Origin of the sequence: Enterobacter sp. E12 (genome assembly GCF_014596715.2) — a bacterium.
GTDB lineage: Bacteria > Pseudomonadota > Gammaproteobacteria > Enterobacterales > Enterobacteriaceae > Enterobacter > Enterobacter bugandensis.
The window spans coordinates 2240717-2298387 of record NZ_CP115601.1; the positions used below are offsets into that span (position 1 = coordinate 2240717).

Consider the following 57671-nt stretch of genomic DNA (forward strand, 5'->3'; position numbering starts at 1 on the left):
GCAATTTTGTGCCAGCGCCAAACTATGCGGAAGCGTTTCTGGGCCGCGTCACGCCGCTGGAACTGCCGCTGCTGGACGCGCTGGAGCGTGAGTTCCGCCGCATGACCGGTACCACCATCGACCGCGAAGACTGGAACTGGGATCAGGTGCCCGATCACCTGAAAATCAGCTTCCGCGTGGTGGATGATAAAAACAAAAAGCTGCTGGAAGGGCGTTCCCTCAGCGAGCTGAAAGAGGCGCTGAAAGGCAAAGTTCAGGAGACGCTTTCTGCGGTGGCGGACGACGGCATCGAGCAGAGCGGGCTGCATATCTGGAGCTTTGGCCAGCTTCCGGAAAGCTACGAGCAGAAGCGCGGCAACTATAAGGTCAAAGCCTGGCCGGCGCTGGTGGACGAACGTGACAGCGTGGCGATTAAGCTCTTTGATAACCCGCAGGAACAGCAGCAGATGATGTGGCGCGGGCTGCGCCGCCTGCTGCTGCTCAACATCCCGTCGCCGATCAAGTATCTGCACGAGAAGCTGCCGAACAAAGCCAAGCTGGGGCTCTACTTTAACCCGTACGGCAAGGTGCTGGATCTGATTGACGACTGCATCTCCTGCGGCGTGGACAAGCTGATCCACGAGGCGGGCGGCCCGGTCTGGACGGAAGAAGGTTTTGCGAAGCTGCATGACAAGGTTCGCGCCGAGCTGAACGACACCGTGGTGGAGATAGCCAAACAGGTCGAGCAGATCCTCACCGCCGTGTTCAATATCAACAAGCGCCTGAAGGGGCGCGTGGATATGACCATGGCGCTGGGGCTGTCGGACGTGAAGGCGCAGATGGCGGGGCTGGTGTACCGCGGCTTTGTCACCGGCAACGGCTTTAAGCGTCTGGGCGATACGCTGCGCTATCTGCAGGCGATTGAAAAACGTCTGGAGAAAATGGCGATCGATCCGCACCGCGATCGCGCGCAGATGCTGAAGGTCGAAAGCGTGCAGCAGGCGTGGCAGCAGTGGTTAAACAAGCTGCCGCCGGCGCGCCGCGACGATGAAGATGTGCAGGAGATCCGCTGGATGATCGAGGAGCTGCGCGTCAGCTTCTTTGCCCAGCAGCTCGGTACGCCGTACCCGATTTCGGACAAACGTATATTGCAGGCGATGGAGCAGATTTCCGCTTAACGTCCTTGCCCGGTTTTCTCCCTCTCCCTGTGGGAGAGGGTCGGGGTGAGGGCATCAGCCCGCACATTTTTTCACCCATTCACAATCGCCAGCGTAAACCCATCCCATCCCTTAACCCCCACCGTTTGCAGCGCGGTGGCGGTTAAGCGCGGGTTAACCCCCGTCATCTCGATAAAACGCCGTACGCCCAGCACGCGCGCGTCGTCGCTTTGCCCGTTAATGACCTCGCCGTCGCGGACCACGTTATCGCCGATAATCACCGTGCCGGGACGGGAATAGTGAAGCGCCCACTCCAGATAGCCGGGATTGTTTGGCTTATCGGCATCAATAAAGATCAGGTCGAACGGCGGAACGTCACCGAAATTCTCCAGCGAGTTCAGCGCCGGGCCTTCTATTAATTCAATACGATCGTTCAGCCCCGCGAGGCGAATATTCTGGCGGGCAACATCGGCATGCGTTGGGTCCGCCTCGAGCGTAATCAGCTTTCCGTCCGGCGGCAGGGCGCGCGCCATCCAGATAGAGCTATAGGCACCCAGCGTACCGATCTCAAGAATGCGTCTTGCCTGCGTCATGCGCACGAACAGCGCCAGCAGCTGTCCCTGGTTGGCCGCAACATCGTGTTCGGGTAGCCCGGCGCATTTGTTGTTTTCAAGAACCTTCTGAAGAACCTCATCCTCAGGGATAAGCGAAGAAATCATGTAATTATCTACTGCAGACCATTGTTGTTGCATAGATTGACTCCTTAAGAGGGAGTGCCGGATGGCGGCTACGCCTTACCCGGCCTACGGGGGCGAAATGCAGATCCGGTAAGCAAAGCGCCACCGGGCAGGTTTTCAGGCACTGACCCATCCTCCGCCCAGCGCTTTATACAAATCAATCTGCGCCAGCAGCAGGTTATTTTTTACCTGCACCACGCTGGTCTGGACCGAGTACAGCGTGCGCTGCGCGTCCAGCACGTCAAGATAGGATGAATAACCGTTGCGATAGCGGTTCTGCGCAATGCGCAGCGTCTCCCGGGCCACATCCTGCTGGGCAAGCAGCTCCGTCAGCTGTTCCTGATAGCGCGTAATGGCATCAAGGCTGTTGTTCACTTCGGCAAACGCGTTACGCACGGTTTTTTCATACGCATACAGCGCCTGGTTACGCTGGGACTGGGAAATATCCACCTGCGCGTTCAGCGCCTGGCGGTTCAGCAGCGGGGCGAGAATGCTGCCGCCTGCGCTCCATAGCTGGAGCGGGTTATCCAGCAGGCCGGAAAGGGTGCGATCCTGGATCGATCCGGTTGCGGTCAGATTGATCGACGGCAGCAGGCTGGCGCGTGACGCGGCAAGCGAGGCATCAGCCGCGACCAGCTGTCGCTCAGCCTGCACGATATCCGGCCGACGATTCAGGAGCGTGGAGGGCAGCTGTGACGGCAGCGTGAGCGGCGTCAGCGCCGCAAAGCTTTCGCTACGCGCTACCGCACCGGGATTGCTTCCCAGCAGCAGGCTCAGGGCATTCTCCTCCTGCGCAATCTGATGCCGCAGCACGGGCACCTGCGCTCGCGTTGAGCGAAGCTCGGAATCCGACTGCATCAGCTCCAGGCGCGAACTGTAGCCCGTCTCAAGCTGGCGTTTGGCAAGCTTAAACGCCTCTTCGCGCGATTTCAGCGTGGATTCGGTCACGCGCAGCTGTTCATCAAGCGAGAGCAGGGTGACGTACCCGGAGGCAACGGACGAGGCGACGGTGAGATCCGCAGCCGCGGCGGCGGCTTTTTGCGCCTCCAGCGAGGCTTCGGCGGCATTGGCCGCGCTGCGGTTGACGCCCCAGATATCAACGTCATAGCTCGCCGTCAGGCTGCCTCTGTACAGCGTGCTGTAAACCGGAAGCCCAGTGGCGGCGGATTGAGAACGAGCGCGCGTCCCGGTTACGCCCGCGTCGAGCGAAGGAAACAGGCTGCCGTCGGCGGCAAAGACCCGCGCCTGATATTCGTTTATCCGCTCGCGGGCAATCAGCACATCGCTGTTGTTTTTTAGCGCCTGGTCCACATAGCGGTTGAGGTTGTTGTCATGAAAATTGCGCCACCAGAGCTGTTCCGTCGGGCTGGTTGGCCCTGAGACGGCACGCCATTGAGCCGGAATTTGCAGGGTCGGCTGCGCCGGCTTGACGTCGACGGACTGGCATCCGGCCAGCGTAACCGCCAGCACCAGCGCGGCTATCGGGCGAAGGATCATGGCTTCGACTCCCGCGTATCGATCGTCACCTGGACCGACATACCCGGACGCAGCAGCGCAGACTCTTCAGGCTTACCGAGCACCTCAATGCGCACCGGAATACGCTGGGCGATTTTGACAAAGTTACCGGTGGCGTTGTCCGGCGTGATAGCGCTGAATTCAACCCCGGTCGCCGGCGAGATGCTCTCTACGCGGCCCTGATACGCTTTGTTGTTTAAGGCATCGACGGTAAATTTCACCGGCTGACCGACGCGCAGCTCCGCCAGCTGGGTCTCTTTAATGTTGGCGATGACCCAGTGCTGCGGCGGCACCAGGGTGGTGAGGTGCGTCCCGGCGGTCACATATGCCCCGAGACGCACGGCGATCTGGCCGAGCTGGCCGTCACGCGGCGCCACAATGCGGGTGTTTTGCAGGTCAATCTGCGCCAGCTCCAGCGCCGCTTTAGCGTTTTCAACATCCGCTTCCAGCGCACCGCGGTTCACAATCACCGTCTGCAGATCCTGACGCGACATCTCAAGCGCGGCTTTCGCCTGGTCGATGTCGGCGCTACCCTGAGCTGCACTGGCCAGCGCGGCGTCGCGCTCGCGAATGGAAAGCGAGCCGTCCGCCGTCAGCTCTTTCACCCGTTTTAAATCCGCCTGGCTTTTCAGGCTCTGGGCGCGGGCATTTTTCAGCGCGGCTTCATTTTTGGCAATGGTCGCTTCGGCGCTTTTCCGCTGCTGCAGGTTGTTATTCAGCGCGGCAATTTTCATCGCCTGCTGCGCCTCGGCCTGATGGACGCGCTGGCGATAGATGCGGTCATCGATCTGCAACAGCAGATCGCCTTTTTTGACCTGCACAAAGTCCTGAACCTTCACCTCGGTAATATAGCCGTTAACCTGGGGGCTAATGAACGTCGTCTGGCCGCGCACGTAGGCGTTGTCGGTAAACTGCGCGTGGCGGGTAAACGGCGGCAGCTGCCAGGCGTAAAGAATGACCAGCACGCCAACAATACCGATGGCAGCGGCGGTGAAAACGGAAACAATGCGCACATTTTTGCGGGTGTTGGCCTGCTCTTTGGCGGCATCCTGCTGACTCATAAACTCTCCAGAAATATTACAATTATTTGTTGCCGGTGGCGTTCTTCAGCGCCATACGGGCAGTAATGCGCAGGCGCAGCAAGCGCCATAAAATCCAGACCAGCGTGGCGGCAGCGATGCTTGCCGTCAGCAGATAAGTATCGTTGTAGGCCAGAATATTTGCCTCAAGGCTGGTCACCGTCTGTAGCTGGGTAATGGCCTGCGTTCCCAGCAGCGTACTGTCGCCAATCAGGCTTTTATACATCTGGGTATAAAGCTGAATCCGCTCGTTGACCAGCGGGTTAAGCGTGGTGAGCTGATCCGCCAGCAGGCTGGAGTGGTACTTCTCGCGCCAGGTCTGGAAGGTGCCGAGAATCGCCGATCCCAGCAGGCCGCCGAGGTTCTGGCTCATGCCAAACATAACCGAAAAGCTGACCAGGTTACGCGGGTCGGCAATTACCCCGCCAATGGCGGCCAGCATGGCGGGCGCCAGGAAGAAGGCGCTGCCGAAGCCCAGCAGGAACTGGCTGACCATCAGCTGATCCGGGCGGGTCAGGTTATTGGACTGGCTGTCCAGCAGCGAGGCAACAATCATCAGCGCCAAAGAGGTGATAATCGGCCACGCCAGCTTTGTAGGCTTAATGGTGAGGCAGCTGGTGACGATCCCGCAGACGATCCCGGCGAAAATGGACCACGCCAGATGGGTCATCTGCTCATTCTGTAACCCCACGTACTGCAGCCAGCCGATGACGCCGGTATTTTGCTCCGCCAGCACGATGCGGATCAGCAGCATAATCAGCCCCAGGCGAACGATGCTGCCGCTCGACAGCCAGCGGGTGTTCAGCAGCGGGTTGGCGCGGTTATGTTCAAACACGATGGCGGAAACAATCAGCACCAGCGATAGCGCCAGCGACCAGCCGATCCACGGCGCCTCGAACCACCAGTCAAGACGGCCTAAAGAGAGCACGGCGCAGAGCAGGGCCATTCCGGGAGCCAGTAAAAAGAAGGTGACAAAGTCTTTCTTCTCGAAGACCTTGCGTCGGTCACCCGGCGGCAGTTTTAAGGCGATTACGCAGGCCAGGGAGATCAGCGCCAGCCCCAGTTCAAAGAAATAGAGCCCGCGCCACTCGTCTAGCTGGAGAAGCTCAGTGGAAAACAGACGCGCCAGCGGAATAGCGAGCGACGATCCAGTGATCCCGATGGTAAGCGCCTTCAGGCGATGCTTCGCAGGCCAGGCCTGGATTTGATAGTAAATCCCCAGCGAGCTGAGCGCGGCGGCCACCATCCCGTGCGCGGCGCGTACCATCAGCGCGGAACTGAGGTCGTTAACGAACAGGTGGAAAAAGGTGACCAGCACGTACAGCACCAGAAAACCTTCCGTAAAGGCGCGCAGGCCGTACTGTTGACGAAATTTGACCAGCAGCAGGTTAATGGAGATGTTGGTCATCACATAGACTGCAGGCAGCCAGGCGATTTCGGTCGACCAGGCCCCGAAGGTTCCCTGCAGGTTTTGCAGGTTGGCGGTGACCACCGCATTGCCCAGTGCCCCCGTCAGGCAAACCAGCAGCCCAACGACGCCATAGGCGACGCGTTTTGGCGTACTGTGCTCGGGGGTGGAAGGCGAACCCAGCAGGGCGGGTTTCTCATGGGGCTGCCACTCGCGAGGAGCATAAGGGTCGCGTTCGGGCAGGCGCATAACGTCATTACCTTAGAAATGATTGAATAATTAGCGGGCTAGCGATTCTACGTCTGCCGCAAATGATAATTCAAGTGAATATGATTTGCGCATGTTAATCAAATGTACGAGAGAAATTTAAGGAAAAAGAGCGGCCCGCAGGACGGGCCGGGAAAGGTCAGAGACGTTCGGGCTGCGCCTCGACGAGAGTGGCACGCTTAACGCGGCTGGCGCAGAAAATCGCGATTAAGGAGATGGCTACCGTGACGGCAAGATACCAGGCCACCGGAACCCAGTCGCCGTCATATTTTGCCAGCAGGCCGGTCGCAATCAGCGGGGCGGTACCGCCAGCCAGCGCGGCACCCAGTTGATAACCGAGCGTAATGCCGGTGTAACGCACGTTTGCGCTAAAAATTTCAGAGCACAGCGTGCCGAGTACCGCCGTGACCGGTGCCCACAGCACACCAAAGGCGATCACCGTCGCGAGCACAATCCCCCACGTGGTACCGGTATTCAGCAGCATAAACCATGGCACGATAAACAAACCCAGGATAAAGACGCTCGTGGCATACATACGCTGACGGCCAATTTTATCCGAGAGCAGCCCCATTAACGGAATCATTATCGTGGCCACCAGGGCCCCCAGCGTCACGGCCTCCAGCGCCTGCGATTTTTGATAGGTTAGCGTGCTGGTGGCATAGCTCACCACAAACGTAGAGAAAATATAAAACGGCGCGGTTTCCACGACTTTGAGGCCGGCGGCAATCAGCACTTCACGCCAGTGATGTTTCAGCGTATCGCGCAGGGGAGCCTTAGCCACCTGACCGGACGCTTTCACTTTCTGAAAATCAGGCGTTTCATCAATATCTTTTCGGATCCACAGGCCGAGCAACACCAGAACAGAGCTCAGCAGGAACGGGATACGCCAGCCCCAGGAGAGAAAATCCTCTTCGCTGAACATCGTCATCAGCGACACGATAAAGGTCGCCATCAGCATGCCGATGGTGACGCCCGCCTGCGGAATGCTGCCGAAGAACCCTTTGCGTTTTTCAGGCGCGTACTCATAGGCCAGCAACAGCGCACCGCCCCATTCACCGCCGATACCCATCCCCTGAATGATGCGCATCAGGATCAGCAGCGCCGGAGCCCACATACCAATCATTTCATACGTGGGCAACAGGCCAATCATAACGGTTGCACCTCCCATCAAAGAGAGGGTCAGCACGAGGGTTTTTTTACGGCCAATGCGGTCACCGATGTGTGCGAAAAGTACCCCGCCAATGGGACGTATAAAAAAGGTTAATGAGAAAGAGAGATACGAGAGAATGAGTCCGATCACCGGATCGACCATCGGAAAAAAGATCTTATTAAAGACCAGCGCGGCCGCCGTACCGTAGAGGAAATAGTCAAACCATTCAATGGCGCTCCCGGTAAGGCTGGCGATTAACACCTTCTTATTTTTTCGTAATACCGTCGTCGTACTTTCATGTTCTGTCATGAGCTGAAACCCCGCCACGTTGCTGATATATGAGGTGTCACCTGGCGCGCTTCAGGTGCAACCCGTGAAGATGAAAAAGGTTGTGAAATTGTTAAGCAACTTAGGGTTGGATGTTGCATTTAGCAAGCGCTGGCGGGCTGAAACTGGTCAGATCACGGTTAAATTAGCAGCGTTGGCTGCTTTTTCATGACGCCTGTACAATACAATGTTTTGTAGGGCTGGAAATTAAAAGCACAATAGGCAGGTGCAACCCGATGATTTTTGGATGTTTCTGGTTATTTCAGAAAAATGGTAAATTCGCTGCTTCAACAACGTGAGGAGTTCACCATGGTTCAGCCCCATTTTCCCCTTCTGGCGAATGCCACACTGGCGGCCATCAATACTGTCGGCGCATGGCTGGCGCAGGACGACCTGAGCATGACGCGTCAGGCCCCGGAGATTGATGCGGTGATTCTGGCTGGCAACGCGGTGATCCCAACCATTGACGCGGCCTGCAGTATTGCCTCTCAGAAAGACGTTCCGCTTCTGATCAGCGGCGGCATCGGCCATTCGACCCCGTTTTTATATGAAGCGATCCGCAATCACCCGCGTTATCACACTCTACCGGTCGCGGGACGGGCAGAAGCAAACATTCTTGCCGACGTTGCACGGGCGTTCTGGCAGATCCCCGAGGCGCGCCTGTGGGTTGAAGATCGCTCCACCAACTGCGGTGAAAACGCGCGTTTTAGCTGGAACATGCTGAAAGAGCGTCAGCGGACAAGCGGGCGCGTGCTGGTGGTGCAGGACCCAACGATGCAGCGCCGCACGATGGCGACGTTTGCCCGCGTGTGCCGCGATGAACCCGCATCACCGCAGTGGATCAGCCATCCCGGGTTTAAGCCAGCGCTGCAAAACGGCACTGAGGGCGTAGAGTTTAGTGGGGGCAACGCCGGGCTGTGGCCCGTTGACCGTTATCTTTCACTGGTTATGGGGGAACTGCCGCGCCTGTATGATGACGTCAACGGCTATGGCCCGGCCGGGCGGGATTTTATCGCCCACGTTGCCTTTCCGGAGGCGGTGACTGCCGCGTGGAAACAGCTACAGCAGGATCCTGTCTTGAAGGGCGCACGTAAAATAATTTAGGCACGGAACAATCCCCTCGCCCCTTTGGGGAGAGGGTTGGGTGGGGAGAATCACAGCGCCGCAAACTTATCCAGCGTCCGCACCAGCTGCGTCACAAACCCATACTCGTTGTCATACCAGGCAACGGCTTTCACCAGCTGCAGATCTCCCGCTTCTGACACCTCCGTCTGCGTGGCGTCAAACACCGAACCATAGTGCGAGCCAATCACATCTGAAGAAACAATCTCGTCATCGGTATACCCGAACGATTTATTCCCCTGGGTCGCCTTTTTCAACGCGGCGTTGATCTCCTCGACCGTCACCTTTTTACCCAGAATCGCTACCAGCTCGGTTACCGATCCGGTTTTCACTGGCACGCGCTGGGCATGACCCTTTAGTTTGCCGCTGAGCGCGGGGATCACCAGGCCGATGGCTTTCGCCGCACCGGTGGTATGCGGAATAATATTTTCTGCCGCCGCCCGCGAGGCGCGCAGATCTTTCCCGCGCGGGCCATCCACCAGCGCCTGGGTGCCGGTATAGGCATGAATGGTGGTCATGGTGCCCACTTTAATTTCAAACGCGTCGTTCAGGGCTTTTGCCAGCGGTGCGAGGCAGTTGGTGGTGCAGGACGCGACGGAAATAATGGTATCACTGGCGTCAATGGTATCGTCATTCACGCTATAGACGATGGTCTTCATCTCACCCGCGGGCGCCGAAATCAGCACTTTCTTCGCACCGGCGTCCAGGTGCGCCCGCGATTTTTCTTCTGAGGTATAAAAGCCGGTGCACTCCACGACGATATCCACGCCCGCGGCTTTCCACGGAATGTGCTTTGCCTCTTTTTCGGCGTACACCGCGATGGTTTTACCGTCGACAATCAGCGCATCCTCGGTGAAGTCCACGCTCCAGGGGAAGCCACCGTAGTTGGAATCATGCCTGAGCAGGTAGGCCAGGACTTTCGGGGAGGTGAGGTCGTTGATGGCGACGACGGTATTGCTGTCCTGGGTTTCAAGAAGGCGGCGCAGCACAAGGCGTCCAATGCGTCCAAATCCGTTAATGCCAATTTTACTCATGGTGTTCTCCTGTGAACGTGTCGATACGACAGTTTGAACTCATCCAGGCTTAGACCATCACGGGCAGGGCAGCAATTGAAGATGCTTCATGCGAGGGGAAGTATTTGAAAAACCATACAGAAAAGTTAATGAATTTTTAAGGAAAGGAGATTATGTTGGCGCGGTGACTGTTTATTTCAGGAAATCCCATGCGCACTAAATATACAAGCCTGCAAATCACGATTCACTGGCTGGTGTTTTTGTTAATCGTCGTCGCCTACTGCGCGATGGAATTCAGGGGCTTTTTCCCGCGTTCCGATCGACCGCTTATTAACATGATCCACGTCTCCTGCGGCATCTCGGTTCTGGTGCTGATGGTAGCGAGATTGCTGATCCGCCTGAAGTTTCCCGCACCGCCCATTCAGCCTAAACCCAAAGCGATGATTACCGGGATGTCCCACCTTGGGCATCTGATCGTCTATCTGCTGTTTATTGCGCTGCCGCTGATTGGCATTGTAATGATGTATAACCGTGGAAACGACTGGTTCGCCTTTGGTCTGGCGATGCCTCACGCGGCGGAGGGGAATTTTGAACTGGTGGATGTGCTGAAGGAGTGGCACGTTACGCTGGCAAACCTGGGCTATTTCGTGATTGGTCTGCACGCCTTTGCGGCGCTGATGCACCACTATTTCTGGAAAGATAATACTCTTTTGCGCATGATGCCGAATAAGCGTCAGTAGTCTTTAACTCGTGCCGGGCGGCGCAGCGCCACCCGGCTTGTTTTTTAACCCAGAAGAGCACGCTCTTCATCAGTTAACGCCAGCGTCTGCGTTGACCCCGTCTCTGACGATTTCACCGCCGCTTCCAGAACAGCCATGACCGCTAACGCCTCGACAGGATGAACGGGATTGGCGATCTTCCCGAGTATCGCATCCCGCACGTTGATGTAGTACTGCCGCTGATCGCCCTTTGGCGTGGCAATCGTTTGGGGTTCACCATCAGCTCCGAAGAACACCATGCTGTCGTCGTCTTCGCCCCAGGCGTCGCTGCCGGGGATTACGCCAGCCAGCAGCTGCGCTTCCTGGCGATCGATTCTGGCTTTCACCACGCTGCCTTTGTCCCCGTGAACGGTAAAGCGCGCCGTACCGCCAGCCACCAGCATGCTGGCATGCAGAACCACCTTATGATCCGGGTAATTGAGGACCACGTGCGCCCAGTCGTTAACCTCTGCGCCGTCGCGCAGCGTGGCGATATTTCCCTGAACAGACTCTGGCAGGCCAAACAGCTGAAGCGTCTGGTCGATCAGGTGAGGGCCCAGGTCAAACCACAGACCGCTGCCGGGGACGTTCTGCTCGCGCCAGCGCACGCGCACTTCCGGGCGGAAGCGGTCAATATGCGACTCCAGATGTTTAACCTTGCCAACCGTGCCTTGCTCAATAATCTGCTTAATGCCGAGGAAATCACTGTCCCAGCGGCGGTTGTGGAAAACGGAGAGCAGAAGCTGCTTTTCATCCGCCAGGGCTATCAGGTCCCGGGCTTCCTGCATGTCCAGGGTGAAAGGCTTATCCACGACCACGTGTTTTCCCGAGTTCAGGGCCAGCGTCGCCAGCGGCGCGTGGGTGGCGTTAGGGGAGGCAATGACCACCAGGTCAACATCAGGATGTTGAATGGCTTCTTCGGGCGTGGCTACCACCAGCACATCCGGAAGATCGCGCTTCACTTTCTCTTCATCACGGGAAGAGACCACCGCCAGCTTGAGCCCGTCCACGGACTGGATCAGCGGGGCATGGAAGGTTTTACCGACAAAACCATACCCGATCAGCGCAATGTTGATTGTTTGAACTTTACTCATGACCTTCTCCACGTTATTGCGCGCACACCGTGACCCGTAATGCGCCAGGGTCCCCAAGCTCAGGCCAGGGACGATCTAAAAAGAGTTGATGAATATCGGTGAGCCCGGAGACCAGATACGGCTCGCAGCGGTTAACTTTCAGGTGATCGGCAACAATCCAGTGTGCATGGCTTGCGGCGAGCATCGCGCGTTTCACCTCGGCGTCCGCTTCTTTACCGGCACTCAAACCGAGTTCGGCATGAAGAGCGCACGCACCGAGAATGGCGATATCGGCCCGATAGCGTGACAGCAGGGACAACGTGGCGCTGCCGGCAAACAGGCGCTGTTTCGGGTCCCATTTTCCACCGAGCAGAATAAGCTCAATGTCTTCCCGGTCGCTAAAATGCTGGGCGATATCCAGCGAGGTAGTGATCACGGTGTGAGGCCCCTGCAAAAAAGTGGCTACGGCCATCACCGTACTGCCGGCATCCAGAAACAGGGTGGAACCCGGCGGAACCGCCTGCGCAACCTGTTTCCCCAGACGCTGCTTGGTTTCCGGCAGCAGGGTATTGCGGCCCTGACGATTCATGGCCGAAAGATTCAGAGCAATAGCCCCGCCGTGATTCTTCTGGGCAAGCCCCTGATTTTCAAGATCGGTCAGATCCCGACGAACGGTATCCGCCGAAACCTGCAGCTTTTCTGCCAGTTCGGTGATGCTGGCCTGACCTTGTTCACTGAGAATATCAAGGACATAGCGTTGACGTGCGGTTTTGTGCATGGGCAGCAATCCTGCAAAATGTCGCAATAAATTGCATAATACAGCATTTTGACGCAGAAGGAAGGAGTATCGTAAACCAGGTTGATGTTTAATTATTGGAATTATATTAAGCGGATATCATTAAGCCGTTCTGAATGTTAACCACAGTGTTAATGTTATGTTTTAATCAACGATTTGGGTTATGTAACCAATGTATTGTGATTAACTGGTGGAATATGCTGATATTTAATTAAAATAAAGCATTTAATGTCTGATTTATGTTTTTTATTAGAATTATTTTTCAACAAATTGATGGCTCTTACTTAAGTTGACACTTCTTTGAAAATCTTTGTGTCTGACCCGCTCAGAAATTAACGCAAAAATGTGCGCAGAGGAGATTAAGAATTTTCCTTAAATTACAGTGTGTTTTGATGTTTCATCTGAAAGGCTACTTTCGGAGTTTTGTCCAGAAACCCCATGTTTTTTCTTATATGTAACACCGCATTAACATTGTGGGTGTAGTGGCCTATACCACATTTTGTTATGCTGCAAATCAACTTATGAAATAAGTAATTTCTTAAATTTAATAAGACAAAGGCGGATCTCATCTCCATCGGAAATGGGTATGGGGAGCTTTACCTGAAATTTAGCGAGGAAGTTAAATAAGATATTTGTCTAATTATCTGTACCTCTTTTTGGGTAATTGCTTGAGTATCACTCAGAGTCAGGGAGATAAAATGACGATATTACGCAAGCCTGTTTCACGCCAATTTATAGCTACGCTGGCGTTAATTTCATTAGCCCTAAATACGGCTTATGCCAATAGTGGCGCGGTAGGTATTGCCCCGATGGCAACGACGACCTTAAAGGAAAGTATTCTTTTCGCTATCGATCGCGATCCGTCAATTAGCCAGCAGGCCGCGCAGTTAGGTATTGGTCAGGCGCAAATAGACGAGGCGCGCAGCGGCTGGATGCCGCAAATAGCGTTGAACGGGAGTACGGGGCATAGCCAGACCACCGATTCCAGCGGTTCGCTGAAGAACTCTGCGGCCTGGGGAGTGAGCCTGACCCAGCTGATATACGATTTTGGCAAGACTAACAATAGCATCAGCCAGTCTTCCGCCCAGCGCGATAGCTACCGCTACCAGCTGATGAGCACGCTTTCTGACGTGGCGGAAAAAACGGCGCTCGGCTACGTGGAGGTCAAACGTTATTCCGACCTATTACAGGCGGCAAAAGAGAACGTTCAGGCACTGAAAAACGTGGAGCAGCTGGCCAAGCTGCGCGCCGATGCGGGCGTGAGTTCCACCTCCGATGAACTCCAGACCCGCACGCGTATTGCCGGCATGCAGGCGACGGTGGCGCAGTATAACGCCGCGTTGAACAGCGCCCGCGCAAGGCTCGCGGTATTAACCGGAATGCAGGCAGATCATTATTCGCCGGTACCCGCAAACCTCGCCGTTGAGCCGGATTCGCTTAACCGCATTGATTATTCGTTAATACCGGCGGTAATGGCCGCGCAGAATATGGAACGTTCGGCCCAGTATGGCGTTGAAACAGCGAAGTCCCAGCACTGGCCAACCCTGAGCCTGAAAGGGGGACGCACGCGTTACGAGTCGGACAACCGCTCATACTGGGACGACCAGATCCAGCTCAATATTGACGCACCGCTTTATCAGGGCGGCGCGGTATCTGCACGCGTGCGTCAGGCTGAGGGCGCCCGGGCGATGGCGTCCTCTCAGGTCGATCAGGCGCGTTTCGACGTGCTGCAAAAGGCCTCCGTCGCGCAAGCTGACTGGACCGGCGCACGGGGAAGAATGGAGGCCGGGAAACGGCAGCTGGAAAATGCGCTGCGGGCCCGCGAGGTTTATAAAAATGAATACACCCTGAGCAAGCGGAGCATTAATGATTTGCTCAGCGTTGAGCAGGATGTCTGGCAGGCCACGTCGGCGAAAATAATCGCCGAGTATGATGGCTGGAGTTCGGCAATTAATTATGCTTCCGCGGTTGATAATTTAATGCCGCTTATTGGAATAGAGAAAAACGCTGCCGCAAAATTACCCGATTTGAGTTAACAAAAGCCACGCATAGCTGCACGAAATAAGTCTGAAAATAATGGGTGTTTTTTCCCAGGGATAGCTGCATCCGTCTGGTGGATATATCCACAGGGATCCGTACACCTGCAAGGAGAGGAATATGAGTAACGTAAAGGTTGTTGATGTCATCATTCGCAAAACGGCGGAGAAAACGAAATTAACCGGCGAAGGGAATCTGTCGGTCTCTATTTCATCGCCGAGCGTGATTGAAATTCAGGGCTCTGCTCAGGACGTGGTGCGTTATGTCCGCCAGGGTAAAGACCTTCTCATTTATATGAAGGACGGCAGCGTTATTCGCTGCAATAACTATTTTGTTGAAGATCCTGAAACCCAACATCAGTCAGAGCTGGTGTTCAACGACGGGCAGGAACTGACTCATCTCTCTTTTGCCGATGCCGGGGAAGCGTCAGGCGTTGCCGCTACTGAATTAACCGCGCAGGCCACACCCATTAGCAGCATTGAACCCTTCCTGGAGCAGGGAAGCGCCCTGAGCGATGCCCCGTGGGGCTGGATTGCAGGGGCGGCGTTAGGCGGCGGTGCTATCGGCGCACTGCTGGCCCACGGCGGTGATGGCGAAACCAAAACGAAAGTCATTGATAACACCAAAGAAGTGGAAAGCGCCACGCCGACCTTCCTGCTGTCGGACAAGGTGGGCGACAAGCAGGGAGTGCTGAGCGCAAACGCCCTCACGGACGATAACGCGCCGACCTTCAGCGGTACCGGTCAGCCGGGCGCGACCATCCAGATTAAAGACGGCAGCGGCAGCACCATCGCCAGCGCGATGGTCGGTAAAGACGGCACCTGGACGGTAAAACTCCCGACCCAGGCCGACGGAGAGCACACCTGGTCGGTGGTGCAGATCGACGGCAGTAAAACCACGTCAGCGGGCAACATCACCGTGACCGTTTCTACGTCCGAGGCCACGCTTACGCTGGCGACAACGGCGGGTGACAACGTGATTAACGCCAGCGAACAGTCCGCAGGCTTTACGCTGTCCGGCAGCAGTCAGCATCTGGCGCAGGGAACCGACGTTTCCGTAACGCTGAACAGCAAAACCTACACCGCTCAGGTGGGAGCAGACGGCGCGTGGAGCGTTAACGTGCCTGCGGCAGACGCACAGGCGCTCAGCGACGGTACCTGGACCGTCAGCGTCAGCGGCAAAGACGCGGCGGGTAACACCGTGAGCGGAAGCCAGACGATTGGCGTGGATACCGCTGCGCCAACGCTCTCCGTCGATACGCTCGCGCAGGACAACATCATTAATGCCGCTGAGCACAACCAGCCGCTAACGCTGAGTGGTAAAACCAACGCGGAAGCCGGGCAGATTGTGACGGTGACGCTGAACGGCAAAAATTATAACGCCACGGTGGGCAGCGACGGCACCTGGTCCGTCACGCTGGCGGCCAGCGAGGTGCAGGCCCTTAATGAGGGTCACCACACCCTGACGGTGAACGTCAGCGACAAAGCAGGCAACGGCTCGTCCGTGACCGCGGATTTCACGGTAGATACCAACGCGCCGGTCGTCACCATCAACACCGTCGCGGGCGACGATATCCTCAACACCAGCGAGCAGGGCCAGGCGCAGATTATTTCCGGGCGGGCGAGCGGCGCGGCGGCAGGCGATGTCGTCACCGTGACCGTTGGCGGCCAGACCTTCACCGGCGTCGTACAGGCAGACGGCAGCTGGAGCGTGGGCGTTCCTGCCTCCGTCGTCGGCGCGCTGGGTGAGGGCAACCACACCCTTGCCGTCTCCGTCACCGACGCAGCGGGGAACACCGGTAGCGCCACGCACGGCATTGTGCTGAGCGGTAACGCACCGGAATTTACGATTGACGCCATCAGCCAGGACAACGTGCTGAATGCCCGGGAGGCGATGCAGCCGCTGAGCCTGAGCGGCACCAGCAACCTGCCGGACGGCAGCGCCGTTACCGTGACGCTGAACAACGTCAGCTATCAGGCGACCGTCGAAAACGGTATCTGGGCGGTTCAGGTGCCGGTATCCGACGTCCTGAATCTGGCGAACACCCTTTATAGCGTCAGCGTCAGCGGCACCGACAGCGTGGGTAACAGCGGCTCCGCAGAGGCGAATCTGCTGGTCGATACCGTGCTGCCGAAGGTGATCATTAACACCTTTGCGGGGGATAACCTGGTTAATAACGCCGAAGCGGGCGTGGACCAAACCCTCAGTGGCCGCGTTACCGGCGCGGCGGCGGGCGATACGGTGTCTGTTACCGTTGGCGGTAAGAGTTACAGCGCCACGGTGGGCAGCGATCTGACCTGGAACGTCACGATCCCTTCAGCGGATCTTCAGGCGTTCGGCGACGGGGATTTGACCTTTACCGCCTCCGTGACAAACGGGCACGGTAATACTGGCACCGGCGAGCGCGATATCAATATCAACGCGGAACTGCCGGGTCTGCGCGTAAACACCATTTCCGGCGATGATGTGATCAACGCCATCGAGCAGCAGCAGGATCTGACCGTCACCGGCGCCAGCACCCATCTGGCCGCAGGTACGCCGATTGTCGTCACCATCAACAATGTCGACTATCACGCCGTGGTGACCGCCAGCGGCGGCTGGAGCATTGGCGTTCCTGCTGCGGATCTGCAGGCCTGGACGGCCGGAGGTATGACGGTCAGCGTCAGCGCGGAAGATGCCTGGGGCAACACCGTTGCGGCTGAACACCCGATTGAACTCGATCTCAACGCCGTGGCGGTCACCATTGATACCGTCTCCGGCGATGACCTGCTGAACGCGGCAGAAAAAGGGAGCGACTTAACCCTTTCCGGCCAGACGCAGGGCGTGGAGGCGGGGCAAACCGTGGTGGTGAAATTTGCCGACCAGACTTTTACCGCGCAGGTGCAGCAGGATGGCTCCTGGAGCCTGACTGTCCCGGCGAACGCCATGGAAACGCTGATCGACGGGCGGGCGCAGGTAAGCGTCAGCGTGACTAACGTCAGCGGCAACAGCGCGGACGCCTCACGCGTGGTGACTGTCGATACGCAGCCGCCGACCATAACGCTCGATAATCTGACCGACGACAACATCATCAATGCGGCAGAAGCGCAGCAGGATCTGGTCCTCAGCGGCAGCACAACCGCTGAAGCGGGCCAGACGGTCACCGTGACGCTGAACGGCAAAAACTATCAAACTACCGTACAAGCTGACGGCACCTGGACGCTGAACGTGCCTGCCGCCGACGTTGGCGCGCTGGCAGACGGCACTGTCACCGTGACGGCCTCCGTCAGCGACGTGGCAGGTAACAGCAGCAGTGCGGACCGCGTTGGGCTGGTGGATGCCACCGTGCCGCAGGTGACCATTAATGACTTTGTCACCGACACCAACACCGTTAACCAGCTGGCCCATTCTCAGGCGCAGATCCTGAGCGGCTCCGTCACTGGTGCTGCGGCGGGCGATTTGGTCACCATCACTATTAATAACGTGGACTACACCACCGCGGTGGACGCGGCGGGCAACTGGAGCCTCGGCCTGCCTGCATCCGTCGTTCAGGGGCTGACGGACGGCACCTGGACCATTAACGTCTCCGTGACCGATCGCTCCGGCAACACCGGCAGCAGTTCTCTGGATGTGGTGGTGAATACCGTGACGCCTGTTATCGGTATTAACACGCTGGCCGTAGATGACGTGATCAATGCGGCAGAGAAGGGTGAAGATCTGCTGCTTTCCGGTACCAGCAACCAGCCGGAAGGGACCACAATCACCGTAAACCTGAACGGTATCAACTACACCGCCACCACTAACGCCAGCGGCAGCTGGAGCGTCACCGTGCCCGCCTCTGCGGTGAGCGCGCTGGGCGAAGCCAATTACACCGTGACGGCGAGCGTTACCGATAATGTGGGCAACAGCGCCTCAACCTCGCACGATGTGCTGGTGGACAGCGCGTTGCCGGTCGTCACTATCAACACCTTCGCGACCGACAATATCGTCAACGCGGCGGAAGTCACCGCAGGGCAAACCCTGACCGGGAAGGTCTCTAACGCGGCATCGGGCGATACCGTCACGATTATCCTCGGCGGGCAGACATACACCGCTACCGTGCAGGACGATCTCTCATGGAGCCTGCCGTTAACCGAGAGCCAGTTAACCGCGCTCGGCAACGGCGAACTGACCGTATCGGCCAGCGTCACCAACGCGCACGGCAACACCGGTTCGTCTTCGCTGGACTTTACCATCGACGCCCAACTGCCGGGCCTGCGTATTGATACCGTGGCGGGTGATGATGTCATTAACGTCATCGAGCACGCTCAGAACCTGATTGTTTCCGGTTCAAGCACCGATCTGGCAGCGGGCAGCACCGTCACGGTGACCATTAACGGCAAGATCTATTCCGCAACCGTACTGGCGGACGGTACCTGGCAGGCGGCGGTTCCGGCAGCGGACGTGTCCCAGTGGGCGGACGGTTCGCTGGATATCAAGGCAAGCGCGCAGGATCCTTCCGGCAACCCGGTGACTATCGGCACCGTCGTGGACGTCGATCTCGCGCCGGTCGCCGTCAGCATCAACAGCGTGACCGCGGACAACGTGCTCAACGCGGCAGAAAAAGGTCAGGATCTGGTGCTTTCCGGCTCCTCCGCGAACGTAGAAGCGGGCCAGACCGTCACCATCACCTTTGCGGGTAAAACCTACACCACGACGGTGAACGCCAACGGCGACTGGACGTACACCGTACCGGCAGCCGATTTGAGCGGACTGAAGGACGGCGACGCCAGCGTGCAGGTCAGCGTGAGCAACCTGAACGGTAACGCGGCGTCGTCTGCGCAGGAGTTCAGCGTCGATACCGCCGCGCCAACGGTGACCATCAATACCATCAGCGGCGACAACATGCTGAATGCGGCGGAGGCAGCGCAGGATCTGACCCTGAGCGGGAGGTCCACTGCCGAAGCAGGCCAGACGGTCAGCGTAACCTTCAACGGCAACCAGTACACCGCGCAGGTGCAGGCTGACGGTAGCTGGACGCTGGTCGTGCCGGCAGCCGATCTGGCGGGCATCACCGACGGTAACGCCACGGTCACGGCGACCGTGTCCGACAAAGCCGGCAACCCGGCCAGCGCGGATGCCTCCGTGCTCGTGGATACCACCGTGCCGCAGATTAGTTTTAACATCGTTGCGGGCGACGACATCGTGAATATTGCCGAGCACGGCCAGGCGCTGATCGTCTCCGGCAAGGTCACGGGCGCGCAGGCGGGTGACGTCATTACCGTCACCCTGAACGGCAAAGACTACACCGCGATGCTGGACGGTGCCGGAAGCTGGAGCGTGGGCGTTCCGGCGGCAGACGTGGGCGCGCTGGCTAACGGCGAGCAGACGATTACCGCGACCCTCACCGACAAAGCGGGTAACAGCACCACCGCCACGCATGAATTTGACGTCTCCCTGGCCGCGCCGGAGATTGCCATCAATACCCTGGCGCTTGACGACGTGATTAACGCGGTCGAGAAAGGCCAGGATCTGCAGATTTCGGGCACCAGCAACCAGCCGGAAGGTACAGCCATTACGGTGACCCTGAACGGCATCAGCTACGCCGCGACCACCAACGCCAGCGGCGGCTGGAGCGTGACCGTTCCGGCGGCGAACGTCTCTGCGCTGGGCGAAGCGAGCTATACCGTCACGGCAAGCGTGACCGATAGCGCAGGCAACGGCGCGAACGCCAGCCATAGCGTGCTGGTCGACAGCGCGCTGCCGCAGGTCACCATTAACGCAATCGCCATCGATGACGTGATTAACGCGGCGGAAGTCGCTTCCGGACAAACCCTGAGCGGGAAGGTGAGCGGCGCGGCGAACGGTGACACTGTCACCCTTTCAATCGGCGGCAATACGTATACCGCGACGGTTCAGGACGATCTGAGCTGGTCGGTCAACGTGCCGTCCGCGGTCTTAACCGCTATCGGTAACGGCGATCTGACGGTGTCAGCCAGCGTCACTAACGGCCATGGCAACACCGGCTTCGGCGAGCGCGAGATCACCATCGACGCCAATCTGCCGGGCCTGCGCGTCGATACCGTGGCGGGCGACGACGTGATTAACAGCATTGAGCATGCGCAGAACCTGATTATTACCGGCTCCAGCGACGGCCTGGCAGCGGGCGCGGCGCTGAGCGTGATCGTCAACGGCAAAACCTACGCGGCCACGGTGCTGGCAGACGGTACCTGGACGGCGGCCATTCCGGCGGCAGACGTCAGCGCGCTCGGCGCAGGCACGGTCACCGTGAAGGTCGAGGGAAATAGCGCGGCAGGCAACCCGGTCTCCATCAGCCACGACGTGAAGGTCGATCTGGCGACGGTTGCTATCAGCATTGACGCGATTGCTACCGACGACGTGATTAATGCGGCAGAAAAAGGCGCAGATCTGGTGCTTTCAGGTTCCACCAGCAACGTGGAAGAGAACCAGACGGTTTACATCACGTTCGGCGGCAAGTCCTACACGGCGAAAGTGGATGCCAGCGGCAACTGGACGGCGACCGTGCCGTCGGCAGATCTGGCTGGCCTGAAGGATGGCGATGCCAGCGTGCAGGTGAGCGTCACCAACGTGAACGGCAACAGCGCCTCTGCGGGACGCGAGTACGGCGTGGACGCCACCGCGCCGACGGTCTCCATCGAAATCGTCAGCGACAACAACATCATCAATGCCGCCGAAGCGCAGCAGGATCTGGTCGTCAACGGCGTCTCTAACGCCGAAGCGGGCCAGACCGTGACCGTCACGCTGAACGGCGTGGATTACACCACCACCGTGCAGGCAAACGGCAGCTGGAGCGTGACTGTGCCTTCTGCGGATCTGGGCGCGATTACCGACGGGAACTATACCGTCAGCGCCACCGTGTCGGACAAAGCGGGCAACCCGGCCTCCGCGGCTCGCGATGTGCTGGTCGATACCACCGTGCCACAGCTGACCATCAACACCGTTTCCGATGACGACGTGATCAACAGCGCCGAGCACGGGCAGGCTCTGATCGTTACCGGCTCAGTGACCGGCGCGGCGGCGGGCGACGTGGTGACCGTTACCCTCAACGGCAAATCATACACCGCCACCCTGGATGCCTCAGGCAACTGGAGCGTGGGCGTGCCTGCGGCGGACGTCACCGCGCTGGCCGCCGGGGATTACACTATTACCGCGGCGCTGAGCGATAAAGCGGGCAACAGCAACAGCGCCACGCACGGCGTGGAGGTGAACCTGACCGCGCCGGTGCTGACCATTGACACCATTTCCGGTGACGATGTGATCAACAACACCGAGAAAACCCAGGACCTGACGATCTCCGGTACGGCTTCCGGACTGGCGGCGGGCGCGGTGGTGACCGTGATGCTCAACGGCAAAGCCTACAGCGCCACGGTTGAGGCCAATGGCCAATGGTCCACGACGGTTCCGGCGAGCGAAGTGGGGCAGCTGGGTGAAGCGCTTTACACCGTCACTGCCTCGGCAACGGACAGCGTCGGCAACGGCACCAGCACCTCGCACACCGTGAACGTGGAGTCCGTTCTGCCGGGCGTCACGATCAACACCGTGGCAGGCGATGACGTCATCAACGCGGCAGAAGTGGCCGCAGGCCAGACTATTAGCGGCACCGTGGTGAATGCCGAGGCGGGCAACACCGTGACCGTGACGATTGGCGGCAACAGCTACACCGCAACGGTGCAGAGCGATCTGACCTGGTCCGTCGATGTACCGGAATCGGTCCTGACGGCGCTGGGCAACGGCGATCTGACTGTAACCGCCAGCGTGACGAACGGCGTGGGCAACAGCGGCAGCGGCGAGCGTGAGATCGCGATAGACGCCAGCCTGCCGGGTCTGCGCGTGGACACCATGGCGGGCGACGACGTGATCAACAGCATCGAACACGGACAGAACCTGATTATTACCGGTTCCAGCAATGGCCTGAGCGCAGGCACCGCGCTGACCGTTACCGTCAACGGCAAAACCTATCCCGCGACGGTACTGGCGGACGGTACATGGAGCGCGGCTCTCCCTTCTGCGGACGTAAGTGCCCTGGCAGCGGGCACGGTCACCGTGACCGTTGAAGGCCAGAGCAGCGCGGGCAATCCGGTTTCCATCAGCCACGATGTGACGGTGGATCTGGCGAACGTCGCTATCAGCATCGACGCCATTGCCACCGACGACGTGATTAACGCGGCGGAGAAAGGGGCGGATCTGGAGCTCTCCGGCACCACCTCAAACGTGGAGGAAAATCAAACCGTCACCATCACCTTCGGCGGCAAGAACTACACCGCCACGGTGGACGCGGCGGGTAAGTGGACCGCCACGGTGCCGGCTGCGGATCTGGCGGGCCTGAAGGACGGTGACGCCAGCGTGCAGGTAAGCGTCACCAACGTCAACGGCAACAGCGCCTCTGCGGGCCGCGAGTACAGCGTGGATGCCACCGCGCCATCCGTCACCATTAATACGATTGCGACTGACGACATCCTGAACGCGACGGAAGCGCAGTCTGACCTGGCGATTTCCGGCAGCAGCACCGCCGAAGCGGGCCAGACCGTGACCGTGTCGCTGAACGGCAAGGACTACACCACAACCGTCGGCGCGGACGGCAGCTGGACGCTGAACGTTCCGTCGGCGGATCTGGCCGCGCTTAATGACGGCAGCGTCACCGTTACCGCGAGCGTGAGCGACAAGGCGGGCAACCCGGCATCCGTAAACCATAACCTGACGGTGGACGTGACCGTACCAGCGGTCACCATCAACACCGTGGCGGGCGACGACGTGATTAACGTCGCCGAGCACGGTCAGGCGCAGATCGTCAGCGGCACCGCCACCGGCGCGGCAGCGGGCGATAAGGTCACCGTCACCCTCGGCGGCCAGACGTACACCACCGTGCTGGACGCGGCGGGGAACTGGAGCGTGGGCGTCCCGGCTAGCGTGATTTCCGGCCTCAGCGACGGCACCGTGACCGTCACTGCGTCTGTTACCGACGCGGCGAGCAACACCGGCAGCGGCACCCATAACGTGACCGTCGATACCGGTCTGCCATCGGTCAACTTCAACGTCATCAGCGGCGATAACGTTCTGAATGCGGTGGAAAAAGGTCAGGATCTGAGCGTCAGCGGCACCAGCGCCAACCTGGCGGAAGGCACCGTGGTGACCGTGACCCTGAACGGTAAAAACTACACCGCGACGACGGCGGCGGACGGCACCTGGAGCCTGACGGTTCCGGCTGCGGATCTGGCCGGTCTCGGTCAGGCCAGTTACACCCTCAATGCTACCGCCACCAACGGGGTGGGCAACAGCGTGAGCAGCGCTGCGAACCTGCTGGTCGACACCGCGCTGCCGACCGTCACCATCAACACCGTGGCGGGCGATAACGTTATCAACGCGGCGGAAGTGGCGGCAGGCCAGACCCTGAGCGGTACCGTGGCGAATGCCGAAGCGGGCAACACCGTAACCGTGACCATTGGCGGCAACAGCTATACCGCAACGGTGCAGAACGATCTGAGCTGGTCCGTGAACGTGCCGTCTGATGTGCTGACCGCACTCGGCAACGGCAGCCTGAGCGTGACGGCAACCGTCACCAACGGCCACGGCAACACCGGCAGCGGCGAGCGTGAGATTGCGATAGACGCTAACCTGCCGGGCCTGCGCGTGAACACCGTGGCGGGCGACGACGTGGTCAACAGCATTGAGCATGCGCAGAACCTGATCGTCACCGGCTCCAGCGACGGGCTGGCGGCGGGCACGGCGCTGACCGTTACCGTGAACGGCAAAGACTATGCGGCGACGGTGCTGGCGGACGGCACCTGGAGCGCGGCGGTTCCGTCTGCTGACGTGAGCGCGTGGCCGGAAGGCACCGTGAAAATCAGCGTCACCGGCGACAGCGCGGCGGGTAACCCGATTACCATCAGCCACGACGTTACCGTGGATCTGGCTACCGTTGCCATCAGCATCAACGCCATTGCCACCGACGACGTGATCAACGCGGCGGAGAAAGGGGCGGATCTGGTGCTGTCCGGCGCGACCACCAACGTGGAAGCCGGGCAGACCGTCACCCTGAGCCTGAACGGTAAAATCTACACCACTACCGTAGAAGCAGACGGCAACTGGACCTATACCGTGCCGGCTGCGGATCTGGCGAGCCTCAAGGACGGCGACGCCAGCGTGCAGGTGAGCGTCACCAACGTGAACGGCAACAGCGCTTCGGCGGGCCGCGAGTACAGCGTGGATGCCACCGCGCCGTCCGTCACCATCAATACGATGGCGACTGACGACATCCTGAACGCCACGGAAGCGCAGTCTGACCTGACGGTTGCCGGCACCAGCACCGCCGAAGCGGGCCAGACCGTGACCGTGTCGCTGAACGGCAAGGACTACACCACAACCGTCAGCGCGAACGGCAACTGGACGCTGGACGTTCCGGCAGCGGATCTGGCGTCGCTCAGCGACGGCAGCGTCACCGTGACCGCGAGCGTAAGCGACAAGGCGGGCAACCCGGCATCCGTAAACCATAACCTGACGGTGGACGTGACCGTGCCTGCGGTGACCATCAACACCGTGGCGGGCGATGACGTGATTAACCTCGCTGAGCACGCGCAGGCGCAAATCATCAGCGGCACCGCGACCGGCGCAGCAGCGGGCGATAAGGTCACCGTGACCATCGGCGGCCAGACTTACACCACCGTGCTGGACGCGGCGGGGAACTGGAGCGTGGGCGTTCCGGCCAGCGTGATTTCCGGCCTCAGCGACGGCACCGTGACCGTCACTGCGTCTGTTACCGACGCGGCGGGCAACACCGGCAGCGGCAGCCATAACGTCACCGTGGACACCGGGCTGCCGTCCGTGGGCTTTAACGCCATCAGCGGCGATAACGTCCTGAACGCGTTGGAAAAAGGTCAGGAATTAAGCGTCAGCGGCACCAGCGCCAACCTCGCGGAAGGCACCCTGGTGACCGTGACCCTCAACGGAAAAAACTACACTGCAACGACCGCCGCAGACGGCACCTGGAGCCTGACGGTTCCGGCGGCGGATCTGGCGGGTCTGGGCGAAGCGAATTACACCCTGAGCGCAGCCGCGACCAACGGCGTGGGCAATAGCGTCAGCAATACGGCGAACCTGCTGGTCGACACCGCGCTGCCGACCGTCACCATCAACACCGTGGCGGGTGATAACGTCATCAACGCGGCAGAAGTGGCGGCAGGCCAGACCATCACCGGTAAGGTGGCGAACGCGGAAGCCGGTAACACGGTGACGGTGAACATCGGCGGCAACAGCTACACCGCGACGGTGCAGAGCGATCTGACCTGGTCCGTGAGCGTGCCGGAATCCGTCCTGACGGCCTTGGGCAACGGCGATTTGACCGTGTCGGCGACCGTCACCAACGGCCACGGCAATACCGGCGCGGGCGAGCGCGAAATCGTTATCGACGCCAGCCTGCCGGGTCTGCGTATCAATACCGTGGCGGGCGATGATGTGATCAACAGCATTGAGCACGGACAGAACCTGATCGTCACCGGTTCCAGCGACGGGCTGGCGGCGGGCACCACGCTCACCGTGACCGTTAACGGCAAAACCTATGCGGCCTCCGTGCTGGCGAACGGTACCTGGAGCGCGGCGATCCCGGCGGCAGACGTCGCGGCCTTCGCAGCAGGTACGGTCACCGTGACCGTTGCAGGCCAGAGTGCGGCGGGCAACCCGGTGACCATCAGCCATGATGTGACCGTCGATCTGGCGGCGGTGGCGATCAGCATCGATGCGATTGCTACCGACGACGTGATTAACGCGGCGGAGAAAGGCGCGGATCTGGTGCTCTCGGGCAGCACCTCGAACGTGGAGGAAAACCAGACCGTCACAATCGCCTTCGGCGGCAAAACCTACACCGCGAAAGTGGATGCCGACGGCAACTGGACGGCCACCGTGCCTTCCGCGGATCTCGCGGGCCTGAAGGACGGCGACGCCAGCGTGCAGGTGAGCGTCACCAACGTGCACGGCAACAGCGCGACGGCAGGCCGCGAGTACAGCGTGGATGCGACCGCGCCGACCGTGACGATTGATACGGTGGCAGGTGATAACGTGATTAACGGCAGCGAAGCGGCTGCGGGCGTGCCCATCTCCGGCACCACCACGGCGGAAGCCGGGCAGACGGTCACCGTGACGCTGGGCGGCAAGAGCTATACCGCTCAGGTGCAGCAGGGCGGTATCTGGAGCGTCAACGTACCGGGCACCGACCTCTCCGCACTGGCCGATAACGGTTACACCGTGCAGGTCAGCGTGAGCGACGCCGCGGGTAACCCGGGCAGCGCGGGCAAAGCGATTACGCTTGATACCACGCCGCCGTCCGTCAGCTTTAAGGCTGTGGCGGGCGATGACGTCATCAACAGCGTGGAGCACGGGCAGGCGCAGATCGTGAGCGGCACGGCAACCGGCGCGAGCGTCGGCGATAAGCTGGTCATCACCATCGGTTCGAACCAGTACACCACCACCGTTGACGCCAGCGGCAACTGGAGCGTGGGCGTTCCGGCCAGCGTGATTTCTGCCCTGACCGACGGCACCGTGACCATTAGCGCGACCATTACCGACAGCGCGGGCAACAGCAGCACCCAGACTCACGATGTGGTAGTGAACACGGCTTCCGTGGCGCTGACGGTGAACACCCTCAGCGGTGACGACGTCATCAACGCAACAGAAGCGGGTAGTGCGCTGGTGATTAACGGCTCCAGCGCCCAGTTCGCCAGCGGGACGCAGGTCACCGTGACGCTGAACGGCAAGACCTATACGGCCACCATCCAGAACGACGGCAGCTGGACGACCACCGTTCCGGCCGCAGACGTGGGTGCCCTGGCCGATGGCGCGAGCTATCAGGTATCTGTGTCGGCGCAGGACAGCGCGGGCAATAGCGCCTCGGCGACGCACGGCATCAGCGTGGATACCACCGCGCCTGTCGTGAGCATTGCGACGCTGTCGGGTGACGACATGCTGAACGCGCTGGAAGCGCAGCAGCCGCTGACGGTACACGGGTCGACCAGCGCGGAGGCGGGCCAGACCGTCACCGTGACGCTGGGCGGCAAAACCTACACTGCGCTTGTGGGCAGCGACGGCACCTGGACGCTCGATGTGCCGGCGGCAGATCTGGCTATCCTGAGCCAGGGGGCGTTGACGGTCACCGCGTCGGTCAACGACAAAGCCGGTAACGGCGGCCAGACCACGCACACCTTAACGGTGGATACCGCTGCGCCGACCGTGACTATCACTACCGTGGCGGATGACGATATCGTCAACAACGCGGAGCAGCTGGCGGGTCAGACCATCCGCGGCACCACCACGGCAGAACAGGGCCAGACGGTGACCGTTTCCTTCAGCGGGCACAGCTATCAGGCGACCGTCGGGGCGGACGGAACGTGGTCGGTCTTCGTGCCGGGCCGTGATTTCCTCGGCCTGAGTGACGGGGAGTACACCATTACCGCGTCGGTAAGCGACAGGGCGGGCAACCCGGGTAGCGCAACGCACGACGTGACGCTGAACGGCGATGTCCCAACCATCACCATTAACACCTTTGCGCAGGACGATATCGTCAACGCGGCCGAACACGGCACGCCGCTGGTCGTCAGCGGCACCACCGACGCGCCTGCGGGCCAGACGGTGACCATCACCCTGAACGGCAAAACCTACGCGGCGACCGTGCAGAATGACGGCACCTGGAGCTACACGGTGGGCAGCGCAGACGTCACCGCGCTGGCAGACGGCGGTTCGTACGTGATTAAGGCGCAGGTCAGCAACGCCATCGGCAACAGCGCCAGCGATAACCACACCGTAACCGTCGATCTCACCGCGCCGTCGATGGGCATCAGCATTGATTCGCTGCAAAACGACACCGGCCTGAGCGCGACGGATTTCATCACCAACGATAAGCAGGTAGTGGTCAACGGCTCGCTGACCGCGCAGCTCGGCAATAACGAGAAGGCGCAGATCAGCCTCGACGGCGGCACCACCTGGATTGACCTGACGGTGACCGGCACCACGTGGCGCTACACCGATGGCCGCACCCTGACGGACGGTACGTATCAGTACCAGGTGCGGGTGATCGATAGCGCGGGCAACGTGGGGGCAACGGACAGCCAGGACGTGGTAATTGATCTGACGAAGCCTGCGGCAACGACCATTACCGTGGATTCCGTCACCCAGGATACCGGCCTGTCCGGCAGCGACTTTATCACCAGCGACAACCAGATCAGCCTGAAAGGGACGCTCGGCGCGGCGCTGGGCAGCGGCGACCACGCGCAGATCAGCCTCGACGGCGGCGTCACCTGGACCGACGTCAGCGTGAGCGGCCTGACCTGGACCTACGTGGACGGTCGTACGCTGGCCGACGGGGATTACAACTACCAGCTGCGCGTGATTGACGACGCGGGCAACATCAGCGCCACCGCCAGCCAGGTGGTGACCATTGATACGGTTGCGCCGGACGCCAGTAAAACGATCGCTATCGACAGCATCAGCGACGATACCGGCCTGAGCAGCAGCGACTTTATCACCAACGATACGTCCCTGACGCTGCACGGCTCGCTCGGCGCGACGCTGGCCGACGGCGAGTATGCCCAGATCAGCATCGACGGCGGCGTCACCTGGCAGAACGTGATTGTCACCGGCAACAGCTGGTACTACGTGGACGGACGTACGCTGGGTAACCAGACCTATGACTACTACGTGCGCGTGGTGGATGCGGCGGGCAACGTGGGCGCCAGCGCCTATCAGCAGGTGACCGTCGATACGGTCGCCCCGGATGCGGCGATTACGGTGACGGTGGATAACATCACCGTGGATACTGGCTTCGACAATAACGACTTCCTGACCAGTTCGACCTCGTACACGCTGCATGGCACGCTTGGTGCAGAGTTAGGGGCGGGTGAGTACGTGCAGGTGAGCATGGACGGCGGCAGCACCTGGGTGTATGCCACGGTAAGCGGTACCCAGTGGCGCTATAACGACACGCGCACCCTGGCCGACGGGGATTACAGCTATCAGGTGCGGGTAGTCGATCAGGCGGGCAACGTCGGTGCCACTACCACCCAGACCGTGACGGTGGATACCCAGGCGCCGCAGTACGGCATCACCATCGACAGCATCAGCGATGATACCGGGCAGTCCGGGAGTGATTTCATCACTATGGACACCACCCTGACCATCAACGGCTCGCTGGGCAGCGCGCTGGCGAGCGACGAACGGGTGCAGATCAGCCTCGACGGCGGAAACACCTGGGTTGACGCCACTGTCACCAACCAGCGCTGGAGCTACACCGATACCCGCGTTCTGCCTGACGGAGACTACACCTGGCAGGTGCGGATTATCGACCAGGCGGGCAACGTCGGCTCCACCGCCTCTCAGGTGGTGACGGTGGACACCACGCCGCCAGCTACGGTAGGCACGGTAGTGAGCTATACCGACGGTGAAGGCGAGCGTCAGGGCACCTTCGGCAGCACGGTGGCCACGGACGATAACGCACCGCTGATCAACGGTACGCTCAACCGCGCCCCTGAAGACGGCGAGATCGTCCAGCTATACCGCGACGGCGTTCTGCTCGGTCAGGTGACCATGAACGGCAGCGCAAGCTGGTCCTTCCAGGATAACGGCCTGAGCGATGGCAACCACACGTACATCGTGCGCGTGACCGACAAAGCCGGTAACTACACGGAATCGGACGGCTTCGTGCTGAACGTTGATACCAGTATCCCGACCACCACGGCGGCGATTACCGCGCAAACCACGTCGGATACCACGCCGATCGTCACCGGTACCGTCTCCGCTGACCTGGTGAACGGCGAATACCTGGTGGTGACGGTAAACGGCAAAACCTACACCTCCCAGACGGGTGGTGCCGTGGTAGTCGACCCGGATCACAATACCTGGTACCTGCAGATCCCGGACGGCGATGCCCTGAGCGTGGCGGGCTACAGCGTGACGGCGCAGGTGAAGAGCAGCGCGGGTAACGGCAATACCACCGGTACGGCGACCGGCAGCCTGGTGATTGATACCACCACGGTGAATACCGACTGGGCGACCACGGCGGGGAACAGCAACAACTCCACCATGACCCTCGGCATGAACAGCAGCGGTCTGTGGAATATCATTGCGAACACTCAGGCTTACTCCAGCAGCGATAGCTCGACCTATGCCGGCAATACGCTGACCAACACCCGCGGCTACTACGTGGTGAGCCAGACCGCCGCCGACTTTGACCGTAACGGCACGCAGGATATCTTCGCGACGGAAAATACCTACGCCGGGTCAACGCAGGTGATGTGGACCTACGATGGCAGCACCTATAACGCCAGCCAGCTGGCGATGGGGACCACCATCTGGTACGGCGGCGTGATTGCGTACGATAAAACCGGCGATGGCTACCTGGATCTGGCCTACGGCGATGCCGGTATGGACTCACTGACCTACCTGGTGAACAACAACGGCGTTCTGTCGCCGGACGGCACCGGCGGGGAGGGCGGTTTCTACGGCCAGTTCGACTCCGGGCGTGAAATCTCCGGCGTCGACCTGAACAACGACGGTACGGTGGATATCGTTCAGCACACCAACCGCAGCGGCGCGTACTCGCTCACCGTGATCAACAACAACGGCAACGGCACGCTCTCCATCGGCCAGAACCTGACCAACGTGTTTGTGGTAAACGCCGCGAATACCACCACGGCGGCGTCCATGACGTGGGCGGATTTCAACGGCGATGGTTACATGGATCTGTACCTGGGCAGCAGCTACAACAACAACGGCGGGGTGATCTACTACAACGACGGTACCGGGAAGCTCTCCACCACCAAGAGCGCGGTAGAGGCTTCTAACGCCACGGCGGGCTATCTGTCGGTGGCGGTGGACTGGAACGGGGACGGGCAGATGGACATCGTCAAGCTCAGCACCTACGGCGGTTCACAGACGGCGACCCTGTTCACCAACAACGGTTACGGCTCCACCTGGACCTCAAGCCAGCTGGCTTCAGGCATTGCTTACGCCACCGGCGTGGCGGCAGTGGACTACAACTGGGACGGTGCGCAGGATCTGCTGGTCTCCCAGCAGAACGGCAAGGTGGTACTGGTCCAGAACAGCAAAACCATTGCCGACGGCACCGCGATGCATCTGCACATTGTCGACAGCGAGGGCATCAACGCCTACTACGGCAATACGGTCAACCTGTACAACGCCGCGGGCGTGCTGGTGGCTTCGCAGATCATTAACGCCCAGTCCGGTATCGGGTCGAACGATACCTCTGCGCTGGTGAGCTTCTACGGGCTGGATCCGAATGAAACCTATTCGGCCGAGATCCTGAAGATCACCAACGGCGTGTCGGATAACGTCACCTGGAGCGGTCTGGAAGCGGGCAACGGCAAAGAGGGCTACGTCCTGACGGCCGAAGCGGCCACAGGCGGCCACAGCGGAACCATTACCGGAACCGGGTATAACGACACCTTTATCGCCGAAAATGGCACTTATACCTACAACGGCTCCGGCGGCTGGACTACCCATTCCGACCATGACACCTGGAGCAACACCGGTGGGATGGACGTGGTGGATTACCGCAATGCGACCTCCGGCGTGACCGTGGATCTGCGACTCTCAACCGCGCAGGACACCGGCTTCGGCACCACGCGTCTGCTGAACATTGAAGGGATTAACGGCTCGGATTACGACGACGTCATCACCGGCAACAGCGGTGATAACCGGTTCGAAGGCCGCGGCGGAAACGACACCTTCAACATCGGCAGCGGCGGTCACGATACGCTGCTCTACAAGCTGATTAACGCCTCGGATGCCACGGGCGGTAACGGTCATGACGTGGTGAACGGCTTCACCGTTGGCACCTGGGAAGGGACCGCGGACACGGATCGTATTGACCTGCGCGATCTGCTCTCTGGCAGCGGCTATACCGGCACGGGCTCGGCGAGCTTTGTGGACGGCGTGGCCACGCTGGACAGCAGCGCGGGCAACATCACCGATTTCGTCCGCGTGGTGCAGAACGGCAGCAATACCGAAATCCAGGTGGATCTGGACGGTACCGGCGGCCAGTTCTCGCCAACCACCCTGGTGACGCTGAACGGCGTGCAGACGGACCTGGCAACGCTGCTGGCGAATCATCAACTGTTAATTGCGTAAACCAACGCCGCGGGGAGCAATCCTCGCGGCCTTTTGGCGTTTCTTTACACAAATGGCGTTAACCCGGAGATTATGAAGACACATCCACAGTACGAACCCTGGCTGCAGGGCATGCTCATCATCGCGAAGCACTACCGGCTGGACTTTTCGGTGGAGCACGTTCGGGTCACGATTAACCATGAAAGTCAGTCTCCGCGCCAGCTGGTGCTGGAGGAGATGGCGCGCCAGCTAGGGCTGGGAATGCGCGTGGCGACGGATGCAACATCTCTCGATCCGTGGCGCCTGCCGCTGCTGGCGGAATTCACTGGCGGTCAAATCGCGGTCATTAACCGCATGGACAACGAAGGCAACGTCAGCCTGCAGTTCAGCGGCGACGGCGGGCTGGAGACGACGCTAACGCGGGACGCGCTCGGCTCACGGTTGAAAACGCTGCTGGTGCTGCGCCCGCTAGAGTCTACGCCTGATGCCCGCGTGGACGACTACATCAAACCGTATGAGAAAAACTGGTTCTGGCAGCTGGCGCTGAAGGACTGGCGCCGCTACAGCGACATCATGCTGGTGGCGCTGGTCGCTAACGTGCTGGCACTCTCCGGCATGGTCTTTTCCATGCAGGTGTATGACAGGGTGGTGCCGTCGCAGTCGGAGGCCACGCTGTGGGTGCTGTTTGGCGGCGTCATGCTCGCCATCGTGTTTGAATTCATCATGCGCATGCTGCGCGTGCATATTTCGGACGTGGTGGGGAAACGCGCCGACCTGCGCATTTCAGAACGCGTCTTTGCCCACGCGCTCCGGATTAAAAACGGGGCGCGCTCCAAATCAACCGGATCGTTTATCGCCCAGATCCGCGAGCTGGAGTCGGTGCGCGAGCTCATCACCTCGACCACCATTGCGGCGATCTCCGATCTGCCGTTCTTCCTGCTGTTCGTCTTTATTCTGTGGATGATTGGCGGTCCACTGGTGCTGGTGGTCCTGCTCGCCGTGCCGCTGCTGCTCATTCCGGGCCTGCTGGTGCAGCGCCCGCTGGGGAAACTCTCCAGCGAAGGGATGCGCGAATCCGCCATTCGTAACGCGACGCTGGTGGAGGCGGTGCAGGGTATTGAAGACATCAAGCTGATGCGCGCCGAGCAGCGTTTCCAGAACCAGTGGAACAACACCAACGACGTGGCCGCCAGCGTCGGCATGAAGCAGCGCTGGCTGACGGGGCTGCTGTTGACCTGGACCCAGGAGGTGCAGTCCATCGTCTATGCGGTAGTCCTGCTGGTGGGCTGTTACCTGGTCATCAGCGGCGACATGACCACCGGTGCGCTGGTGGGAACCTCGATTCTGGCGTCGCGGACCATAGCGCCGCTGTCGCAGATCTCTGGCGTGCTCTCGCGCTGGCAGTCGGCAAAAGTGGCCCGCAAGGGGCTGGACGACCTGATGCAGCGCCCGATTGACGATCCGCAGCACGGGAAGAAGGTGCATAAAGCCCACCTGCGCGGGGATTACCGGCTGGAAGACGTCGGCTTCTACTATGACGAAGAAGAGAAATTCACCGTGCTGAACATCGGCAAACTGCACATTCGCGCCGGTGAGCGCGTGGCGGTGCTCGGGCGTAACGGCTCCGGTAAAAGCACGCTGCTGCAGCTTCTGGCGGGCATGCAGGAGCCGCAGCAGGGGAGCATTCTGCTGGACGATATTGCTCTCAATCACCTTGACCCGGCTGACGTGCGCCGCGACATGCAACTGCTCAGCCAGCAGGCGCGGCTGTTCTTCGGCTCCTTGCGTGACAATATCCTGATGGGCAATCCGCTGGCGACAGACGAGGAAATCCATCAGGCGCTGGTCAACAGCGGCGCGCTGGAGTTTGTGCGCAAACAGAAAATGGGGCTGAACTATATCATCAACGAAGGGGGAGCTGGGCTTTCAGGCGGACAGCGTCAGGCGCTGCTGCTGGCCCGCGCGCTGATCACCTCGCCGAACATTCTGCTGCTGGATGAACCTACCGCCTGGCTGGACGAGATGAGCGAGAAGCAGTTTATTCAGCATCTTCACAAATGGCTGGGCAAGCGCCGGACGCTGGTGGTGGCAACCCATCGCCTGCCGATTCTGGATTTGGTCGACCGCATTATTGTGCTGGAAAACGGCAAGGTGGTGATGGACGGCCCGCGCGACGCGATCCTGCATCAGCACGGGCTGGCGCCGCAAAAGGCGGCACAGCGCACCGTGACCATGAAGCCGGCGGCTGTTGCAGAGGAGGGTGCGGCATGAACGATTTCTCCCGTTATAACAGCCGTCTGAAAGAGCCGCGCCTGCCGCGATCCTCGCTGGTGGCATGGTCGCTGTTCGCCCTGCTGGCGGTGTTTATCGCCTGGGCGAGCCTGTTCCAGCTGGACGAAGTCACGACCGGCAGCGGCAAGGTGATCCCGTCTTCCCATGAGCAGGTGATTCAGTCCCTGGAAGGGGGGATTATCCACAGCCTGCTGGTTCGCGAAGGCGATATCGTTGAGCGCGGTCAGCAGCTGGCACAGCTTGACCGGACTAAAACCGAGTCCAGCGTGCTGGAGAGCGAGTCTCGTCTGAACGCGGCGCTGGCAACGGCTGCGCGACTGAAGGCCGAAGTTAACGACACGGAACTCGCGTTTCCCGAGGAACTGGACGATGACGTTGAGCTGGTCAAACAGGAAACGGCGCTCTATCAGTCCCGTCGCGAGAGCCTTGAAAAAGGGCTGGCCGGCTTACGTCAGGGCGCCGAGCTGGTGCAGCGCGAGCTGTCGTTGACCCGTCCGCTGGTGACCCAGGGGGCGGCCAGCAAGGTTGAGGTGTTACGTCTTGAGCGTCAAAAAAATGAGCTTGAGAATAAAATCACCGAGATGAAAAATCAGTATTACGTCCGCGCTCGCGAAGAGCTGGCGAAAGCCAACGCGGAGATTGAAGCCCAGCGTTCGGTGATGAAAGGGCGTGAGGACTCCCTGACCCGGCTGACCTTCAACGCGCCGGTGCGTGGGATTGTGAAGGATATTGACGTGACGACCGTGGGCGGCGTTATTCCCCCGAACGGCAAGCTGATGAGCCTGGTCCCGCTGGACGACCAGATGGTGGTTGAGGCGAAAATCTCGCCGCGCGATGTCGCGTTTATCCACCCCGGCCAGAAAGCGCTGGTGAAAATTACGGCCTATGACTACTCCATCTATGGCGGGCTGGAGGGCGAGGTGACCATGATTTCGCCGGACACCCTGCAGGACGAGGTGAAAAGAGATGTCTACTACTACCGCGTCTATATCCGCACCGACAGTAACCATCTGACCAATAAGCAGGGCAAAGACTTTCCGGTCTTTCCAGGGATGATTGCAACGGTAGATATTAAAACCGGCAGCAAAACCATCCTGGATTATCTGTTGAAACCGCTGAACAAGGCAAAAGAGGCGCTGCGCGAAAGATAAAGATTGGCGTTCGGGATACCGAACGCCATTTGTATTATACCGTTGACGTTACGTTGTTTGGGTGGCGTCGCTCCTTCGGCACCACGTTAATGTAATGAGTAACATAGGCGAAATATAATCCGGCATAGTTTTCGACCAGTTCGAAAAACGCCGGATACACCGACAGGCGACCGTCACCACGATCTTTAAGATAACCTGCCTCATGCGCTGATTTGATAATCCGGTTGACGTGGATCCGGGAGACAAAGAATTCTTTAGCGAGCGTGCTGGCGGAATATTGAATAACCGCGCCGTGGGCGGATTTGTTTTTTATGGCCTGCAGGTAAAGATACAGCATAATCATGCGGCCTCCATCCTTATCAATAAATAATCCCACTTCCGGTAAAACTTTCCTGAACGTTAATCCCCGGAAAAGATATTCTGCCGCGCGGCGGAAGAAATTATTTCTCAATGTGTCATTATCCAGCAGATTTACATCAATATTAAACGTCGGGTAAAGAATGCTAACGGGTAAAAATGCACCGGACATATAGCGTTTGAGTTCATTCAATCCTTTTTCGGTTGGGGCAATTCTCGTTTTTCGCCGGTCTTCCGTACAGCGCCAGGTCCTGATGCGTCCCGTGGTTCTGAGTAACGTAATGATCGCAATAACGCTGTTGGGGCTGGCTATTTTATAGCGAGAACATAACTCTTTTATCTCTGAGACGGATTCGGCCTGATTGCCAAATATAAAACAACACATGGAAAGAATAATGTTAAACCGTGATTCCTGAAGCATTGTCTTGTAGAACAAGGGTTGTTTTTTGTAGATGGCGTCATTGATTGTGTAGTGCTCTAATATTGCCTCACTAAACCGCGGGTTGCTTTTTATAACATCCCTTCGATGTAGCAAGGCCCTGGATGAGATGTGATTATCCATAGCATTTTTCTCGTATTTGATGAGCCGATAGATGAAGTATCCAGCCTTCTTTTTCGGAATTTTCATTATACCTGAGAAAAAGTGGCTTGCGGTCGGTATTTTAAAAGAAATATAGAGTTATATTTATGCGTGGAAAAGGGTGATTAACGCAAAGATGTTACAGTGCATGGCGTTGATAACAGTATCTTAACCTGATGGTGTATTGTAAAATTATTATACACACCGCTGTTGGTTTACATACTCATAATAATAATGGCGCTTTCGTGCCCAGGAGCAGGTTATGACCCACCAAATTTCTCTCAGGAATGTTGCGTGCAACGAGCAAAGATTTGTCATTTCAACCTGCGGCTTTACGTTTCAGGGATATCACCTGCTGCTCAAAAAGTACGGCATAGAGACTGCGCATATTCACTTTGATGGAGATGAGTTATCTGATCCTGACAAGGAAAATATCCTTATTCATCAAAACGCTCACATCGTAGTGTTCCTGGGAAAAGGTACGGTAGCTCTCCTGGAGAGCCTGACGCGACTGGCATCCGTACTCAATGCACTTCCTGTTATTCGTCGTGTTACCCTGTATGGTAATATACCGGACAGCTGGCTGTATCGAACCCTGGGTAGTCTTCTAAATAACAGTCATCAATTATCATTGATTCGTATAGCCAGCGTATCTGATGTAATAACCTGTTTCCACACCCACAATAATGGCTTTAAAGACCGCTCGCGCTTATTACGTGATTACTATCTGGACTGTTCTTCGTCAGAAAAGCTCAAATGGCTGACAAGAAGAGAGGTTGATGTTTTATTGAACTTCTATCGCGGCATGTCTATAAAAGACCTGTGCGACAAACTGAGGCTTTCTAATAAAACGGTTTACACCCATCGTAAAGAAGGTCTGCAGAAATTACATTGTATCAAGCGATGGTTGAATGAACCGCGCAATGTAAAAGTGGAAAGGCGGATTAAAAGCCAAAATCAAAGAGTGGACTTCACGGATAAAGAAGCGGAAGTTTTTAATGCGCTGGTGAAAAGGGAGATATTTCCCGCCTACCAGATCATTACCGATCGTGACAAGAAAGGGGTGGGGTTTGAGATACTCATTCGCTGGAATAAGAACGGAAAAATAGTCAAGCCAGCCCGTTTTCTGAATGATATCGCTAATTATGAAGTATGGCTCAAGATTACGGCTATGGTGATCCACGCCGCCGTGTCCGGGATTAATAAATATAACGGTAAATTCTATTTTTCCGTTAATATTCCGCCTCGCCTGGCGTCCGGGAACGCGCTGCCAGAGATGGCCAGGAAAGCCATCGGCATGCTGCTTAACCCCCAGTGGGCAGAAAAGCTGGTCTTTGAATTCGCGGAAGATATTGATGTAACGAAAGATAAAAGCATCCCAGAAACCATGCGGCACCTGCGTAATACGGGGTGCAGACTGTTTCTTGACGACTGCTTCTCAAGCCATCATGCCATTTTCCCCGTGAGGCAGGTACATTTTGATGGGCTGAAACTGGATCGGGACATCGTCGATCATTTTGTGGCGAACGACAACGATTATAATCTGATTAAAGCGATACAGATTTACAGCGACATGACCGGAACAGCTTGCATTGCAGAGGGCGTAGACAGTGAGGAGAAGTTTGAAAAATTAGTCGAGCTGGGTGTGAAAAACTTTCAGGGATATTATCTCTCGCGCGCCGTGAAAGAGGAGGAATTAGACCGCATGGTGAGATTGTTCAGCTAAAAAATAAAGCCCCGAAGGGCCTTGTTTATTTGCGTCCCAGCAACAGGCCAAGCACAATACCAACCGCACCTGCGGCGATAAGACCGGTGAGCGGGTTATTTCTGACCGCTTCAGTCACGTCAGAGACAGCATCGCTGGCCTGTGCGGCATATTTTTTCGCAGCGCCTTTTACCTGATGCTTCGGTGAATCAACGAATTCACCGAACTGCTGCTGGGCTGAACCTGAAAGTTCATCAAATTTATTTTTTGCTTTGTCTTCAGCAAACTGGGTGTTTTTATCAGTACCGAAATCAGACATTTTTGCCTCCTTTTGTTGATAGTTAAAGGATAGCCTCTCTTTGAAAAGATGAGAGGCGGAACGCTAAATTTCGGAGGGAATTGGCCGGTTTTCAGATATATCTACACCAGAAGAGGGCGTTATTTTTCGTTCTCATCCTGGCCGTAATACAGTTTGCCAATGCGGATAAGCGGGCGGCCCTGAGACTTGCGGTGCAGGTTGCTGTCCCGAAGGGAATACACGCAGCCGCAATATTCCTGCTGGTAAAACTGTTCCCGCTTGCTGATCTCAATCATGCGTGATGAGCCGCCCTGTTTGCGCCAGTTGTAGTCCCAGTAGACCATCCCCGGATAGCGCGCTGCCGCACGCTGGCCGCAGTCATTGATCTGCTGCATATTCTTCCAGCGAGAGATCCCCAGCGAGCTGCTGATAACGCTGAAACCATTTTCCGCCGCGTAGAGCGCCGTACGCTCGAAGCGCATATCGAAGCACATGGTGCAGCGGACGCCGCGCTCGGGCTCCCACTCCATGCCTTTGGCACGCTCGAACCAGTTATCGGTATCGTAATCGGCATCAACAAACGGCACGCCGTGTTTTTCTGCAAAACGAATGTTTTCTTCCTTACGGATGAGGTATTCCTTTTGCGGATGGATGTTGGGGTTATAGAAGAAAATGGTGTAGTCAATGCCCGAGGCCTGAATAGCTTCCATGACTTCACCGGAGCAGGGGGCGCAGCAGGAGTGCAGCAGAAGTTTATCGGCGCCGTTTGGCAGGGTGAGCTGCGGGCGGATGAAGGGGGTTGTACTCATGTTGTTCTACAATATGTTAATGAAATTTATGGAATTGTAGCACAAGTTATTAATGTCTTCAGACGGTACTGGCGGGAACGGGGGTTAGCGCGCGGGCTTGACTTCGTACTGAGTGGCGCCGTTAATCAGTAAGTTGCTGTGCAGTAATAGCCCGATGGAACTGAGTGAATTCCACCGGGACGTTGCTGAGAAGCTAAGACTGTAAAACCTGTTTAATATCAGTATGCCGGTATATTCATTGCCACTTTAAACATCATTTTTCATCGCCTTCGAATAGTGCCATCGAATATACCCATGATGGCATCGCATTGATTTTTTCTTCATACGAATGACTTGTGTCAAAACATCGATTTTTAACGTTATATCTGAAGCTTGTTAGTCCGGAATTAATTAAATATTTATCAATAAGAGATGAAACGCAAAAATAGGGTTGATTATTCGCTTCCTGAGCAAGTTTTTCTAAGTTTTTATCATTGCCCGCAGCGACAAACACCGGGACATCGCCGTAATCTGTTGGTTTGATATCCCATTTAAATACAAAATCATTGTCATTTTCACCTGTTTTGCTGAAAAGATTGGATGGCAGAACATTCTTGTTCATGAAAAATTTATTCAGTGCAGGCTTATGATCGCCATAAACAACAACAATGGCATTCGGATCTATTTCTTTTACTTCCTTGTAGAAGTCAACAAAGCGGTCAACTGCTTGTTTCAATTCGAAGGTATAGATGTACTCGCCTGAGTCGTTCTCATGAGGGTACGGGCCATGTGTTGACATGGTAATTAAATTCATGAAAATGTTCTTTCCGTCAGCTTTTTTTAAATGTTCAATGGCTGACTTGTAAAGCAGGTAATCATCGGGTTGCCATTGCCATTTTTTTCTACCTGCCACAATTTGGTCAGGCAGGCTTATAGTCGACATTTCATAAAGGCCATCGAAGCGTTCAAAGCCAAATTTTTTATAAACAGTATCCCTGTGCCAAAACTCTTTCAAATAATTGTGTGCGGCATAGGTGATAAAGCCTTTATCGCCCAGAGCGCTGGCAATGGAATCGGTATGCGATTTGAACTGTGTCGCATATTCTTGATAAATTATGCCAGATAATACCCTTGAATTACTGGCGAAGCCGGTGAGCATTTCAAATTCAACATTCGCAGTACCTCCGCCATAAACGGGTGAAGTTGCTCGAAACGTAACAAAACCTTCATTTAATATTGGGGTGATAATTTCTTTGAAGTTGGCATTGTCATACCAGCATGATTCGCACAGGACGTAAATAACTGTTTTATGTTTTGGTAATTCCTTACTCCCTGCGCGCTTTTCAAGATTGTACGTATCTTTATTGTTTTTACTGGCTAAAGGTGCAGATTTTCGAGAACTGGTCATCACGACATGCATTGCCATTCCATTATCCTGCAGGTTTTCAGGCCAATTCCAGGATTTATAAGTGACATTCATTTCCTTAGCTAATAATATCATTTTACGGGAGAAAATGCTGTCTTCGCCAAAGAGAGAGCTGAAGTGAGTATAAAAGGAAAATGGTAATATGGTGATAAAACTGATGGCAAGTACAATGGTGTTTTTCTTTGTTGTGTAAAATGTCCTACTGATAAAACATAAAATAACACACAATGAAATTGCGAGGAAAAGCAAGAGTACTGGCCAGGCTGTCAGGTAATGTTTTGCAATGGTTATGTTGGATTGAGAAAACAAATCATTCCAGGACAACACTTCACCCGTGAGTGATAGCTTGATGCCACTGATGTATTCAAGCAGTTTTAAGAGTAAAAAAACAACATAGGCTGAAACGAATGATGGAAGTTTTACCAATCGGAGAAAGATATAGGCTAAAGGCAGTGGACTGGCAAGCCATAGATAATGTAATAAAGAATATAAATAATTTGGTAATGGTGCGGGGTTTTTAATTTCAGCGATAGCTAATGTGAAAAAAACAATAATGAAAAAGAAATCGAGTAATGATGACGTGAATTTTTTGCGATAGTTATTTGAGATGAGAGACGTAGTTTTAAAGAGCACGTTCATGCTGGGGCCTTAAAATGAATAATTCTGATTATATCATGCAATTCTTGGATGTGTCATTACCTGGCGGGGGGACCGTATGGGGAGTTAACGTCGCTTTATGTCCAACACAGCCTGTTGAACATGTTTATCACCCTTGTAAACATAATGTTTACAGATTAAGAATAAAAAAGTTACTATACCCCCCTACAGTATCAGGAGGGCGTATGCCGCATTCACCCGAAGATAAAAAACGTATTCTTACCCGCGTCCGCCGCATTCGGGGCCAGGTTGATGCCCTTGAACGCGCGCTGGAGTCGGGCGACCCCTGTCTGGCCATCCTGCAGCAAATTGCCGCCGTGCGCGGCGCTGCCAATGGCCTGATGGGCGAAATGGTTGAAATACATCTCAAAGACGAGCTGGTGACGGGAGACACAACGCCGGATCAGCGAGCCGTACGCATGGCGGAAGTCGGCCATTTGCTGCGCTCTTATCTAAAATAAATCCACACACCTGACAAAAAGGGAAGACATGATGAAATCTCGCGCAGCTGTTGCATTTGGCCCCGGCCAGCCGCTGAAAATCGTCGACATCGACGTCGCACCGCCGAAAAAAGGCGAAGTGCTGATCAAAATCACCCATACCGGCGTGTGCCATACCGATGCGTTTACCCTCTCCGGTGACGATCCGGAAGGCGTCTTCCCGGCTGTGCTGGGTCATGAAGGCGGCGGGATTGTGGTGGAAGTGGGCGAGGGCGTGACCAGCCTGAAGCCAGGCGATCACGTTATCCCGCTGTACACGGCGGAATGCGGCGAGTGTAAGTTCTGTAAATCCGGTAAAACTAACCTCTGCCAGGCCGTGCGCGCCACTCAGGGGAAAGGGCTGATGCCGGACGGCACCACCCGTTTCTCCTACAACGGTGAGCCAATTTATCACTACATGGGCACCAGCACCTTCAGCGAATACACCGTTTGCGCGGAGATCTCGCTGGCGAAGGTCAATCCGCAGGCGCCGCTGGATAAAGTCTGCCTGCTGGGCTGCGGCGTAACCACCGGCATTGGCGCGGTGCATAACACGGCAAAAGTCAAAGAGGGCGACACCGTGGCGGTGTTCGGTCTCGGCGGCATTGGTCTGGCAGTGATTCAGGGTGCGGTGCAGGCGAAGGCCGGGCGTATCATCGCGGTCGATACCAACCCGGAAAAATTCAAGCTGGCGGGTGAAATGGGCGCGACCGATTTCGTGAACCCGAAAGATCACGAGAAACCGATTCAGGACGTCATCGTTGAGATGACCGACGGCGGCGTGGACTTCAGCTTCGAGTGTATCGGCAACGTCAACGTAATGCGTTCTGCGCTGGAATGCTGCCACAAGGGCTGGGGTGAGAGCATCATCATCGGCGTGGCCGGGGCAGGCCAGGAGATCAAAACCCGTCCATTCCAGCTGGTGACCGGACGCGTCTGGCGCGGCTCCGCGTTTGGCGGCGTGAAGGGGCGTACCCAGCTTCCCGGCATGGTGGAAGACGCGATGGTCGGTAAAATACAGCTCGACCCGTTCATCACCCACCGTTTGCCGCTGGAGCAGATCAACGAGGCGTTCGATCTGATGCACGAAGGAAAATCCATCCGCACCGTCATTCATTTCGGCGACAAGTAACTCTTCTGCCAGCGGTTTTTAGCCGCTGGCAGTTCTTTAATAATCTTCTCTAAAGTGTGACCAGTGCGGCGTTTTTAGCCGTAATCTAAATCTCTGCCGTGCCGATGACTATCTAACAGGCGTGTTTTTGCGCATCTTACCTATAAGAGAGTCGACGGTCATGGACAACACTTCTTCGATGCAGGCGCAGCGCAAGCTGAGCTTCCTGCATCACATCAGGCTGGTTCCGCTGTTTTCCTCCATTCTCGGTGGCATTATTCTGCTGTTTGCCTTGAGTTCGGGTCTGGCGGGGTATTTCCTGCTACAGGCCGACAACGATCAGCAGGACGTTACGTCCGAAATTCAGGTGCGTATGGGGCTGTCGAACAGCTCAAACCATCTGCGCACCGCGCGTATCAATATGATCCACGCCGGCGCGGCAAGCCGTATCGCGGAGATGGAGGCCATGAAGCAGAACATCCGCGAGGCGGAAACGCGCATTAAGCAATCCCAGGATAGCTTTACCGCCTATATGCATCGTTCCGTCCGTAGCGCTGCGGACGAAGCGCTGGATGCAGACCTGAAGGCACGCTACGACGCCTATATTGCGGGCCTCCAGCCGATGGTCAAATTTGCCAAAAACGGCATGTTCGAGGCGATCATCAACCACGAAAATGAGACCGCGCGCCCGCTGGACGATGCTTACAACGCCGTTCTGCTGAAGGCGATTAAGATCCGCACCGACCGCGCCAATGCGCTGACGGCGCAGGCGCACAGCCGCACGCAGCTGGGCCTGATGTTTATGGTGGGCGCGTTTGCGCTGGCGCTGGTGCTGACAGCGATGACCTTCGTCGTGCTGCGCCGCACGGTCATTAATCCGCTCCAGCGTGCCGCCACCCGCATCGAGAATATCGCCAAAGGCGACCTGACGATGCCGGACGACGTGGCCGGACGCAGTGAAATTGGCCGCCTGACGCGCGATCTGCAAACCATGCAGCACTCCCTTGAAACAACGGTCGGCACCGTCCGTCAGGGAGCGGAGGAGATCTACCGGGGTACCAGCGAGATCTCTGCCGGTAACACCGATCTCTCATCACGCACCGAGCAGCAGGCCGCGGCGATTGAGCAGACTGCCGCCAGCATGGAGCAGCTGACCGCGACGGTGAAGCAGAACGCCGATAACGCCCATCATGCCAGCAAGCTGGCGGAAGATGCCTCCGGGAAAGCCAGCCGCGGCGGCCAGATGGTCTCCGGTGTGGTCAAAACTATGGGCAATATCTCAAGCAGTTCGAAGAAAATCTCTGAGATTACCGCGGTGATCAACAGCATCGCCTTCCAGACCAACATCCTGGCGCTTAACGCGGCGGTAGAAGCGGCGCGGGCGGGCGAGCAGGGACGCGGGTTCGCCGTGGTGGCCAGCGAAGTCCGTACCCTGGCAAGCCGCAGCGCCAACGCCGCAAAAGAGATCGAAAGCCTGATCAACGAATCGGTCTCGCTGATAGATCAGGGTTCCGGTGAGGTCGTTGCCGCAGGCAATACCATGAATGAGATCGTCGAGGCGGTGAAGCGCGTCACCGACATCATGCTGGAGATTGCCGCCGCGTCTGACGAGCAGAGCCGCGGTATCGTGCAGGTCAGTCAGGCTATTTCGGAGATGGATAAAGTGACCCAGCAGAACGCCTCGCTGGTGGAAGAGGCCTCCGCGGCGGCGGCGTCGCTGGAAGAACAGGGCGCGCGTCTGACCGAGGCGGTCGGGGCGTTTCGTCTGAGCGGCAAGGTTCAGGGGCGTACTCAACAGCAGAACTCTGCGGCAGTAAAACCTGCTGCATTACGTCCGGCGGTCGCGCATAACGGTGATAACTGGGAAACGTTCTGAGTCGCCGGCCGTGTCGGGTGGCGCTTCGCTTACCCGGCCGACAAAAAAGGGACCTTTCGGTCCCTTTTTTCATCCGTTACTGCTTATCGGGTAACGCGTACGCGATAACGTAATCACCGCGATCCGGCGACTGGCGAGCGCCACCGGCGTTAATGACGATGTACTGCTTACCGGTTTTCGGCGAGACGTAGGTCATCGGGCCGGACTGGCTGCCGACCGGCAGGCGGTCCTTCCAGATCTCTTTCCCGGTGGCGGTATCAAATGCGCGCAGGTAGAAATCCTGGGTGCCGGCGAAGAACAGCAGGCCGGACTGGGTTGACAGCGACGCGCCCAGCGTTGGCATCCCGATTGGGATTGGCATGTGCATGCGAATGCCCAGCGGGCCGGTATCTTCCACGGTACCAACCGGTACCTGCCACACCAGCTTGCCGGTTTTCAGGTCAACAGCCGACATGGTTCCGAACGGCGGCTTCTGGCACGGAATGCCCAGCGGCGACAGGAAGCGTTCGCGCATTGCGCCGAACGGCGTGCCGTCCATCGGGACAATCCCCATCTCAATGCCGCTGGCGTTTTTCGCCACGTTCGCGCGCGGCACCATGTAGTTTGCCAGCCCCAGACGCATATCGTTGACGAACATCAGGCTGTTGTTCGGGTCAACGGAGACGCTGCCCCAGTTCATCCCGCCGAGCGAGCCGGGGAACTGCAGGGAACGGTCGAGACCCGGCGGGGTGAAGACGCCCTGATGACGCATCTCTTTAAACTGAATGCGGCACAGAAGCAGGTCGACAGGCGTCGCCCCCCACATGTCGGACTCGGTTAACGTCTGGTTGCCAATCATCGGCATGCCCACGGAGTACGGCTGGGTCGGGGAGTAGCGTTCACCTTCAACGTTACCCGCCGGAACTGGACGTTCCTCCACCTTCGCCACCGGCTTGCCGGTTTCACGGTTGAGCATAAAGATCATGCCCTGCTTGCTGGTCTGCACCAGTACAGGCGTGGTGCCGCCTTTGCCGTCCGGCAGGTCGTACAGCAGCGGCTGGGAAGGCAGGTCGAAGTCCCACAGGTCGTGGTGGGTGGTCTGGAAATGCCAGCGCACCTGTCCGGTGGCAGCGTCAACGGCGACGATGGAGGAGCTGTATTTATCGTCCAGCGGGGTGCGCTCGCCCGCCCAGAAGTCGGGGGTGGCGTTGCCGGTTGGCAGGTAGATCAGGTTCAGCTTAGCGTCGTAAGACATCGCAGACCAGACGTTCGGCGTACCGCGAGTATAAGTCTGGCCTTCCGGCGGCAGGCCGGTCAGGTTCGGGTTACCCGGATCCCACGCCCAGGCCAGTTTACCGGTGTGAACGTCGTAGGCGCGCACCACGCCCGGCGGCTCGCCGGTAGAGTAGTTATCCGCGACGCGACCGCCGACGACGACAACGTTTCCGGCAACCAGCGGCGTGGAGGTCTGCTGATAATAGCCCGGCTTGATCTCACCCATGCCAACGCTCAGGTCAACGGTGCCATGGTCACCAAAGTCATCGCAAACCTTGCCGGTATCCGCGTTGATGGCAATCAGACGGGCGTCGGTGGTAGGCAGGAACAGGCGGCGAGGGCATGCCGCTGGCGATGTCCCGGTCTGTGACGCTGTCACGTTTGCATGATCTTCAAAGTAGCCCAGGCCACGACAACGCTGCCAGTTCGGGGCGGTGGCTTTCGAATCATAACGCCATTTTTCTTTACCTGAATCCACGTCCAGCGCCAGCACTTTACTGTACGGGGTACAGACATAGAGCGTGTCGCCAATCTGCAATGGCGTGTTCTGATCTTCCGCACCGGAGCCGTTGCTCTGCGGAATATCCCCGGTGTGCGCCACCCAGGCGACTTTCAGATCGCTGATGTTTTGCTTGTTAATCTGGTCCAGCGCGGCGAAGCGGTCGCCGTGGGTGGTGTTGCCCCAGTGTTCCCAGTTTTTCTGCTGTTCGCCGGGAGCAACGGGTTTCACCGGAACGGGCTCGTTCGCCGCCACGAGGGTTTGCGGCTTAAACATCCAGCCGAGGCTGACCAGCATCGCCAGTGCGAGAACCGCCGCAACGCCATAAGCCGGGGCTTTATTCGCTGCGTCGCGGTTGGCCGCGCGCAGGAAAGGCCAGACGATGGCGCAGAGGAAGGCCAGTACGGCAAAGGTGAACAGGCGCGAGAAGAGCGGCCAGAAATCCCAGCCCGCATCGCTTACCGCCCAGAACAGCGAGGCAATAAACGCGATGCCGTAAAGCACGATCCCGCTGCTGCGATTGAGGAAAATCAGGAGCGCGGCAATGACCATCACCACGCCCATTATCACGAAGTAAAAACTTCCGCCTACGGCGGCGAGCTTGAAGCCCAACCCGCCGACCGCCAGACCGATGAGCAACATCAGTCCGGCAAGGAGCCACTGCAAAATACGAGGTATCCCGCGCGGCGCGCTGCCAAATGCCATTTCTGTCTCCTTTGAATCTCTCCGCATTGCTGGGTGTGTACCATCTGGATAATAAATGCGGGGAGAGTAGTGATTAAAACGAGTGAATTCTTGTTTATATAACGATTCGCGAACCAAATGGTGAATCCGCCGTTATGATAAAACTGTTAATTTGTTTTACGCAATTGTTAATGAATCATTCCGCATTATTTGATTAACGCACAGCCCAGTTCCCTCTCCCTGTGGGAGAGGGAACTGGGTGAGGGGTGAAGGGAATCAGACAGGCATTGATTTACGGATAGCGCTCAGCAGCGTTTGTGCGCCCGTGGAAAGGGGAGTATCCACCCGGGTCAAAATACCGATGGGTTCACCCGCACCCGGGGAGGCGATCGGCAGGGCGGTCAGCGTGCCCTGACGCAAATCATCTTTTACCGCACCGGAGGGGACGAACCAGACGTAGTCATAATCCAGGGTAAGCTGGCGCGAAAGAGAAGCCGAAAGCGTTTCGATGCACCCTGAGGGGAGCGTACACCCCTGCATCTGCAGCAAGGTTTCGGCGGCCTGGCGCGGGACGGTCCCTTTCGGGCAAACCACCACTGGCCACTCCATCACCCGGCTTAACGTCACCGTGTCCTGCAGCAGGGGATGATCGGGTCGAACCACCAGCTTCAGAGATTCCAGGAACAGCAGTTCATAATTGAGACCGCCCATCAACTCGGGATCGGACATTCGACCAATACCGAGATCAAGCTCACCCGATTTCAGCCCCGCGAGCAGCATGGTGTTATTCATGGTGGCAACCTGAATAGTGGTATTGCGCTGCTGCTTGTGGAACTGACCAATAACGGGCGGCAGGATCCCCAGCGCCGCGGTTGGCAGGGCGCCGACGCGCACCACCTCGCTGGTGTGCTCTTCTTTTCGGTGCAGGGACTGGCCTGCGGTGTTGAGCGCATCAAGAACTTTCACGGCGTGCGTCAGGAACTGTTCGCCCACCAGAGTCAGCTGTGCCCCCAGCCGACCGCGGTCAAATAGACGGGCGCCGGTCAGCTGTTCCAGCTCGTTAAGGGTTTTTGAGAGCGCGGGCTGGCTCAGGTTAAGAGTTTCAGCCGCGCGCCCCAGCGTTCCCTGTTGAGCGACGGCCACAAATGTATGCAAATGGCGCAAGCGTATGCGCTGACTGAACAGACCATTTTTTTCCATAGGCGATGTTAAAAACAGAGCGATGCGGGTGACAAGTTAAGTTGTTTAATTTTGATAACTTGATAGCAAAATATTTTTAACATTTGATCTGTTTGAGTTACAACATGTTTTTCAGGCGAGGTTGGTGATGAACGTCCTTGTTCATTTATTGCTCACTGCGGAGGGATATGCTGCAAAGCGGTTTAGATCACGCCGTCGCCGCCGTCAGAGCACCATACCTGACCGGAGGTAAAGGAACACTCATCCGAGGCCAGCGTGACGTACAGCGGGGCAATCTCGACGGGCTGTCCCGGACGACCCAGCGGGGTATCACCCCCGAACTCCTTCACTTTCTCCATCGGCTGGCCGCCGCTGGACTGGAGTACCGTCCAGTACGGGCCGGGGGCGACCGCGTTGACGCGAATGCCTTTCGGACCCAGCTGTTTGGCTAAGGATTTAGTAAACACCGCCAGACAGGCCTTCGTCTGGGCGTAGTCCAGCAGTACGGGGCTGGGCTTCACCGCCTGAACGGAGGAAGTGTTAATGATCACGGACGACGCTTTCAGGTGGCGCAGGGCGGCCTTGGTGATCCAGAAGGGGGCGTAAACGTTGGTTTTAAACGTCGCGTCAAAATCTTCGGTGGTAAGCTCTTCAAGGGATTCCCGGAATTGCTGACGGCCTGCGTTGTTGACCAGAATATCCAGCCCGCCCAGCTTCGAAACGGCTTCTTCGACCAGATTCTGGCAAAAGGTTTCGTCCCGGACGTCTCCTGGCAGCGCGATGGCCTTGCGGCCTTCCGCTTTGATCAGGTCGATGACCTCGGCGGCATCTTTCTCTTCTTCAGGCAGATAGTTGATGGCGACGTCTGCCCCTTCGCGGGCGTAGGCGATAGCCACTGCGCGTCCAATCCCGGAGTCACCACCGGTGATCAGCGCTTTTTTGCCGGCAAGGCGGCCATGCCCTTTATAGCTTGTTTCACCGTGGTCGGGTACAGGCTGCATTTCAGACGCCAGTCCCGGCGGCGTTTGCGGCTGTTCCGGGAACGGAGGTTTCGGGTAAGCGTTCGTACGTTGTGTAGTATCACTCATAGCTGACTCCTTAAGCCAAGGGGTGAGATTTGATGGATAGTTGCAGCGTTAACGCTTCGCTGAATTATTTCTGCAAACGATCAACACGAACGACGGCAGGCGATGATTTTTTATCAAGCGAACCGTTGATACTGATCATCTGATCGGGTTTTACCGTTCTGCCGTCGAAGACTGCCTGGGGAATAATAACGTCGATTTTTCCGGTTTTATCCTGGAATACAAACTTATCGCCGCTACCGTCAATAAGATTACCGCGCAATGAAATTGTCGCGCCATCGTGCAATTGTTTTGCCTGATCGATGGTCATAATACGCGCGTCGTCGGTTCCACGATATCCGCTGTCCAGCGCGTGGGGCGGTGGCGGTGCTTCACCTTTTTGTAACCCGCCGTTATTATCTGCCCATGCAACTGGAACCAGAAATATCAAAAAAGCGGAAATAAGTGATAATTTCATCTGATATCCTTCATTTTTGAGTGTCTTGACTTATTAAGTATTGTTGCTATTCCTTTATGTGGCAAATGTGATAAGTCTTAAAAACATTCTCCTTGGAAATCAAACCTATCATGAAATAAGCGAAACGGTGACAACGACCATGAAGCATGAAAATGAAAAGTTACCCGGGATAGATGAGAGTTATCGCTTGTTGAGGTTTGAATATTCATTTCGCCAGGTGGGTTTTGTGGTCCTTCTGGCTATTATCATCGCAGCGGTTGCTGGTCTGTTTTCCAGCGGGATGGTGAGCGATACGGCCAAAACCAATTCCGCTAACTCATTGAGCATAAACTATGAACGCTTCGGCCGGCGGGAGACGGAGTCAAGAATGCAGGTCACCTTCCCGGTGAAGACGGAGGGCAGCTATACCCTCAGCCTGACCACCGACAGCAGCGACGTATACGAGCCCGGCAGCGTCTGGCCGCAGCCAGACAAAATGTATAGCCACGGCAAAACCCTCTATTTGGTCTACGATGACCTGCAAAAATCAGACAACTTCTCTGTTTTATACTTCACGACACCTTCCAGAGCCGGTAAATGGAACACCGTCATCCGCGTCAACAACGAGCCGGAGATTAACCTCTGGCAATTTATTTACCCCTAGGAGGCTGATATGGATATGGTCTTTCGCGCGCTGGCGATTTATCTGTTTCTCGTGGTGGTATTTAAAGTGGCAGGGCGACGGGCGCTGCTGCAGATGACCAGCTTTGATCTCATCCTCCTCTTAATTATTAGTGAGGCGACGCAACAGGCGCTTTTGGGGCAGGATTTCTCCGTTACCGGCGCAATGATTACCATTACCACGCTGGTGGTCGTTGACATTATATTTGGCCTGATGAAGAAATATTTTTCCCCGGTGGAGAATATTCTTGATGGGACCCCTGTGATTCTGGTTGAGAATGGCGTTCCATTAGCGGATAAGCTAAAAAAAGTCGACGTATCTTGTGATGATATTCTGGTGTCAGCGCGTCAAAATAATGGCATTACAGAACTTAGCGAAATTAAATATGCCATACTTGAGCGCAATGGACATATTTCAATCATTCCTGTTGAAAAATAAGAGGCGGCAAGATGAGCAATCTTTTACACGACAGTCATTATACCGTGAGTGAACTCACCAAAAAGCTGGCGAGTAAATTAACCGATGCCGGGCTGCGCTTAACCACCGCGGAATCCTGCACGGGAGGAAAGCTCTCGGTGGCGCTGTGTGCAGAGGAAAACACGGCCGATTTTTATGACGTCGGGCTGGTTGTGTTCAGCGATGAGGCCAAATCGCGGATCCTCGGCGTGCGTCGGGAGACGCTGGCGCGCTATACCGCCGTCAGTGAACAGACGGTGACCGAGATGGCCGCCAGCATCCGCGACATTGCCCAGGCGGATATCAGCATCGCCATCAGCGGCTACGCGGGTCCGGAAGGGGGCGATGACGGCACGGCGGCGGGAACGGTCTGCTTTGCCTGGAATATCTGCGGTGAGACGAAAACCCGCACCGTCCTTTTCTCCGGCGACTGCCAGGATGTGGTGGAAAAAGCGGTGCAATTTTCGCTCGCTGAACTGGTGACAACATTATCGGACGGCAATAACGGCTAAATTCACGCGGAGGTTCTATGGCGGTCATAGTGATTACCGGCGGGACGGCGGGCGTAGGAAAAGCCACGGCGCTGAAATTTGCAAAGGCAGGTTACGATGTGGGGCTTATCGCCCGCGATGAAGCCAGCCTGCACTCTACCCAGGAAGAGCTGCGCCGCTTCGGCGTTAATGCCCACGCGGTGCAGGCGGACGTCGCCGACAGCCAGGCGGTGGTGGATGCGGCTAACGAGATCGAGTATCGCCTCGGGGCGATTGATGTCTGGGTCAACAATGCGATGGGGGCCGTACTGGCGCCGTTTCGTACCCTGACGCCGGATGAGTTTCGTCGCGTGACTGATGTTACCTATCTCGGATTTGTTAACGGCACCCGCGCCGCGCTGGAGTTGATGGTGCCCCGCGACAGGGGTGTAATTATTCAGGTGGGGTCCGCGCTGGCCTACCGTTCCATCCCTTTGCAGTCGGCTTACTGCGGGGCCAAAGCGGCGATCCGCGGGTTCACCGATGCGGTGCGCACGGAGCTGATGCACGAGAATAGCCGGGTTCAGCTTTCCATGGTGCAGATGCCGGGGCTCAATACGCCGCAGTTCGAATGGGCAAGAAATAAGTTCGCCTGGGCGATGCGACCGGTGCCGCCGGTCTTTGAGCCTGAAGTGGCCGCCAGCGCCATCTTTAAGGTTGCGCAGAAACCGGTGCGCGAGCTGTGGGTGGGCAGCAGCACTATCCAGTCCATCGTCGGGCAATTCTTCTTTCCGGCCTACCTTGACCGTCTGATGGTAAAAAAAGCCTGGGAAGGCCAGATGACCGACGATCTAAACGCAGCGGATCGTCGGGACTATCTCGACCAGCCGATTGACGACCTGCACAAAATCCATGGTTGTTTTACCGACGAAGCGAAGAACCGCGCTACGTCCGTCACCTCCGGTATGCCTGGCAAGGTGGCGCTGGGGGCCCTCGCGGTGGCGGGGATTATGCTGACGCGTCTGATAACCCGCCGGAAACGCTAATCAGCGCAGCGCGCTGCGGTGCGTCCAGAACCAGCGGTAGCCGTAGGCGCCAATAGTGAGTTCGACGGTTTTGCCGCAAACCAGCGCGTCGTCGTAGCGTTTGTCCGCGAGGCAGGCGGTCCAGGTGGCGTTGCGGATCCCTCTGGCGGTGAACTGTACCGGCTGGTCGCTGAAGTTTACGAAGGTCAGAATGCTGCGCTCGTCGGTCTCGTAATAGATCCCCAGGACCGCGTCATGATCGAGGGTGATGAGGCGAAAGGGCGCCACGGCAATTTCGGGGAACTCCGAGCGGGTATTGGCAATATCAATAATCCGGTGCAGGAGCGAGTTGCGGTGGAGCAGCGAATCGGCGACGTTGATTTTTTGATAGCGGTAGGGCCCGTGGTCGATTATCGGCGCAATAAATTTTTCAGGATCGGCCGCCGAAAAACCACCGCCCTGTGAACCTGCCCACTGCATTGGGGTGCGAACGGCGTAGCGCTCCTCCAGTTCAAGGTCGTCACCCATGCCGATCTCATCCCCGTAGCGCATCACCGGGACGCCCGGCAGGGAAAAGAGCACCGCGTGGCAAAACGCCAGCCGCTTTGGATCGCCATTCAGCATCGGAGCCAGACGTCGGCGGATCCCACGCTGATAGACGTTCATCTCCTCGTCAGGGGCGAAGGTATCGAGCACGAACTGTTTATCTTTCTGGCTAATCCCTTCCAGATCCAGCTCGTCATGGTTGCGCAGCCAGTTGGCAAAACAGCATGAATCTGGCGGGACGATCATCTTCTTCACCGCGTTGCGCAGCGGGCGGGCGCTTTTTCTGGCCAGGCTGACGTAGAAATACTTGTTGAGCCAGAAGTTGAGCACCAGATGCAGGCGGTCGTTATTGCCGAAATAGTCTTTATAAACCTCAACGTCTACGTCCACTTCGCCGAGCAGGATCGCATCCGGATTACGCTGTTCGATAAGACGGCGCATGTGCTCCAGGATCCACAGGCCCTTTTTCTCGTCACCGCTGCCCGCCTGCTTCGTGAGGTGTGATGCGGCATCCAGCCGAAATCCCGACACCCCCAGCTTGAGCCAGAAGAGGATAATATTCTCAATCTCCTTAAGCACGGCGGGCGAGGTCAGGTTCAGGTCCGGCTCGTGGCGGTAGAACATGTGCCGGTAATACTGTCCCGCCTCGTCGTCCCAGCTCCAGACGCTCTTTTCCACGCCGGGGAACATGGGTGGCGTGTCGTCGTCGTCGTTATCCGACCAGATATAGTAATCACGATAGGGCGAGGCGGGGCTACGTCGGGCCTGCTGGAACCAGGGATGGGCGTCCGAGGTGTGCTGGATCAGCAGCTCAATAATAACCTGCATGCCCAGCTCCCGGGCCTGTTCGATAAAGGCGATGATATCGGCCAGTTTTCCGAAGCGGGGGTCCACCTGCAGATGGTCGCTGACGTCGTAGCCCTCATCGAGAAAGGGCGTGAGGTAAAACGGGGTGATCCAGATAACCGTCGCCCCCATGCGGCGAATATAGCGCAGCTTGGCCGCGATCCCGGCGATGTCCCCGCAGCCATCGCCGTTCATATCGTAAAAAAGCGCGGTATCAATCTGGTAGATAATGGCCCGTGTATGCCAGTCCGTCATAGAGTTCCTCAGTGATAGCCTTCAGTATCCGAAACTTTGCCCCGGAAGACGTAGTAGCTCCAGGCGGTGTACACCAGAATCACAGGAATTATCAGCAGGGTCCCGACCAGCATAAACAGCTGGCTGGCGGGGGGCGCCGCGGCTTCCCACAGGGTGATGCGCGGCGGAATAATGTTTGGCCACAGGCTGATACCCAGGCCGCTAAATCCGAGGAAGATCAGCCCCAGCGTCAGCAGGAAGGGGCGCGAGTGGCTGGCCGGGTTGCGGGTCAGCCGCCAGATCAGCACGCTAAACAGGCCTACCAGCAGGGGAACCGGCAGGAACCAGAAGAAGTTGGGCAGGGTAAACCAACGGTCGGCCACGTACTGCCAGCCGAGCGGCGTCCAGACGCTGACAACCGCGATCACCACCATCAGGGCCAGCAGCACGTGGCGGGTTAGCTCGCGCATGCGGCGTTGCAGGGCGCCTTCACTTTTCATGATAAGCCAGGTGGTGCCCAGCAGCGTGTAGGCGACCACCAGGCCGATACCGCAGAAAAGGTTAAAGGGCGTCAGCCAGTCAAGCGGCGAGCCCACAAAGCGTCTGCCCTCAACCTCAAAGCCGTTGATCACCGCCCCCACGACGATCCCCTGGCTGAAGGTGGCGAGCAGAGATCCACCGGCGAAGGAGTAGTCCCAGAACTTGCGGTGCGAAGGCGTCGCTTTAAAACGAAACTCAAAGGCGACGCCGCGAAAGATGAGGCCGATCAGCATCGCGGTGAGGGGGATAGTAAGCGCATCAATGATCACCGCGTAAGCCAGCGGGAACGCGCCGAACAGCCCCGCGCCGCCAAGCACCAGCCAGGTCTCGTTGCCGTCCCATACGGGCGCTACGCTGTTGACCATCACATCGCGCTCTTTCGCATCGCCCACGAAGTTAAACAGCAGGCCGATGCCCAAATCAAAGCCATCCATAATGATGTACATCAGCGTGGCAAAGACGATGATGGCAAACCAGATAACAGAGATATCGACGCCCATCAGTTTCTCTCCTGTTCCGGAACAGACTCCGCGGCAGACAGTGGACGGGCGGGGGTGCCCGACGTGTTTGACGTCAGCGTATCGACGGGCTGCGGGCCTTTCTTAATCAGCCGGATGAGGTACACATAGCCCACGCCAAACACCGACGAGTAGACAACGAAGAACGCCAGCAGGCTGATGCTCATCTGCAGGGTGCTGTGCAGGGAGACCGCGTCAATCGTGCGCAGATAACCATAAACCACCCACGGCTGGCGGCCCACTTCGGTGGTCACCCAGCCGGCGAGCAGCGCCACCAGACCCGCGGGCCCCATGCAAAGGGCAAACCACTGGAACGGACGCGAGTGGTAGAGCCGGTGGCGATAGCGTAGCCAGAGGCTGACCAGACCGAGGGTAATCATCAGCAGGCCCACTCCGACCATGATGCGAAACGACCAGAAGACGATGGTCGAGTTTGGGCGATCCTCTTTCGGGAAGTCCTTCAGCGCCGGAACCTGCTTATCGAGGCTGTGCGTCAGGATAAGGCTGCCGAGCGCGGGAATTTCAAGACCGTATTTGGTGCGCTCCTCGTCCATATCGGGCAGGCCAAACAGCAGTAGCGGCGTGGCCTCGCCGGGCGGATTTTCCCAGTGCCCCTCTATGGCGGCAATTTTGGCTGGCTGATGCTCAAGCGTGTTCAGGCCGTGCATATCGCCCACGACGGCCTGAATGGGGGCAACCAGCAGCGCCATCCACATCGCCATGGAGAACATGGTGCGTATGGCAGGGGTATCGTTACCGCGCAGCAGGTGCCATGCGCCCGACGCGCCGACAAACAGCGCGCTGCTCAGAAATGCGGCGATGGCCATATGAATCAGGCGGTAAGGGAAGGAGGGGTTAAAGATAATCGCCAGCCAGTCCTGCGGAATGACCTGCCCGTTCTCGATAGTAAAACCCTGCGGGGTGTGCATCCAGCTGTTTGAGGCGAGGATCCAGAAGGTCGACATCAGCGTGCCGAGCGCCACCATGCATGTTGAAAAGAAGTGCAGCCCAGGACCGACCTTGTTCCAGCCGAACATCATTACGCCAAGAAAGCCGGCTTCCAGGAAGAAGGCGGTTAACACCTCGTAGGTCAGCAGGGGACCGGTAATACTGCCTGCGAACTGGGAGAACCCGCTCCAGTTGGTGCCGAACTGATACGCCATGACCAGCCCGGAAACGACACCCATCCCGAAGTTAACGGCAAATATCTTGAGCCAGAAGTGGTACAGCGAGCGCCAGACGTCGTTTTTGGTGCGCAGCCACATGCCTTCAAGCACGACCAGATAGCTGGCAAGACCGATGGTGATCGCCGGGAAAAGAATGTGAAACGAGACGGTAAAAGCGAACTGAATTCTGGCGAGATGGAATGCATCAAGTTCGAACATGGTCCGTACCTCTGAAGCGATGGGGCACGAGAATTGCCGGGCAGGTCAGAATGCCCGGCAAAACCGATTACGGTTTACTCTTTCCGGCACCCAGCTCGGCACCGGTCAGCGGGTCGGAATGGGGATCGGACTTGGTGCGGGCAGACATCGCCTTAACCAGGGTTGCCTGTTCAGCTGTGAGCGTCACGCTGGCGCTACCGTCTCCGCCATCAACCGCAGGCTGGGGGGACTCAACGTAATCAAAGTGCTTATCGCTGTTCCAGCTTCCGCGAACCTCTCCACCTTCAGACATATTGTAGTACTTGTTGGTGAATTCCTCGATTGGCGGCAGTTTTCCCGGCGGGAAATTGTTACGAATGGACTGCAGCGCCTTCTCAAAGGAGAGCTGATGCGCCGCCTCACGCGTCATCAGAAACGCCAGCGCATCCTTCACTCCGGGATCGTCAGTGACGTTAATCAGCCGTTCATAAATGATTTTCGCCCTGGCCTCTGCCGCCACGTTCGAGCGCAGATCCGCCGTCGGCTCGCCGATGGTATCGACGTAGGCTGCAGTCCAGGGCACGCCCGCCGAGTTAGTGAGCGGGGTACC

Annotated in this window: 36 protein-coding genes and 2 pseudogenes (2 of these 38 running past the window's edge); 18 read left to right on the top strand and 20 right to left on the bottom strand. The window is 57.6% G+C overall.

Annotation, left to right across the window (positions count from 1 at the left end):
- A protein-coding gene (gene hrpA / locus IB212_RS10745) for an ATP-dependent RNA helicase HrpA (RefSeq protein ID WP_041910094.1) crosses the window boundary here: on the top strand, window positions 1-1157 show its end. 2746 nt of this gene lie to the left of the window's left edge; only the last 1157 of its 3903 coding nucleotides appear in the window; its start codon lies off the left edge, out of view; the stop codon is at window positions 1155-1157.
- A gap of 71 nt (window positions 1158-1228) precedes the next feature.
- Here hrpA and IB212_RS10750 read toward each other — a convergent pair whose 3' ends face one another.
- The 5 genes from IB212_RS10750 to IB212_RS10770 all read right to left on the bottom strand — a co-directional run bounded on the left by IB212_RS10750 (window position 1229) and on the right by IB212_RS10770 (window position 7601).
- On the bottom strand, window positions 1229-1888 hold the full coding sequence (locus IB212_RS10750; protein WP_188245644.1) for an O-methyltransferase: 660 nt from the start codon (window positions 1886-1888) through the stop codon (window positions 1229-1231).
- 102 nt (window positions 1889-1990) lie between these two features.
- The gene (locus tag IB212_RS10755; RefSeq protein WP_188245643.1) at window positions 1991-3370 is read right to left on the bottom strand and encodes an efflux transporter outer membrane subunit; all 1380 of its coding nucleotides are present in this window, start codon (window positions 3368-3370) and stop codon (window positions 1991-1993) included.
- Window positions 3367-4449: an HlyD family secretion protein gene (locus IB212_RS10760; RefSeq protein ID WP_188245642.1), complete on the bottom strand. Its 1083-nt coding sequence runs from the start codon at window positions 4447-4449 to the stop codon at window positions 3367-3369. Before IB212_RS10760 ends, IB212_RS10755 begins: the two co-directional genes overlap by 4 nt.
- Window positions 4450-4471: 22 nt before the next feature.
- Window positions 4472-6124, bottom strand: coding sequence for an MFS transporter (locus IB212_RS10765; RefSeq protein ID WP_032644875.1), 1653 nt, complete (start codon window positions 6122-6124; stop codon window positions 4472-4474).
- 157 nt (window positions 6125-6281) lie between these two features.
- Window positions 6282-7601, bottom strand: coding sequence for an MFS transporter (locus IB212_RS10770; RefSeq protein ID WP_047365486.1), 1320 nt, complete (start codon window positions 7599-7601; stop codon window positions 6282-6284).
- Between the two features lie 64 nt (window positions 7602-7665).
- On the opposite strand from IB212_RS10770, the gene IB212_RS10775 reads away from it, so the two are divergent.
- Both IB212_RS10775 and IB212_RS10780 read left to right on the top strand, forming a co-directional pair.
- Entirely contained in the window at window positions 7666-7791 is a 126-nt protein-coding gene (locus IB212_RS10775; RefSeq protein ID WP_261396234.1) for a hypothetical protein, read from the top strand.
- 137 nt (window positions 7792-7928) lie between these two features.
- Window positions 7929-8723 (top strand): YdcF family protein, encoded by a 795-nt coding sequence (locus tag IB212_RS10780; protein WP_188245641.1) that lies wholly within the window; start codon window positions 7929-7931, stop codon window positions 8721-8723.
- 50 nt (window positions 8724-8773) lie between these two features.
- Here the strand turns inward: IB212_RS10780 and gap are convergent, their stop codons facing one another.
- Window positions 8774-9775, bottom strand: a complete 1002-nt coding sequence (gap, locus tag IB212_RS10785; protein ID WP_028013079.1) for a type I glyceraldehyde-3-phosphate dehydrogenase — start codon at window positions 9773-9775, stop codon at window positions 8774-8776.
- A gap of 188 nt (window positions 9776-9963) precedes the next feature.
- Here gap and cybB point away from each other — a divergent pair, with 188 nt between their 5' ends.
- Window positions 9964-10494 carry a cytochrome b561 gene (gene cybB / locus IB212_RS10790; RefSeq protein WP_041910082.1) on the top strand — a complete coding sequence of 177 codons (531 nt, stop codon included), beginning with the start codon at window positions 9964-9966 and terminating at the stop codon, window positions 10492-10494.
- A gap of 44 nt (window positions 10495-10538) precedes the next feature.
- Here cybB and IB212_RS10795 read toward each other — a convergent pair whose 3' ends face one another.
- Both IB212_RS10795 and IB212_RS10800 read right to left on the bottom strand, forming a co-directional pair.
- The gene (locus tag IB212_RS10795; protein ID WP_041910080.1) at window positions 10539-11606 is read right to left on the bottom strand and encodes an oxidoreductase; all 1068 of its coding nucleotides are present in this window, start codon (window positions 11604-11606) and stop codon (window positions 10539-10541) included.
- A 13-nt stretch (window positions 11607-11619) separates the two neighbouring features.
- Window positions 11620-12363 (bottom strand): DeoR/GlpR family DNA-binding transcription regulator, encoded by a 744-nt coding sequence (locus tag IB212_RS10800; RefSeq protein ID WP_028013082.1) that lies wholly within the window; start codon window positions 12361-12363, stop codon window positions 11620-11622.
- A 716-nt stretch (window positions 12364-13079) separates the two neighbouring features.
- Here IB212_RS10800 and IB212_RS10805 point away from each other — a divergent pair.
- The 6 genes and pseudogenes from IB212_RS10805 to IB212_RS10830 all read left to right on the top strand — a co-directional run bounded on the left by IB212_RS10805 (window position 13080) and on the right by IB212_RS10830 (window position 35966).
- Window positions 13080-14417, top strand: a complete 1338-nt coding sequence (locus IB212_RS10805; RefSeq protein ID WP_041910078.1) for a TolC family outer membrane protein — start codon at window positions 13080-13082, stop codon at window positions 14415-14417.
- Window positions 14418-14538: 121 nt separating this feature from the next.
- Window positions 14539-14883: pseudogene (locus IB212_RS10810) on the top strand (BapA/Bap/LapF family prefix-like domain-containing protein); the annotation flags it as partial.
- A 222-nt stretch (window positions 14884-15105) separates the two neighbouring features.
- Window positions 15106-16449: pseudogene (locus tag IB212_RS10815) on the top strand (Ig-like domain-containing protein); the annotation flags it as partial.
- Window positions 16450-16497: 48 nt separating this feature from the next.
- Complete coding sequence (locus IB212_RS10820) at window positions 16498-32544, top strand: Ig-like domain-containing protein (protein WP_409033787.1); 16047 nt, start codon at window positions 16498-16500, stop codon at window positions 32542-32544.
- Window positions 32545-32616: 72 nt separating this feature from the next.
- Complete coding sequence (locus IB212_RS10825) at window positions 32617-34794, top strand: type I secretion system permease/ATPase (protein ID WP_188245639.1); 2178 nt, start codon at window positions 32617-32619, stop codon at window positions 34792-34794.
- Window positions 34791-35966, top strand: coding sequence for an HlyD family type I secretion periplasmic adaptor subunit (locus IB212_RS10830; protein ID WP_028013086.1), 1176 nt, complete (start codon window positions 34791-34793; stop codon window positions 35964-35966). Before IB212_RS10825 ends, IB212_RS10830 begins: the two co-directional genes overlap by 4 nt.
- A gap of 34 nt (window positions 35967-36000) precedes the next feature.
- Here IB212_RS10830 and IB212_RS10835 read toward each other — a convergent pair whose 3' ends face one another.
- A complete protein-coding gene (locus tag IB212_RS10835; protein WP_028013087.1) occupies window positions 36001-36885 on the bottom strand; it encodes a hypothetical protein in 885 nt (294 codons plus the stop codon).
- 280 nt (window positions 36886-37165) lie between these two features.
- Here IB212_RS10835 and IB212_RS10840 point away from each other — a divergent pair, with 280 nt between their 5' ends.
- On the top strand, window positions 37166-38629 hold the full coding sequence (locus IB212_RS10840) for an EAL domain-containing protein (protein ID WP_041910071.1): 1464 nt from the start codon (window positions 37166-37168) through the stop codon (window positions 38627-38629).
- Between the two features lie 25 nt (window positions 38630-38654).
- On the opposite strand, the gene IB212_RS10845 is transcribed toward IB212_RS10840, so the two are convergent.
- The 3 genes from IB212_RS10845 to IB212_RS10855 form a co-directional block, all read right to left on the bottom strand.
- Window positions 38655-38927, bottom strand: a complete 273-nt coding sequence (locus IB212_RS10845; protein ID WP_028013089.1) for a YqjD family protein — start codon at window positions 38925-38927, stop codon at window positions 38655-38657.
- Between the two features lie 119 nt (window positions 38928-39046).
- A complete protein-coding gene (locus tag IB212_RS10850; RefSeq protein ID WP_028013090.1) occupies window positions 39047-39715 on the bottom strand; it encodes an epoxyqueuosine reductase QueH in 669 nt (222 codons plus the stop codon).
- Between the two features lie 253 nt (window positions 39716-39968).
- Complete coding sequence (locus IB212_RS10855) at window positions 39969-41759, bottom strand: alkaline phosphatase family protein (protein ID WP_041910070.1); 1791 nt, start codon at window positions 41757-41759, stop codon at window positions 39969-39971.
- A 203-nt stretch (window positions 41760-41962) separates the two neighbouring features.
- On the opposite strand from IB212_RS10855, the gene IB212_RS10860 reads away from it, so the two are divergent.
- The 3 genes from IB212_RS10860 to IB212_RS10870 all read left to right on the top strand — a co-directional run bounded on the left by IB212_RS10860 (window position 41963) and on the right by IB212_RS10870 (window position 45243).
- Window positions 41963-42238, top strand: coding sequence for a metal/formaldehyde-sensitive transcriptional repressor (locus IB212_RS10860; protein ID WP_028013093.1), 276 nt, complete (start codon window positions 41963-41965; stop codon window positions 42236-42238).
- 31 nt (window positions 42239-42269) lie between these two features.
- A complete protein-coding gene (locus IB212_RS10865) occupies window positions 42270-43388 on the top strand; it encodes an S-(hydroxymethyl)glutathione dehydrogenase/class III alcohol dehydrogenase (protein ID WP_041910069.1) in 1119 nt (372 codons plus the stop codon).
- Between the two features lie 160 nt (window positions 43389-43548).
- Window positions 43549-45243, top strand: coding sequence for a methyl-accepting chemotaxis protein (locus IB212_RS10870; protein ID WP_188245638.1), 1695 nt, complete (start codon window positions 43549-43551; stop codon window positions 45241-45243).
- A gap of 76 nt (window positions 45244-45319) precedes the next feature.
- Here the strand turns inward: IB212_RS10870 and IB212_RS10875 are convergent, their stop codons facing one another.
- From IB212_RS10875 to IB212_RS10890, 4 genes are all read right to left on the bottom strand, one after another.
- On the bottom strand, window positions 45320-47701 hold the full coding sequence (locus tag IB212_RS10875; RefSeq protein WP_188245637.1) for a glucose/quinate/shikimate family membrane-bound PQQ-dependent dehydrogenase: 2382 nt from the start codon (window positions 47699-47701) through the stop codon (window positions 45320-45322).
- Window positions 47702-47956: 255 nt separating this feature from the next.
- Window positions 47957-48880 carry a LysR substrate-binding domain-containing protein gene (locus IB212_RS10880; RefSeq protein WP_041910066.1) on the bottom strand — a complete coding sequence of 308 codons (924 nt, stop codon included), beginning with the start codon at window positions 48878-48880 and terminating at the stop codon, window positions 47957-47959.
- 182 nt (window positions 48881-49062) lie between these two features.
- Entirely contained in the window at window positions 49063-49947 is an 885-nt protein-coding gene (locus IB212_RS10885) for an SDR family oxidoreductase (RefSeq protein ID WP_028013098.1), read from the bottom strand.
- A gap of 64 nt (window positions 49948-50011) precedes the next feature.
- Window positions 50012-50401, bottom strand: coding sequence for a YdeI family stress tolerance OB fold protein (locus tag IB212_RS10890; RefSeq protein WP_045630393.1), 390 nt, complete (start codon window positions 50399-50401; stop codon window positions 50012-50014).
- 139 nt (window positions 50402-50540) lie between these two features.
- On the opposite strand from IB212_RS10890, the gene IB212_RS10895 reads away from it, so the two are divergent.
- The 4 genes from IB212_RS10895 to IB212_RS10910 are packed head-to-tail and all read left to right on the top strand — an operon-like array spanning window position 50541 to window position 53034.
- On the top strand, window positions 50541-51044 hold the full coding sequence (locus tag IB212_RS10895) for a hypothetical protein (protein WP_041912012.1): 504 nt from the start codon (window positions 50541-50543) through the stop codon (window positions 51042-51044).
- 9 nt (window positions 51045-51053) lie between these two features.
- A complete protein-coding gene (locus IB212_RS10900) occupies window positions 51054-51500 on the top strand; it encodes a DUF421 domain-containing protein (protein ID WP_028013100.1) in 447 nt (148 codons plus the stop codon).
- Window positions 51501-51511: 11 nt separating this feature from the next.
- Entirely contained in the window at window positions 51512-52030 is a 519-nt protein-coding gene (locus tag IB212_RS10905) for a 2-oxo-tetronate isomerase (RefSeq protein ID WP_041910062.1), read from the top strand.
- A gap of 17 nt (window positions 52031-52047) precedes the next feature.
- Window positions 52048-53034: an SDR family oxidoreductase gene (locus tag IB212_RS10910; protein ID WP_188245636.1), complete on the top strand. Its 987-nt coding sequence runs from the start codon at window positions 52048-52050 to the stop codon at window positions 53032-53034.
- Here the strand turns inward: IB212_RS10910 and IB212_RS10915 are convergent, their stop codons facing one another.
- From IB212_RS10915 to IB212_RS10930, 4 genes are all read right to left on the bottom strand, one after another.
- On the bottom strand, window positions 53035-54660 hold the full coding sequence (locus tag IB212_RS10915) for an alpha-amylase family protein (protein WP_188245635.1): 1626 nt from the start codon (window positions 54658-54660) through the stop codon (window positions 53035-53037).
- 8 nt (window positions 54661-54668) lie between these two features.
- Entirely contained in the window at window positions 54669-55679 is a 1011-nt protein-coding gene (gene cydB, locus IB212_RS10920) for a cytochrome d ubiquinol oxidase subunit II (protein WP_028013104.1), read from the bottom strand.
- Entirely contained in the window at window positions 55679-57082 is a 1404-nt protein-coding gene (locus IB212_RS10925) for a cytochrome ubiquinol oxidase subunit I (RefSeq protein WP_188245634.1), read from the bottom strand. Before IB212_RS10925 ends, cydB begins: the two co-directional genes overlap by 1 nt.
- 67 nt (window positions 57083-57149) lie before the next feature.
- On the bottom strand, window positions 57150-57671 hold the 3' portion of the coding sequence (locus tag IB212_RS10930) for a manganese catalase family protein (RefSeq protein WP_028013106.1). Its footprint extends 351 nt past the window's final position; the window shows 522 of its 873 coding nt (coding positions 352-873); the start codon falls outside the window, past its right edge; its stop codon occupies window positions 57150-57152.

Excerpts from the sequence above, each read along its gene's own strand:
- IB212_RS10835 (WP_028013087.1), bottom strand. The coding sequence starts at position 36,885 with ATGGATAATCACATCTCATCCAGGGCCTTGCTACATCGAAGGGATGTT.
- IB212_RS10755 (WP_188245643.1), bottom strand. The coding sequence starts at position 3,370 with ATGATCCTTCGCCCGATAGCCGCGCTGGTGCTGGCGGTTACGCTGGCC.
- IB212_RS10800 (WP_028013082.1), bottom strand. The coding sequence starts at position 12,363 with ATGCACAAAACCGCACGTCAACGCTATGTCCTTGATATTCTCAGTGAA.
- IB212_RS10830 (WP_028013086.1), top strand. The coding sequence starts at position 34,791 with ATGAACGATTTCTCCCGTTATAACAGCCGTCTGAAAGAGCCGCGCCTG.
- IB212_RS10805 (WP_041910078.1), top strand. The coding sequence starts at position 13,080 with ATGACGATATTACGCAAGCCTGTTTCACGCCAATTTATAGCTACGCTG.
- IB212_RS10825 (WP_188245639.1), top strand. The coding sequence starts at position 32,617 with ATGAAGACACATCCACAGTACGAACCCTGGCTGCAGGGCATGCTCATC.
- IB212_RS10895 (WP_041912012.1), top strand. The coding sequence starts at position 50,541 with ATGAAGCATGAAAATGAAAAGTTACCCGGGATAGATGAGAGTTATCGC.
- IB212_RS10875 (WP_188245637.1), bottom strand. The coding sequence starts at position 47,701 with ATGGCATTTGGCAGCGCGCCGCGCGGGATACCTCGTATTTTGCAGTGG.
- IB212_RS10905 (WP_041910062.1), top strand. The coding sequence starts at position 51,512 with ATGAGCAATCTTTTACACGACAGTCATTATACCGTGAGTGAACTCACC.
- IB212_RS10865 (WP_041910069.1), top strand. The coding sequence starts at position 42,270 with ATGAAATCTCGCGCAGCTGTTGCATTTGGCCCCGGCCAGCCGCTGAAA.
- IB212_RS10765 (WP_032644875.1), bottom strand. The coding sequence starts at position 6,124 with ATGCGCCTGCCCGAACGCGACCCTTATGCTCCTCGCGAGTGGCAGCCC.
- IB212_RS10915 (WP_188245635.1), bottom strand. The coding sequence starts at position 54,660 with ATGACGGACTGGCATACACGGGCCATTATCTACCAGATTGATACCGCG.
- IB212_RS10855 (WP_041910070.1), bottom strand. The coding sequence starts at position 41,759 with ATGAACGTGCTCTTTAAAACTACGTCTCTCATCTCAAATAACTATCGC.
- IB212_RS10780 (WP_188245641.1), top strand. The coding sequence starts at position 7,929 with ATGGTTCAGCCCCATTTTCCCCTTCTGGCGAATGCCACACTGGCGGCC.
- IB212_RS10890 (WP_045630393.1), bottom strand. The coding sequence starts at position 50,401 with ATGAAATTATCACTTATTTCCGCTTTTTTGATATTTCTGGTTCCAGTT.
- IB212_RS10845 (WP_028013089.1), bottom strand. The coding sequence starts at position 38,927 with ATGTCTGATTTCGGTACTGATAAAAACACCCAGTTTGCTGAAGACAAA.
- cydB (WP_028013104.1), bottom strand. The coding sequence starts at position 55,679 with ATGGGCGTCGATATCTCTGTTATCTGGTTTGCCATCATCGTCTTTGCC.
- IB212_RS10860 (WP_028013093.1), top strand. The coding sequence starts at position 41,963 with ATGCCGCATTCACCCGAAGATAAAAAACGTATTCTTACCCGCGTCCGC.
- IB212_RS10770 (WP_047365486.1), bottom strand. The coding sequence starts at position 7,601 with ATGACAGAACATGAAAGTACGACGACGGTATTACGAAAAAATAAGAAG.
- IB212_RS10925 (WP_188245634.1), bottom strand. The coding sequence starts at position 57,082 with ATGTTCGAACTTGATGCATTCCATCTCGCCAGAATTCAGTTCGCTTTT.
- IB212_RS10900 (WP_028013100.1), top strand. The coding sequence starts at position 51,054 with ATGGATATGGTCTTTCGCGCGCTGGCGATTTATCTGTTTCTCGTGGTG.
- IB212_RS10870 (WP_188245638.1), top strand. The coding sequence starts at position 43,549 with ATGGACAACACTTCTTCGATGCAGGCGCAGCGCAAGCTGAGCTTCCTG.
- IB212_RS10760 (WP_188245642.1), bottom strand. The coding sequence starts at position 4,449 with ATGAGTCAGCAGGATGCCGCCAAAGAGCAGGCCAACACCCGCAAAAAT.
- IB212_RS10750 (WP_188245644.1), bottom strand. The coding sequence starts at position 1,888 with ATGCAACAACAATGGTCTGCAGTAGATAATTACATGATTTCTTCGCTT.
- cybB (WP_041910082.1), top strand. The coding sequence starts at position 9,964 with ATGCGCACTAAATATACAAGCCTGCAAATCACGATTCACTGGCTGGTG.
- IB212_RS10850 (WP_028013090.1), bottom strand. The coding sequence starts at position 39,715 with ATGAGTACAACCCCCTTCATCCGCCCGCAGCTCACCCTGCCAAACGGC.
- IB212_RS10910 (WP_188245636.1), top strand. The coding sequence starts at position 52,048 with ATGGCGGTCATAGTGATTACCGGCGGGACGGCGGGCGTAGGAAAAGCC.
- IB212_RS10795 (WP_041910080.1), bottom strand. The coding sequence starts at position 11,606 with ATGAGTAAAGTTCAAACAATCAACATTGCGCTGATCGGGTATGGTTTT.
- IB212_RS10840 (WP_041910071.1), top strand. The coding sequence starts at position 37,166 with ATGACCCACCAAATTTCTCTCAGGAATGTTGCGTGCAACGAGCAAAGA.
- gap (WP_028013079.1), bottom strand. The coding sequence starts at position 9,775 with ATGAGTAAAATTGGCATTAACGGATTTGGACGCATTGGACGCCTTGTG.
- IB212_RS10880 (WP_041910066.1), bottom strand. The coding sequence starts at position 48,880 with ATGGAAAAAAATGGTCTGTTCAGTCAGCGCATACGCTTGCGCCATTTG.
- IB212_RS10885 (WP_028013098.1), bottom strand. The coding sequence starts at position 49,947 with ATGAGTGATACTACACAACGTACGAACGCTTACCCGAAACCTCCGTTC.